The following is a 57671-nucleotide window of genomic DNA, read 5'->3' as shown; positions in this document are numbered from 1 at the left end:
CGGATGGCCTCTGACAACGACTGGGCCTGTGCCAGCGACCCGAGGCTTACTAAGAAGGTTAAGGAGGATAGTGTATGTTTCATAAACCGGGATTTAATAAAAAAGCGGGGATACGGACTTAGATACCGTACCCCCGCCGTGATTTCCATGCAGGATTACTTAACGACCTTCAGCGTTCCCTGCATCAGCGATGCGTGACCCGGGAACGTGCAGACATACTGGTAATTTCCCGGCTCCGACGGTGCGATGAAATAGATCGCCTCGTTCGACTCGGGCTGGAGGATATTCGTGTGGAACAACACATTCGCGTTGTTCGGTACGTAATTCATCTTAGGACCGTTCAGGTTCAGTTTCAGGGCGGCTTCGCCAACCGTGTTGGCCATACCCGGCTTCACGACGACGCAGTTGTGAAGCATATCGTCGTTGTTCTGGAACACCCACTTGATGCGGCTGCCGGCTTTCACCTGCACCTGCTCCTGCTCAAACTTCAGGCCCGGCAAGGTGCTGATCGTTACCACCTGATCGGGGCCGTTGGCCCAGTCAGCCGGTTGCGTCGTAACACGCTTGGCGCTGGTAGCCGCCGGTGTTTTGGCGGCGCCTTTCTTATCAGTAGCTGGTGCCGTTTCCTTTGTTGAAGCCATCGCGCCCATGTCGTGGTGCATGTGCTGGGTTTTGGCCGGAGCAGCAATGGTCAGCTTCGTACCAGGCGCAATAGCGTTCAGGGTATAGTATCCCGTGTTGTGCAGCAGCGACAGCCCGGCCGCCGACTTCACCCCTTCCAGCTTCAACTGGTGGATATAGCCTTCCCGCAGGGTTGTATCAACCACAATCCGCGCTTTCAGACCGTCGTCCGACACGACCACGCCACGGATCGGCAGCGCTTTCGCATCTTCAATCGGACTGCCGTAGGTGCTGTGGTATTTGTAGGTAAAGCTGCTCATGTCGTATGACGCGATGTTTTCGGCCGTTTTCTTGTCGACCGGCAGCGTAAACTCTATTTCAAAACCATCCGGCATCGAGCGGATCGCCTTCATTTCAAACGGCACCTTACCGGTCCAGACCAGGCGCTGCACGCCAAACGGTGCCTTTCCGGTGGCCGCCCAGCCACGGCTGGTCATGCCGACAAACATTGAGCCGTCTAAGCCCCAGCGCATCCGCAGAATCCCCGACATAAACCCTTCGCGGAACGGGAAGCAGGCGCCCTGGTATTTACCGCCGACTTTTTCGAGGAATACCCGCATTACCTTGCTATGGCCCTGATCACCGACAAACAGCTGGCCTTCAAACGGACCAAACTTGCTGCTGGTGGTATCTTCCAGAATATCGGATGTCGAAATACCCATCAGCGTATGCGGGAACCAAACGGCCGGCACCTTCAGATTCGGCACCGTTTTGGCCACTTCGTGCATCGGCTTACCGGTGCTCGGCACGTCCTCTACTTTCAGTTTCAGCGGGGAGCCCGGTTCAGATGACCACCGCAGACCGGCCGGGTTACCGGCAAAATCGCCCGACTCCAGCTGCGTCATACGGCCCGAACCAACCCAGTCGCCCTGGTTTTCGGCGTAGAAAATGCTGCCGTCGCGCAGCTGGTTGAAGCCCGCCGGCGAACGGAGACCCGTCGCAAATGGCTTAACCTGCCCGTTTTTATCGACCTGCAGCATCCAGCCCCGCCATTTTGCCAGACTCGCCCCGCGGCCAATCCAGCCGAGGTTCAGCGTCAGCAACATATCGCCGTTGGGCTGAAACACCGGTCCGTAGCTGTATTCGTGGTAGTTGCCCGACAATGGCCATTTTACCACCGACTGGTATTCGTCGGCCTCGCCGTTGTTGTCGGTATCGAGCAGGCGGGTTACTTCGCCCCGCTGCGTGGCATAGAGCGAACCGTTATGCCAGGCCATCCCCAGCGGCTCGTGCAGACCAAACGCAAAGCGGCTGTACTGCGGCTGACGGGTGCCCTGCATGTACGGGTTGGCGATCATCCAGACTTCGCCGCGCCGTGTACAAACACTCAGGCGACCATCCGGCAGAACGGCCATACCGCCCACTTCCAGGCTGACGCCTTCGGGAACGGGCAGGGTTACGATGTGATAATAATCGTCTTCGGTCAGCGGCCGCGACGACTGTGCCATCGCCGTGACGCCGCATGCTACTGCTAATCCTAATGCACTTATGAAGCGTTTCATTCCGAATTTATGTCAACCTTCCTATTACCAAACAATTGAATAACTTACACTGGCCGAACCATCCTTACCCGATACCGGCAGCAACAGTTCCTGCTTACCGCCCGACGACCGGATAACCGGTTTGGCTTTGGCATCTAACCGCACGTAATACTGGCTGTCGCCGATACGGTACAGGCCCTTGCTCACCTCTTCAACCGACGCGGCGGCGGCCATGCGGCAGTATACCGGCTGGCTGACACCCGACAGGGTCAGGGTACGGACCAGCCCCTTGCCATCAGCATCCGGGCGGATCGCATCGGCCACCTTCCCGCCGAAGAACGCATATTCCGTGGTCGGATTGCCGTCGGCGTCCAGCTTCCAGCCTTTGTAATCAAATTCTTTTTCCGGCAGGCTATCGGGCCAGGTCTGCTGCGCATTGGCCAATACAGCCAGCGAACTCTGACCGGTTACCGGTACGGTCACGCCCATCGGGAACAGCAACTGCGGCTCGCCGCGCTCGTACCACATTTCGGTAACGTCGGCAAACTTGCCCCGCCATACCTGCAACAGCGCGTCTTTGTTCAGATCAATCGTGTAATTCAGGCCCGACGGCGTGCCTACCGACAGGCAATGGGTGCGTTTACCTTTTTCACCGGCCATCTGTACAAACGACCGCACCAGCTGAGGCTTATCCTTCGCCAATACCGCAATGGTTCCGACGGGGTCAGGCTCCGGCAGCGAGGCCCGCGTATGCAAGGGCTGGAATTTTGTATCCGGCGCGGCAATGAACATACCAAGCCCCGGACGCGGCCAAGACCGGCCAAAGAACAGGGTAAAGGCGTGCTTACCGGCACTCAGGTTGATTTTCCCCGTATTCATACGGCCTAGGTCAAGGTAGGTATTCGGCACGATTTCCTTGCCGTCGATCTCCAGACCGGCATACCCGCCGTTTTGCAGCGCCAGGGTATACACACCCGCTTTTTCCACTTCCAGATTGCCCGTAAACACGATGCCGTGCCAGCGCGGCTGACCATACGACACTTCGTAGGTTACGGTCGATACCGTGTCTTCTTTCACCAGCTTCAGGTTTGCCAGCTCGCTCATCGACTTGGTTTCGGTTTTCGCTTCATACAGCTTATACCGCACATTCGACAGCTTAGCCACCTTACGGTCCGAAATCAGCTGGTAGCCCACCGGCCGGACCGCAATCGTGCCGCCCGTTACGTTGAGGGTTACCGTGCCCGCCGAAGCGCCCTGCGCGCCGGACACGACCACGTTTTCATGGATCAGAATACCGTTCAGCGTTACCTTGTCCAGCACCGCGCTGCCCGGCTTCCCGCTTTGCAGCGTTACCTCCAGCCGTTGCCAGATGCCCGGTGCTTCACAGGCATTCTGCGCCGGTAAATCGACCGGCGTGCCCATGACCGTCCCGAACGTATTGCCGTTCACACCTGGCTTCGTCCAGCTATCAGCCACTCGGATACCGGTGTTGCCCAGCATCAGCACGCCATCAGCTCCCGGCGACAACATTACGTCCAGCACCAGCCGGACATCCTTCGCATTCGACAGCAGGGTAACCGGTGCACCCGGCTTCCCGACAATTATTCCGCTTCCCGATTTGGTCTTTACGTCGGCCTGATACGGCGACATCAGAACAGACCCTGCCTGCGACCATCCCGCAGGTAATGACGAGAACGAACCCGACGGAACCGGGCTCAGCGACTCATCGACACCCTGCCCCAGGGCAGACCAGCCACTCAGGCAACAAACAAGGGCACTGCTATATGAAAACCAGCGCTTTACGTTTACCATGTATGTCAATTTATTTATTGAGCGAATTAGTGATTTACCGATAAAAGGCATTTACGTGTTAATTTGACATTTTTCCGCTTACTTTTCTCCGCCTCCTGTCCCATCTTTGCCGGATTAATCGACAAAACAAAGCAAATCTTTGCGATTGTGGGCGGTTCCGGGCGATTTTATTTTCCGGATTATGTACAATTGATACAAGGTTCAGTCCCTGATCCCTGCCCGACCGCATCGTCATGCAACAATCCGGATTTCAGCCGCCGGTTTTCTTTTTCAGCGATGATAAAACACTGCTTTCTGACGCTCTTCCTCTGCACATCCGGTTTGGTTCAGACCGGCTTTGGCCAGCAAACTAATTCAATCGGCATAGCGCTGGTTCCGCTGCCCGCCGGTACCTTTTACATGGGTTCGGAGCGGGAGGGTAAAGACGCCGACGAGTCGCCCGTACACCGTGTCCGCATCAGCCGGCCGCTGCTGATGGGGGCCACCGAGGTCACCAACCGGCAGTATGAAGCTTTTGATCCGGCCCACAAGGCGCTGCGGGGTAAATACGGCTTTTCGAAAGACGATGACGAGGCGGCGATTTTTGTTTCTTATACCGAGGCCACGGCATTCTGTGCATGGCTTTCCAAAAAAGAAGGTAAGCCCTACCGCCTGCCCACCGAAGCCGAATGGGAATATGCCTGCCGCGCCGGCACCATCAGCGATTTTTCGACCGGCAACGGCCTGCCTGCGGTGTATCAGAAAAGCCAGCAGACCGACCGCGATGCGGTAGTGGTTTCGCTGAAAACCGGTCAGACACCGGCCAACCCGTGGGGACTGCACGATATGCACGGCAACGTGGAGGAATGGTGCCAGGACTGGTACGGCCCCTATGTGCCCGGCGAGCAAACCGATCCGGCCGGACGCGCAGGGGGACTCTACCGCATCACGCGCGGCGGCAGCCACGGCACACCGGTGACGTTCCTGCGGTCGGCCAACCGGATGGCGATGTTGCCCGGAGATAAAAGCTGGCTGACCGGCTTCCGCGTGGTACAGGCTCCGCCGGTGACGACCAAACCCTTGCCGGTTCTGCCTGCCACTGCCGTTTTTCAGGGTGTTTCGCAGCAAAAGCAGCTCTGGAAGCCCGTTCCGGCCAACCAGCCGGTTTTCCGCGAGCCGCAGCGGTACGTCCGCAAACCCGACTGCCAGGATAATATACCGTTCTACAGCCACAACCATCAGCCGGCCATTACCTGGTGTCCCAACGGCGATCTGCTGACAATCTGGTTTTCGACCGATGCCGAATCAGGGCGCGAAATGACCGTTCTCGGCAGCCGGTTGCGCAAAGGAGCGACGGCATGGGATCAGCCGTCGGAGTTTTTCAAGGTTCCCGACCGCAACATGACCGGCTCGTCGCTGTTCCACGACGGCGCGGGGACGCTCTACCACATGAACGGCGTGGAAACCGACGGCGACTGGCAGAATCTGGCCATGGCGCTGCGGACCAGCCGTGATAACGGCGCCACCTGGTCGGCACCGGTACTGGTGAGTCCGGAGCACACCAAACGCCATCAGGTGATTGCCGGTATGTTTAAAACCAAAGAAGGCTGGCTGGTGCAGGCCGCCGATGCCGAGCCAGGCCCAACGGGCGGGACGGCCATTCACCTCAGCAAAGACGGCGGCAAAACATGGACCATGCCCTCGGAAGGGCAACAGGCACCGGCCTTTACGGCGGGTGGTTCGGGTGCGCTCATTGCCGGGATTCATGCCGGGGTGGTGCAGCTCAGCGATGGCCGGCTGCTGGCGCTGGGCCGCAAAGACGACATTCCCGGCCCCGACAGTGTGGGCCTGCGCATGCCGGTCAGTATCTCGGGCGACATGGGTAACACCTGGACATATGCCGCCTCCGAACTGCCCCCGGTCTGGAGCGGGCAGCGGCTGACACTCATCCGCCTCAACGAAGGGCCGCTGCTGGCGGTATCCTTCACCCACCACCCCGACGAGCGCGACGGCGCAAAAGCCGGCATGTATTTCCGAAAACGCGACGGCTCTGTGTTTAAAGGCTACGGCATGTATGCGGCCTTATCGTTCGACGAGGGAAAGACCTGGCCGGTTAAAAAACTGCTGACCGACGGCAAGGAACGCTACCTCAACGGCGGGGCCTGGACGGGTGCGTTTCAGACCGACCGGACGCACGCCGAGCCGAAGGGCTACCTGGCCATCACGCAGACACCCGACAACATCATTCACCTCCTCAGCAGCAGCCTCCACTATCAGTTTAACCTGAGCTGGATTAAAGAGTGAACGAGCGGGAGAGCGAACGAGTGATTGTCGCGCGATGAAAGAAGGTGAGGCTGCTCCGTTAAAGTATCTTAACGGAGTGTCAACAGGCGATGCATGCCCTTAACTTGGTGAGCAATAAACAACAACTACCTTGCTCATGCACCTCTTCCGTTTACTCCTTTGCCTGCTTCTGACGTATCCCGGATTTGCCCGGCAAATCCATGCCGGGCAAATCCATGCTGGGCACCATCAAGATACCTTACAGGATTACCGCTTTTACCATCAGCAGATTGCCGGGGCGCAGGAAGCTATCGTTAACCGGCAGTATGATCAGGCGCTGACCCGGTATGAAACCGTATTCAGCCGGTACAGCTTTATTTTCCTGCGGGATTATCAGGTAGCCACTCAACTGGCCCTGCAAACCGGTCAGCGCGACAAGGTGTTTTCCTACCTCAGAAAAGGCATTGCCGGTGGCTGGACGTGGAAGTCAGTTACGCGTAATGCCTTTCTGAAACCGTTAACCGCCGATCCGCAGTGGAAGCAGCTCCGCGACGATTATCCTGCACTACGGGCGGCATACACCGCAAAACTCAACCTTCCGGTCCGGGAAAAGGTCCGGAAGATGTTTGGCAAAGACCAGCGCAAAGCCCTGGGCGCGTTATTGACCGTTGGCCCGAAAGCACAGGAACGTTATGCCATAAAACGATTTGCGCCCCACAGCCAGCGTCAGCTCGCCGCGTTGAGAAACATCATACTGACCGTTGGCTATCCAGGCGAGCAACGAATCGGCACCGACCTGTGGGCGTCTGTTATCCTGAGCCACCATAACTCCATCAGCCAGGCCCACGCGCAACAGGACACGCTCTACCCTGTCCTCAAGCCTTATTTGTGGCAGGCCGTGATGTCAGGACAGATGTCGCCCTATGCCTATGCCAAAATTGACGAGTGGTACGTAGCCATCAAAAGCGGCCACACCGGTAAACACACGGCTTTTCTGGCCGACAAATTAACCAGTCAGGAGCTCAACGAGGCCAACCAACTCCGGCAAGCCCTTGGCCTGAGCACTGTCGAAACCATCAACGGACTGCTCGACCTACAGCAGCAAACCGGCATGAAGTTTTATCTGCCGCTGCATTTTTTTACCCGGACCAGGATCACAGATTAACTCAAACGGCGCTTGTAAACTACTGTATTTTGCCTACATTTAGCCCTGTCCATTAATTTATCCCACAAATCCATGAAACACCTGATCCTGACCGTCAGCCTGCTGTTTTCCCTGCCATTTGCCGTACTGGCCCAACGCAACAACCCGTGGCTGGACTCCACCCAAATCAACCGGTCGGCCACACCGCTTTGTCTGGCAAACGGCATCATTGTCAAGGTGACTGAAATCAATCCTGATTTTGTTACGTCCGTCAACGTCGTTATCGATAAGGCTACGCTTCAACAGCTCGGTCCTCTGGCCGATCATGGCTGCATCCTTATCGGAGCCGATCAGCAGTTCGATGTGATCACACCCCGCGAATACCGAGCGAAGAAAACGCTACCGGCTACGGTGCAGACCGTTGTGTACATGCTCAACGGCGTTATGGTACCAGATTCGGTACGCATCTCAAAGGCGGCTATCCGGAAAGCGGAGATGCTCCTTAGCACCGGACGGGAAGGTGTACCGGCAGATACGGCCTGCCTGAGTATCTGGACCCTGACAGACGACGAACGAAAAACACCCAAACCTGCACCCGATAAACCCGCAGGCGGTATCCGTATCCGCGGCAGCGCGGCAGGGGAATAAAACGACGAAAAGGCTGCCCGATATGCTCAGACAGCCTTTTCGCTACTTCACTTCCCTTTACTAAAGCTTTTTCAGTTCAGCCAGAACAGCCTCGCCAACGCCGTGTGCCGATTGCGGATTTTGGCCCGTCACAACGCGCTGATCAACGGTTACATGCGGTTGCCATAAACCGGATTTTTCAAATTTTGCCCCGCGTTCAATCAGTGTTGACTCTAAACTGAACGGAACCACTTTGTCCAGCTTTACCGCAATTTCCTCTTCGTTTGTGAAGGCATTTATTTTTTTGCCGTCAACCAGATACCTGCCGTTGTTCAGTTTGATGTTTACCAGCCCGGCTGGTCCGTGGCAAACGGCACTGACGATACCGTTATTTTCATAAATGGCCTGTGCAATAGCCGCAAGCGCTGTATTGTCGGCAAAATCCCACATCGTACCGTGGCCACCTGCATACAAAATAGCGGCATACTCCGCAGGATTCACTTCCGACGGCGTCAGGGTATGCTGCATCTTCGCCTGATATTTTTTATCTGCAAGGAACTTCTGGTTGACCGGATCGTCAGCATTAGCCCCGTAGTAAGGCGGATTTCCCCCTTTAGGGCTTACAAAATCAATCTCATATCCGGCCTCGCTCAGTACATGCCATGGATGCGTTACTTCTCCCAGGTAATAGCCTGTCGGCTCTCCGGTTTCACCTAATTTATCGTGGCTCGTAACCACAAACAAAACTTTCTTATTCATTTTCTTTATTGCGTTAACTTGTGCGGCCGCTTGATTCAGTCCGGAAAAAATGGTGCAACCTGCCATAACCATCATTCCGGTAAAAACGCGCTTAAATGCTTTGCGTATCGTCATCTGTGTTTGATTTTGACACGACAAAGGTCCGCACATCAGCGCTGCCGGCACAGGAAGCAGATCACAAATTTGGTGTGATGTATGTCACACTAAGCAGAAAGCCGGCTGAGCGTTTCTCTGGAAACACCCAGGTAAGCAGCAATTAACGTTTTGGGCATTCGCTGGAATAGGGTCGGGTATTGCTGCAGAAACTGGTCATAACGCTCTTTTGCGCTGCTGTTTAACAGCGACAAAATCCTGCGCTGTAAGGCTACGTAGCCGGCATTTGATTTTTTCCTGAAAAAATGCTCGATCTTATGCATATCTGCGCACAGCTTTTCCCGGTTATAAAGCGACAGACAAAGCACCTCGGTAGGCTCAATACAATCAATCGTTAAAATAGCTTTCGTTTGATTAAAATAGGCCTGATAATCAGTAATCCACCAGTCTTCCGCGGCAAACTGCAGGATGTGTTCTTTCCCGTCCTGATTTACAAAACAGGCTTTGAGGAGTCCATGTACCACAAAAAAATCATTCGGTACCAGGTCATCTTCCTGCACAAGGAACTGGTGTTTTTTTAATTTTTTACTGGTGAAATGCGACAGTATATAGTCAAATTCGGAATCCGTTACCGGGGTGATTTTTTCCAGTTGTTTTCTCAGTATTTCGCTCATTATGAAGAGGCACGAAAGCGCTTTAACAGGACATATAACCTACAGGTTCGTAAAAAGTTCATATCAGCTTTCGGACGGCGTTTTCTGGCTCTACTGCTCAAAAACAGTCTTTTTACTGCCATTGGGGGCAATTATGGGTATTGGGCTTTGATTTACTATGCTGATGAATCCGGTCAGGTCATTACGGAGCGAGTAGCGGGCCACCCGGCTACGCCCAACAGGGGCCTGTCAGTATGTGCACAAGCTACATGCTGACAGAGGCTTACCGGCAACCGGCCTGATCCAGTTTAATGCTATTTCTTGCCCGCAGCGTTGCATTGATGCTCACGCCGGGTGCTGATAAAATGACGGGCGACGACTTCTACAAGCCAAGGTTGAGGATAGCCCGGCGGATAAATACCGGCGTATCGGAAGCCGCCAGGGCAACTACATGCTGCTTTTTCAGCTGCAGCTTCGCATCAAACTGCCACACAATCGGAGCGCCGAAGCGACAGATCCCCGTAGTAGCTCGGGCCGGATTCGCCCGGCGTGGATTCGGCCGGCCCCTGTGCTGTAAAGGCTTGGGGTAGCGGTCCAGCGCTCGGGCAGGGCCACCTGCGGATAGCGGACCGGCACCTGGCTCATGTCGCCGCCGAAGGGAAGTCGCTGGGGGCCGTCTGTAGGGATGGTGCCAAAGACGGCAAAGTCTGAGTTGGGGCTGTCGGGTTTCTGCTGACAGAATACCTCACTTTGCTGCGCCGTCAGCTGACCGGCGGCATCGTAGGTCTGGGTACTGAAACAGGCTGCATTAGACGGGAACTCCGCTCCTTTCGGACGGTCCGACGCATCGGTGTGGGTCTCACTTTTGGGCAGTACGCGGCCGGCAATGGGCATGTAGCTGGTGAAGGTGACGCCTCCACCCGGCTGCGTGCTGACATGCAGCACCTCCACCGGAAAAGGTGGAAGCTTATAGGCATTCAGCGGAATATCCGTACTGACGGCCGGTTTCATGGGTTGGGCCCATAGCGGACCCACCAACAAGCCTAGGGCTGCGGTGAGGGCGACGGTGGTACGTGGGTAGTGGTGGTGCATGGGTTTATGGGTAAAAAGTTCGATGGTTTTTAGCTTTCGCGCTCGAAAATGTGCAGGGTGCCACTTGTGTCTAGTATATATAGCTTGTTTGCTCCTACTTGAGGAGGCTGATTCACCCAACTTTCTTTTAAGTTGAGATTCTCAAGCCAATCGATTTGGAGGGTACACCGATTAAAAACGCCGATATATATATAGCTCTCTTTCTCAGAATGGTGAACTATACAGGTAAAGTAGACATAAGAACCTTGAAACGTTTTCATCTCTACTACATCTCGTATATCAGTAAACGGTAGACGGTGTACTACTTTTAACTGTAAGGTGTTCAGGTCAATAACGTAGTAGTAGCGGTATTCTAAAAAAGACAATTCGCCGGCAATAACATCCAAATAAGGTTCATTTGCGAATAAATCGTTGTGCAAGTTGCTTAATAACAGATTGACGTTTACCAGTCCCGTTTTGAGCGACAAACCCAGCAAACGCCGTTGCGAACAAATTAGCCACAACATACCGTTATATTCTCCAATAACTTTAGTAATACTGCCTTCGTGAACCAAGCGTTTACCTTCCTGTTGCCATCCTTCATACCGACAATATTCGCTCAAATTAGCTTCCCATTCGTATTCGTTAACTATAAGAGAAAGGGATTTTAAATACTGTGAGGTGTATAGGTATAGATTAGAATGATTTAAATACAAAAACTCCCAATCGTAATTGTTTAACAAAAGCTTTTCGTTGCTAAGCTCAAGATTGTTTGCAAATAACTTATTATTCGTTTCCTTATCAGTTAGAAGGCATAAATTGGTATTGTCAGTAAAGGTAAAATTAAGAAATAACCTTGGAGTTACCTTAATAAAACTCTTATCTGTTTTTTGCATAATACCTTGATTATTAAGGTTATATGTAAAAAGATTCCCCAGTACAAAGAAATCATATACGTCTTTGTTGAGATATTCATCCTCCAAAGTCAATACATTGCCTCGTCCTTTCACCAATAGCTTATTATTAGCTATTTTAAAAGCGATAATGTTTCTTTTAAACGTCTTGCTTTTATACATCCTATTTGACATCTATGAACTTATAGAAAGAACTGTTGATATCTGATACCAACGTATTAGTAAAATACTGTTTTGCCGCTACCTCTAGCCTATTACCAAATAAACCTGTCCTTAGGTTTCCATTTGCCCAGATAGTTTCAAAGATTAGAGTACCCTTATTGGTAAGCACAAAATTGTCTTGAGTATCTTTGGTCAGCATCATTTTCTGGAACTGTACTTTGATATTGTCCTTGTTAGATATCTTACGGGCATCAAATATATATTCCAGATATGGAGCTTCGAGTCTACTAACCGACGGCTGGGAAAGATATGTAAGGAATTGGTCAAAATCACTCCATGTTCCATTACCTATATCACCTAGTTTTCCGGCGTCGTAGTTTTCCGTGTAGCTTTTGTACTCAATATACCCATTGGGAGGAGTAAGCTTTACATCAAATTCTTTGGAACTAAGAGGAAATGTATTGTCCAAATCATCAATGTCAGCCCTAATTAATCCCCTACTACGTAAATCGCTTAACATATGATTAGTACCTGAGCGCATTGAGAATAATGGATTTAAGTAGCTGCCCCCATTCAACAGTTTGTAAGCCGCACTCAGACCGGCATCATAAAGGCCAACCATATATTTCCCATTTTCCCATACTAGCCTTAAAGAGGGTATACCATAGGCACTTGGGTTATTACAAGTAGGGCAGGCTACATCTGAGTACCGTTTGAGTAAAGTTATCACTTGATCTGTAAATGTGCCAGGTATTCCTACTCCACTACCATTGGTGTTAATGATGGTAAACAAACGTTCTGTTTTTATACGATCCGTCGTTTGCATATCTCGGATAGTGGTCAATGTCTGCCAATCCCGGTTGAGTGTTCGAGTTAAAGTAGTAACAGCCTTATGTTCGGCCAACCATGCCTCAACCAATTCGGGTGTCAGGCTGCTTACATTACCACACAGATAGTCAGCACTACATGTTGCCCCTTGAATATCCCCCATAAACGCACTCACTTCATCAGGAGAGAAACCGTTTAACTTATCGGCAATCGCTTCCAGTCGCGTATTGTCCGGTATCGAGCTACACAGCTTTTCTACACCAGACCTGCCATTGGTGCCCCCCCGACTGCTCAGCGTACTCAACTTCGTGCAAAGGCTGGTCGGCATGGCCCGACCGGTACAGATGCTACAGTTATTTGTCGATGGGTCAGATGTTACATACGACGTTACGACTCCGCCAACAACTGAGAAGAATGCCAGTGCCGAGAAGGTTTTTTGCTGGGCCTGATTGATAATTTCAACGCCTATCGCCAGTTTATCGGCCGATTGAAAGATGATTAAATCTTCTGCCCCTGCAATTGTTTTCGTCAACCCCTCCACGGCCAGTTCACTCGCTCCCAGTACGCCCCGGTTTCCCGTAGCGGCAAGGCCATTGGCGGCCGCTGCCACTTCATCAGTTAACTTCTCGAATTTCCCGGTTATCTGCACAGCCGACTTTACGGTGGTGGTAATGGCTTTTAATGTAATCGGTATGTTCTGGAAGGCACCCGCCGAAGTAGTGATGCCAAGCACTAACGTACCGGCAAGGACGCCTTTCCGGATACCTACCCCAACCGCAGGCAGTTTACGAGCCATAGATGACAGGGTGGAAATAGCCGATTTAGCTTTACCAAGCAGGTTCAGTTCGCCGATTCCAACAAAAAGAGAGAAAACGGTTGGGATGGCATACCCTCTGTTATACGCTGTTACACACTTCTGAGCCGGATTATAGACAAGCTCAAAGACTTTGGTAACGGTTTGGTCACTGACTTCTATATCTTTCAATAGTTTCAGGTCGCTCCATAGCTGAGCACGCTGCTGATCATCGATCAGCATGTTTAAGAAAAGAGGTAGTCCACCAATGACATTTACCGTTCCATTGTACAGCCCGCAATAATAGGCCCAGTCCTCCTGAGTGATGAAATATGTTGGGGTACCTGATGCATCTGCAATCCAGGGTAATTGCACATATTTTCCGGGGCCTGTCAGGTTACAATCCCAATATTTCCTTGGCATCTGAATAGAGTCCACGATAGAGGCTATGCCGGCAATTACCTGGGCAATCGGGTTTTCAGCACTCATGCTGGGTGCCGGTTTTATTTTTTGCAGCCAGGCTTCAAAGAAACGGGCAAACCTGTCCGGATTCTTTGCCTTTATTTTGCTGCCATAGAAATATTCATACCGGATCACCCCATCAGCGCCATGGTCAATCCACAAATTGATATCGGTCGATGCCGGTTTATTGGCGGCTTTGGCAATTGCGGCCCGATTTTGAGGCGTTGTGGTTTGGTCTGTTACAAACAGCTTTAAACTGTACCCGTTCTCCGTACCAGTCCATACGGGATCTTTTCCTGAGCTGCGCTGAGTCATCAAAGCTAACGCTGATCCGGTTATCGTAAAGGTCGGATATACAGTATATATCTCCTCATACGCCGACGGGTCTGTATGATGTAAATAGCCTTCCTCACAGGCTGTTGCGCCCTTTTTATTTTCATACCCGATTTTCTTATCAGCAATGGTACAAGGAGACGGATTCCCCTGCAGGTAGTCAACCCGGTAAAAGCCTTTAAAGATGCCGGTTACTTTTTCAATAGCAATGCCATACTCAACCGATGGTTTGCCGGGAGCGGTAACAGAGACCGTCCGGACGGTAGGGTTATAGGTAAACGAGTACCCTTTTCTGAATACTATCTTAAGTTCATCAATAATCAGGGTATCATTTTTTGCCAGTATCGTTATTTTCTTCCCGACTAAAATATCATTTGAGTCTTTGGATGCCGCAGGGGCTATTCCGGATAACGTAGTATTCCAGTCGCTCAGTTGTTCGACAGGAGACGTACAAACCTGTTGATTAGCCGGTACCGATCCGGCGGCAACGCGTCCGCTTCCACCGGTAGCCGTTCCCGTTTCGGGGTGATTAGCCGCATAACAGGCTGTAAATGCTGCCGATGACGTTTGATACGACTGACAATCAGCCGCAAATGTTGCTTTCTGCTCTGCCGTTAACTGATTGTTACCCGAAAGACGGGCGCAAAGTGCTGCATTCAGGGTGCTTATTTTCTCCCGTTCCGCCGGTGTACCGGTATAATTGGCATAGATGTCAATTAACTGCGTTATGGCATCCTGCGCTAAGTTCACTACCTGTGTCACATCCTGCAAACCGCCCCAGTTCGGGTCATAAGCCGAGACGATGGTGCCGCCCACCAGTTCATAGCAGTCATTCACCACGGCCCCTTTCAGCTCTACAGCAATGCGGGTGTTCTTCAGGTACGGAATTTCGGTGTAGCCCGTACCCGTCCAGCCGCCCGAGCCGCCGGCAACGGTCATTACTACCACATCAAAGTCGCCGGTGCGGATGGTGTCGCCGGGGGCCAGGTTGGTCAACAGCGGGTCGTTCACGTTGCCCACCGGCGTAGCGGGTGTCGTGCCACAGTTATACGTATGGGCCACCTGTCGGCATGGTTTGCTGCGCAGGGTGATGAAGGCCGTACAGGTGCTGCCTTCCGGTGAAGTCATCACCACCTTATATTCCCCGATAGCGGTAGCTGAAAGCACCGGCGTACTACCCACAGACAGAGCTGCCGAAGTGCCCGACTGCCGGCTCCACTGGTAGGTATAGCCGGTGAGGGCTAAGCCGTCCAGGTGCGTGACACTCAGCGTCAGCGAGCTGCCTCCGGTGGTGGCGGTGGTGCTGCGCGGGATTAAATCCGTTTCGGTGCCGGTTGCATCTTTAGCCACAATGCGGATGTTGCAATCCGTAGCACTTACTACCGGGCTCACAATCACCGTCACATTGGTGCTGGCCGTGGTGGTGCAGCCACCCGGAAGACTGACTATCAGTTGGTAGTTACCACTGTGGGCGGTAGTCGTGTTCGGGATGGTCGGAGCGCTCGCGGTACTGGTAAAGCCCGCCGGGCCGGTCCAGGTATAGGTGGCACTGGTGCTGCCCGGATTCACCACCGCGCTCAGGCTCAGCGTCTGTCCGGCGGTGATGCTGGTTGGGGCCACAATACTGGCCGAAACCCCGCTACATGAGGTGGTACTGGCCGGCAGAACCGTTACCGTGGTCGTGGCCGTCGCCGTGCAGCTGTTCCCCGACCACGTAACCGTTACACTGTAAATACCGCTGTTGGCTGTTGTAGTGGCCGGGATGCTGGCCGACGCAGTGGTAGCCGTAAAACTATTCGCACCTCTCCAGCTGTAGACCGCACTGGTACTGGCCGGACTCACCACCGCACTCAGACTCAGGGGCTGTCCTGCCGTCAGGCTGGCCGGGGCCACTATGCTTACCGACACACCTGTGCAGGAGGTAACGCTCGACGGCGTCACCGTCACCACTACCGAGGCCGAACCCGCACAGCCCGTTGTCGAGCTGGCCGTGACGCTGTAGGTCCCGCTGTAGACGGTCGTTGCGCCGATCCGCTGTAGGGTGGCACCCGTCGCTGTAAAGCCGTTGGGGCCGCTCCAGGCATAACTTACACCGGCCGTCTGGGAAGCGGTTGCGGTCAATAGAATGGTTTCGTTTTCGGCATATACCGTGCGGCCGGTAACCGACAGCGGGTTGGAAACCGTAATCTGGATACTGTTGGAGGCCTCGCTGACCAGTTGGCCGGCTTCGCAGACGGCATAGAATGTGGTCGTCTGCGCCGGATTCACCAGCAGCGGATTACCCGTCTGCGCCGGATTCACCAGCAGCGGATTACCCGTCTGCGCCGGATTCACCAGCAGCGGATTACCCGTCTGCCCGTTGCTCCAGCGCGTATCCGCCGGTGATGCACAGCCTGTGGCCGTCAGTATGGCGTCTGGCAATCGGTCTAACAATTACCTGTCTGACATAGTAACCCCTGCCCCATAATCGCTTTGGGTTAGTGAAGACCTTGTTTGAACCGATAGCGCATCCGTTAACCCTGCGCTACCGCCAACCAACACAAACCACGTTAATGACCTTACGCGCAATACCCGTTGCTATCCTGCTCATCAGCGCCTGTACACTGGCTTTCACCACAAAGCCAGCCAGACCAACGGCTGACCAAAAACCGAACATCATCCTGATCCTGATTGACGACATGGGGATTGCCGACGTCGGTTGCTACCGCGAAACCGGTGCCTCCGCCGCCAAGGCAGGTCCGCAACTGCCGCCGACACCGAATATCGACCGGCTCGCTTCGGAAGGCATTAAATTCACCAACTACTACAGTGCGGCTCCGATCTGTTCGCCCTCGCGTGTGGGCCTGACCACCGGTACGGTGCCGGGCAAATGGCGGATCACCTCGTTTCTGGCCGACCGTAAACACAACCGTACCTGTCAGCAGGCTGATTTCCTCGATGCCTCGGCGCCCACCGTTGCCCGATCGCTGAAAGCACAGGGCTACGCCACGGCCCATTTCGGGAAATGGCACATGGGCGGCGGCCGCGATGTCGACAATGCGCCCGGCATCCGGCAATATGGCTTTGATGAATACGCCAGTACGTGGGAAAGTCCCGACCCCGATCCGCTGCTGACCTCGACCGACTGGATCTGGGCCAAATCGGACAGTATCAAACGCTGGAAACGCACTGCCTACTTTGTCGACAAAACGCTGGACTTCCTGAAGCGTAACCCCGGCAAACCGTGCTACATCAATCTCTGGCCCGACGATGTGCATACGCCGTGGGTAGCCGACGAAACGACGCTTAACGAGGCACCGAAAGGCACGGAAAAGCCCCGCGAATTTAAAGCGGTACTGGCCGACCTTGACGTGCAGATCGGCCGGTTGCTCGACGGCCTGAAAGCGCTGGGCATCGACAACAACACCATGATTGTCTTTACGAGTGATAACGGCGCCCTGCCGACGTTTCAGGGCGTGCGGTCGGGTATTTTGCGGGGCAGTAAGCTATCGCTCTATGAAGGGGGTATCCGGATGCCGTTCCTCGTGCGGTATCCGGCCAAAACGCCGAAGGGTAAAACCGATGACGAGTCGGTGATGAGTGCGCTGGACCTGTTCCCGTCGTTTGTCAGTCTGTCGGGCGCAAAGCCGGACCTGACCCGGACAGACGGCGAAAACCGGGCGAATGTGTTGCTGGGGAAAGCGGTGCCGCGCAAGAAAACGCTGTTCTGGGAATATGGCCGTAATACGGAGTCGTTCCGGTATCCGGCAGGCCGCGACAAAAGCCCGAACCTGGCGATCCGGCAGGGAAACTGGAAATTGCTGATCAATGACGACGGGTCGAATCCGGAGCTGTATGACCTGCGGAAAGACCCGTCGGAAACGACCAATCTGGCGGAGCAGCAGCCGGAGCAGGTGGCCGGTATGCGGTCGGCGGTACTGGCCTGGCGGTCGGGTTTGCCGAAGCTGTAAATGGCTAAAAACAAACTCCCCGAGGGTTTTAAACCCTCGGGGAGTTCCGGCACTACAACACCCGATACGTTTTCCCTTTCTGCGTTGCCAATTTCACCTCTTTGCCGTTGACACGCAGCGTGCAGGGCTGCCCGGCGAGCGACGTCACCGTCAGGCTGGTGACCTGCCCGTTTTTCCAGGCGTAGTCCAGTGAAAAGCCGCCGCGTGCCCGGATACCTTTCACGCTGCCTTCCGACAGAGCCGACGGCAGGGCCGGCAATAAATCAATCGTATTGTTCTGACTCTGAATCAGCATTTCGGCCATACCCGCCGCGCCGCCGAAGTTCCCGTCGATCTGGAACGGCGGATGGGCATCGAACAGATTCAGGTATGACCCACCGGCTCCCGACACCGGCCGCAACAGCATCCGTACCATCTGCTGCGCATGTTCGCCGTCGCGGAAGCGGGCCCAGAAGTTTATTTTCCAGGCCAGGCTCCAGCCGGTTCCTTCATCGCCCCGATAGATCAGCGACTGCCGGGCGGCTTTCATCAGGTCGGGCGTTGTTTCCCAGGTAATGTCGTTGCCCGGATGCACACCCCACAGGTGCGACACGTGCCGGTGCTTGTTGGCCGTATCGTCTTTATCTTCCAGCCACTCCTGCAACTGCCCGAAGCGGCCGATCTGATTCGGGGCCAGCTGTGCGATTTTTGTTCGTAAGGTATCGCGGAAAGCCGCATCGGTGTTCAGTGCTTCGCCGGCCGCCATCGTATACCGGAACAGTGTCCGGATAATCTGGTGGTCCATGGTTGGGCCGGCCACCAGCCCGCCGTTTTCCGGTGAGTTCGACGGCGTACTGATCAGCCAGCCCGTTTTCGGGTCTTTCACCAGAAAATCAACGAAAAACCGGCTCGCCTCTTTCATTACCGGATAGGCTGTCTGTTGCAGGAATGTTTTGTCCTGCGTAAACCGGTAATGCTCCCACAGGTGGGTACTCATCCAGCCCGCGCCTGTGACCCAGATACCGTGATTGGCGGCATTGATCGGCACGGTGCCCCGCCACAGGTCAGTGTTGTGGTGCAGCACCCAGCCACGGGCGCCGTAATGCGCCCGCGCCGTTTCGCGGCCCGCCACCGACAAGTCGTTAATCATGCCGAACAACGGGTCGTGCAGGGGCGACAGGTTCAGCACTTCGGCCGGCCAGTAGTTCATTTCAATGTTGATATTGGTCGTGTATTTACTGCCCCAGGGCGGCGCCAGCAGGTCGTTCCAGATGCCCTGCAGGTTGGCGGGGCGGGTGCCGGGGCGTGAACTTGAGATAAGCAGGTAACGGCCATACTGCATATATAAGGCCATAAACGACGGGTCGTTGGTTTTCCCGAACCGCGCCAGCCGCTCGTCGGTCGGCAGGTTATCCGCCGGTGCCGACGGGCTTCCCAGTTGTACCGAAAACGTGTTATAATACGGCTGGTATTCCTGCACATGCCGCTGCCGGATCTGCGCAAACGACTTACCGCTCAGGCCTGCCAATGCCCGCTGACACAACGCCACCGGATTACCCGACACATCCTGATACGACACATAATTGGTGGCCGCCGACAGATACAGCGTAACCGCATCAGCCCCCTTTATCACCAGCGAATCGCCGGAAACAGTGGCACTCCCCCGCTGCGTTTCTACCCGCAGAAAACTTTCGCCCCGCAAGGCCCCGTTCCGGACCTGCACGGCCATCGCCAGGGTCCGGTCATCAATCCGGCGCACCGACGATTTTTTGTGCGGACTGCCCAGCGTGGCACTGAACTGAAGACTCCCGGGTTTGTCGGCTGTTAACTGCACCACCAGCACCTGATCGGGCTGGCTCACAAAGTACTCACGGGTATACTGTATACCATTGGCCGTAAACCGGGTCCGGCTCACGGCTTCGCTCAGCAGCAGTTCGCGGCGGTAACCGGTCGCATTGGTAAGTCCCGGAAAACGCAGGTACAGGTCACCGAACGGCTGGTAATCGGCCTGGTATTTCCCGACTGCCGGTGGTTCGTCACTCTGAATCGCATATTTCCAGTTACCATTCAGCGCTACCCCGTCGGCGGCGGTTTTACCTTGCGGGTAGAGGGCAATGGGCCGTGAGGTATCCTTATAACCAGCCACCCCACCCTTATCAAAGTAATTCAGGACCTGAATGGCCAGCACATTTTTGCCCGCCACCAGCACACCCGCCGGAATGATGTACTTACGCGGGTCCTGCGTCTGCGAGGTGCCAACCAGCTTACCGTTGATAAACGTCCGGTCGTAGTCACGGATGCGGTTCAGGTCCAGCACTACTGGTTTGTCCTGCCAGCCGTCGGGGATCGTCACCGTAGTCCGCAGCCAGACCGCGCCGTCGAGGCCGTCAAGGCCGACCGACTCCCAGCCGTCGTAGGCGGGCACCGGCATAGTTTTCCAGCCGCTGTCGTCATAGTCCGGGCTGGCCGGATTGCCCGGAATGCCTTTACCGGCCAGCATGTCGGCGGTCCATTGTTCGCGGTTGCCGTCCTTACTTTTCAGGCCCATAAAGTGCGCTTCGGCAAGGGCATCGGCTTCTTTCTGTTTGCCGTCGGCCAGCAGCTGCCGGATTTGGGACAGATACGCTACCGCGCCCTTGTGGTTAGGGTCACGCGGTTCGCCGGTCCAGAGTGTCTCTTCGTTGAACTGAATGCGGTCGCGGGTGACGCCGCCAAAGACCATGCCGCCGATCCGGCCGTTGCCGACCGGCAAGGCATCGGTCCATTTTTCGGCCGGTTTCGTATACCATAATGTATAGGACTGGGCCTGAGAGAGTGCAGGGAGCAGCATGCCCAGTACGGCACAGGCGATCTGGTGAAAGAGTTTCATAGTCAGGTCAGGGAGGCACAGGGTGATGCTCTGTGTTAGCGATTGAGCCCCGTTGGGGCATTTTTTCTGCGTAATATACTGAACATCTATCACTTCAGAGTAGCGGTCAGGGGTTGAAGTTTTCCGGACCGGGCGATGAGTTTGCCGTCAGCGAAAATCCGGAAGCCTTTGCCCTTGCCGTAGTGCCGGCCGGTTTTGTCCCAGAGGATGGTGATCATTTTTCCGTGATACGGGACACGGTCAAGGCAGAACCAATCCCAGTGGCCGTCGGGCACCAGCGGTTTAATAGCCAGAACGTTGTTGTCAGCCGGTTTCAGTCCGATCAGGTCGTTGATAATCAGGTCAGCAAACCCAGAGTGATGGTAAAACTTGCTCCGGGGATTATCGCCCTTGAGCCATTCGCCGTTTTTTTCATCCTGATATTCACCGAGGTATATTTTCCCGTTCATGGTGTGCGACTTCGCATATTTCAGCAGTTCGTCATAAAACACCTGTTTCGTCATGCTGCCGTGATGGGTGTAATTCGTCAGCAGGTTCGACAAGCCTTTGAGTGTTTGGGTAGTGGCAAAGGGCCAGACAGGTCCATCCCATTCGCAGCCGTGGCCCGAGCCGTGGGTCCGGAACAGCGGGTGACGGCGTTCGGCAGTAGTAAGGCCCCAGGGCGCCCGGAAGCCTTTTTCATCGGTCAGCTGGTTCCACTGTGCAGCATAGGCCGGTGTGTCGTCGGGCAGGTTGACGTACCACGGAATAAAACCGATGGCCTCACGGGCGTTGGCAAAGCCCCCTTTTTCCTTCTTTACCTCAAAAAAGGAATCGGCCGCATTCCAGAGGCTGTCCATGGTCATCTTGCGCAGCTGCGCTGCTTTCTCAGTATACCGGCGTACCAGCGTATCGTTACCGGCCAGCGTTGCCATCTTCACCAGCGCCAGCGCATTGCCATACATGTAGCTGTTGATAGTCGGCCGGATGTTCTTTTCCTTACGCCCCCCGCTAATCGACTCCTCCATCGCATCTTTCACATCAAACTGATAGAACATCCCGCCCGGCACCTGCCGCTCAGCTTCCCATTTCCGGTAATCGGCGTCGAGCGTCAGCAGGTTTTCGCGGATAAACGCCTGATCCTGGTTGACCAGATACCGGTTGTAGACGGCATCATCTACCCAGCTGCTGAACGCATGAAACCGCTGCACGGTATGCTTCGGATCGACGTACAGCCAGAATTTGATGTAGTCATTCAGATAGTGCTGATTTTTCAGCCAGCGGCCTTCGTAAATGTGATGGCCCAGCGCGCTGCTGATCGCATTGTGTTTACCGGCATGGTTTACCTTGGTGATAAACTCCGTGAAAATAAAGCCGTCGGGGGTTTCTTTCAGGTGTTTGCGCATGGACCACCAGCGGTAGTCGTAGACTGTTTGCAGCACCGAATCCGGGCAATCGAACAGCGGTACATTTTTCGATAGCCAGTCAAATGCCTTTGCATTCGGCACGTAGTTTACGACGGCTTCATCGTCAATCGAGTTAAAGTAATTGACATGGGCTTTCAGCTTGTCCGTTGTCAAAATACCTTGCCCAGCCGCACCATACGGTGTCAGGATATAACCCAGCATTAAAGCCGTAAGTAAATGCAGCACTTTTTTATTCACAAGAACTATAAATTTCATTACCAGACGATTGTGTAGGTGATGGTATGTTTTCCGGAGGTTGCCGGCACCGGCATCAGCAAATCGTACCCCTTAGTGGTTTGCCGGATAACCGGCTTACCGCCCCGGATTTGTTCGAGGTAGTAGCGTTTGCCGTCGATGGCGTAACTGCCGTCGGCCAGCGGGTCAATGGCCGAACCACTACCCAGCAGGCAATAGAGTCCCGAAGCCGGTTTGTCGGCCGAAACTGTCAGTGTCCGGGTCAGATTCCTGCGGTCAGCAGCGGGCGCAATGGCATCCTCGACCGACCAGTTTTTGTAGGTATAGTAAAACACCGGCAGGCTGTTCCGCAGCCGGTATCCCGACCGCGTAAACGGGCTCTGATCGATCAGCACCGAATCGGGCCACGGACTATCGGCCCGCTCCGGCTGCCAGACCGTCGGCCGGTTGGCCAGTTCCATCGGTGCGCCCAGCGGCATGAGCAGTTGCTTTTCGCCCCGCTCAACCCACATGTTCGACACGTCGGCAAAAGGGCCCTGCCAGACCGTAATCGGGCTGAATGTATTCAGGTCGTAGGCATAGTTAAGCTTGCCGGGTATTCCCACGGCAATCGGGTAAGCATTCTTTTTACCGGCGTGCAGCATAAACCCGCGCACCAGTTCCGTCCGGTCGGCGACGGTAACCGGTAAAGGTTCGGGTTCAACCGTGTGGCGGTATGAACGGGGCGTTGTCAGGGGCGTCCACGGAATGCCGGGGCCTTCATAGTACCAGACCAGACTTTCGTCGGAGTTGCCGTAATACAGCTGAAACCGGTGCTTGCCGGCCGTCAGGGTTTGCGTTGCATAGAACGACCGTTCAAAATCGCGGTTGCCCTTAGTATCGATAACCGGCTTCCCGTCAATAAACAACCAACCCCAGCCTCCGGAGACAAACCGGAACAGGTAATCGCCGGAACGGGGTACCTCCATGTCTCCTTCGACGGCCAGCTGCGCCTTCCGGTCGCCGAGCCGCCACGACAGCGTATCGGTCGTCCCCGTCCGCACCGGCGTCTGATCTGCCATCGCTTCTACTGACTTATACAAGCCCTTATACGCCTTATACTGCATGTTTGACAGGCGGATCTGCCCCGATGTAAAGGCTTTGTACTGAATATTCCGGAATGCAACCGGCCCGTGGTCGCCCTGAAACATCAGCGGCCCCAAGGGTTGCTCATCGGGAAAGGCGGCAGACATAGTCGGGCCGGTAGCGTCTTTGTTCAGGTGGATCCGGACGCCGTTGAGTTTGACTTCTTCAAACAGCGCATTGGCGGTTTTCCGGCCCTGTGCATCGAAGCGCGGCGCACGGAACCGGACATACATGTGCTGCCACAAGCCAGGCGCTTTGGACGCGTTCAGCATTGGCGCGGTACCACCGAAAATCGTTTTGGTTGAGTCGTCATAACGCTGGTAAAGCCCGCCGCAATCGCTGTTGGTGAACGTATCTTTCCGCCAGCTGTCGAGCAGTTGTACTTCATAGCGCCCCTGTAAGTAGACACCTGAATTAGAGCCTTTTGGCATCAGAAAATCAAATTCCAGTTCAAGGTCGCCGTGGGTCATGCGGGTGAACAGGTTGCCGCGGTTCGTCACGACGGGGTGGACGACCAGCATGCCCTGCCCCGACGTGGTCTGCAGGTCCTCTTCGCGATGGCGGTCTGCCATCACCCCGCCAACAATCCGCCACGTGGTGGCCGACGGGCGCTGAAAGGCGGCAAAATTATCGAGGGGGATTTTTGTATACGGCAGAGCAGGCTGCGCAGCGGCATAGCCAGCCAGCCACAGCCAGCAGGTCCAGCATCCTACCCACTTTTTGATTCGTTCGTGCATATCCCTTCCCATCCGGCTCATTCTTCGTTCTGCATGAGCACAGTTGAACTATACAAAGAACGAGTGTTTACTTATGGAGATTTTATAGAAAATTAGCGAGTTATTCGGGTATCTTAACATTGAGTGATTGAGTGAATGGGTGATTGAGTGACCGCCTTATTCACTCAATCACTCAATCACTAATTAACCTGGCAGATACACGTCGAAGGTGGCGCCTTGTCCGGTTTCGCTGCGGGCGGTGATGGCTCCGCCGTGGTTAGCCGCCACTTTCTGACAGATCGCCAGACCAATGCCGGTGCCCTCGTAAGTTGATTTGCCGTGGAGCCGCTGGAAGACTTCAAAAATGCGGTCCAGGTATTTATTGTCGAAGCCGATCCCGTTGTCAGCCACGCTGATTTGATAATATCGGGCAGCTTTACGCGCCGGATGAACAGCCGGCGACAGCTGCGCTTGGTCTACGGTTTGACAACGTACCGTAATGCGTGGCGGCACACCCGGCTTCCGGAACTTAATGGCATTGGAGAGCAGGTTCTGAAAGAGCTGTCCCAGTTGCAGACTATCGCCCTGTATGTCAGGCAGTCTGTCAATTATCAATTCTGCACCGGCATCCTCAATTTGCCACTCCAGCGTATCCGTTACTTTTTCCAGGACCTGATTCAGGCTGACAGGCTGAAAAGTCAGCTGATGTGTCGTGATCCGCGAATACGCCAGCAGGTCTTTAATCAGCAATGACATCCGTTCGCTGGCGTGCTGCATCCGCCGCAGCATATCATGCCCTGACTCACCCAGCTCACGGGCGTATTGTTCCTGGAGCAAACTCCCGAAGGACTGAATTTTGCGCAGCGGCTCCTGTAGATCGTGGCTGGCGACATAGGCAAACTGCTGCAAACTATCATTCGAGCGTTTGAGGTCCAGATTGGTCATCCGCAGTTCGCTGGTCTGTTGTTCCACCTGCCGTTCCAGATTCTGTTGTGCCTTCCGGAGCTCTTCTTCCGCCTTTTCGAGCGCAATCCTGGCTTTTACCTGTGCCGACACATCGACCGCCATATGCAGAATGGCATACACCTCCCCTTTTTCGTTTTTCAGCGGCTTGTAGGTGAAGTTGAACCAGAACGGCTTCAGCTCACCGTTGTCCAGCAACATTGCCTCCTGCTCTGTTGTATCATAGGTAATGCCGGTACGGTATACATTTTTCAGCAAGTCGATAAACGGCTGGCCTTTAAGCTCCGGAATGGCTTCTTCCATGGGCTTACCGATCACCGATGCATCCTTGCTCCACATATTCAGCAGCACCTTGTTGCTGTTTTCGATGATGATGTCTTCTGTCACATACACCCCGATTGCAAAGGGTGCTTCCTCAATAAACGTCCGGAAGCGTTGTTCACTTTTTTCGAGCGCAATCCTGGCTTTTACCTGCTCCGTCACTTCGGCTGCCACTTCGATAATGCCTGTAATGACGCCATTCCGGCGCATGGGCGTATAAGCCACATTAAAGTAGGCATCTTCCAGGCGACCGTTCCGGTTGAGGTTTACCAGGATCTCCCATGCATAATGGGACTCTCCGCTTGCATAGACCTTTTCCATGATACCCGTAACCGGTTGACCCGTAATTTCCGGCAGTACCTCCAGCATCGGCTTTCCGACAATGTCCGGTGTTTTGTCGATCAGGGCGAGCATGCTGTCATTCACCGTATCAAACACCATATCCGGTCCTTTCAGCACGAGCATGGCTACCGGCGCCTGTTCGATAACGGTCTTAAAGCGCTCTTCGGAGGTACGCAGCAGGATGTCTTTCTGCTTTTGCTCGGTCAGGTTCTGCACCGTTCCGATGAACCGGTAAGGCTCACCGTTGTTCCGGAAGAAAGCCTTGCCGGTTGCCCGTACCCAGCGTTCCTGGTTATCATGCAGGCCAACAGTCCGGTATTGAATATCATACTGGCCTTCGTTAATGCCTGCCAGGGCTTGCTCAACGCCCTCCAGGGCAACCTGACGGTCGTCTTGATGCAAACCGCTGACAAACAAATCCCAGTTTACGGGTGTACCGGGCAGGACGCCGAACAGTTCGCGGCACCGGTCATCCCAGATCAGCTCACCGGTCATCAGGTTATAGTCCCACGTACCCAGGCCGGAAGCCTGTAGCGCCAGCCGGTATTTTTCCTGTTCGGCTTCGCGCTGACGGCTCAGTTCCCGCACCGACGTAACATCCTGCATCGACCCGAGCATCCGGACCGACTTGCCGTCACGGTGCATGATATAGCCCCGGTCATAAACGTACGCATAGGAGCCGTCGGCCCGCCGGAACCGGTATTCGCCTGACCAGTTTGCCTTACCCTGATCAATAACCTCGTGAATACTGGTCAGCACAGCATCCTTATCGTCGGGATGAATGTAATCGGACCAGGATTCAGGGCCGGGCGGCAACTTGTCAACCGAATGCCCGAATAAGGCATTAATGCCGTCATTCCACCAAACGGTGTTTTTGTCTAAATCCCAGTCCCATACAGCGTCTCTTGTTGCTTTTGCCAGTAACTCAAAACGTTCATTGGCCGTAGCCATATCCATATGATCAGGCTGATTGATGCCGGTCATGCAAAGGCGGTTTGTAAAACCGTAAATGTACTAAATCCTGCCTAACAAGATGTTAGATGGATAAGTATGTTAGCGAATGAGCCGGTAAGTAAACAGCGAATTAGTCAACTGACAATAAAGGAAAATATACTTACCTTTACACTTCACCTCTATATATTCCAACCATGGATCGTTTTCTACCCACTCACACGTTTGCGGCTTTAGCAATAAAAGGCGTTTTGCACACTCGTTCGCGCTTGCATTTCCTGATTTTGTTGCTGACGCTAAGTTGTTTATCGCTGTCTAACCGAAGTGTGGCACAGATCACCTGGACAAACCGCACGCATATCAATCTGAATGGAGTCATATACGGCACAAACGCGTTTGTCGCCGTCGGGGATCAGGGATTCATTAAACGCTCAACGGACGGTATCAACTGGGATACACAAATCAGCGGCACATCAGTCAAACTGTACGGAGTTGCATTCGGGAATCAGCGCTATGCGGCCGTCGGCGAAAATGGTACCATTCTGACCTCAACAGATGGTATCAGCTGGACGGCGCGAACAAGCGGTATCACTAAGACGCTTTACAATATTACCTATGCCCAAAATCTGTTTGTGGCCGTCGGCGAAACCGGCACCATTCTGACCTCCCCTGATGGCGTAATCTGGACTGCCAGAAATAGTGATGTGACGATAGAACTCAGAGAGATCATCTACGGGAATAATCAGTTCGTGGCAGCTTACATTGCCGGTACAATTGTGACCTCACCGGATGGCATTATCTGGACGAAACAAAGCATCCCGGCTATCCCGTCTAATGGTCTGGCATATGGAAATGGATTGTATGTAAATGTAAGTCCGTTTGGCGGTATTTTGTCGTCGCCGGACGCAGTCAATTACACCGTCCGGAGCGGTAGTGGGCTTGATGGCTCTTTTCAGGCTGTAAATTATGCAAGCGGCCAATTTACCGCAGTCGGCAATTTAGGCCAGATACGAACCTCGCCGGACGGCATCAACTGGACTTCCCGTACCAGCAATGTCTCTACTGCCCTTTTCGGTGTTGCCTTTGGCAATAATTTATATGTAGCGGTCGGTGAAACCGGGGCTATCACTACATCACCGGATGGTGTTACCTGGACAAGGCGTGCGCAGGGCACCACCAAGCCGCTGCTCGACCTTGCCTATGGCAATGGCCGGTTTGTGACTGTGGGCGGTCAGGGCGCAAACCTCGTTTCAACCGATGGTATCAACTGGGAATTAAGCCAAACCGCTCCAACCACTAACGAAATGACTGGCATCGATTATGGATTAGGGGCCTTTCTGCTGGTCTTTAATTCATCAACCAATGCCTACAGTTCAACGGATGGTTTCAACTGGCTTGCAAACCGGAATAACCCGCAGGCCAGATACAAAATACGCTTCCGGAACAACCGGTTCTTTGCCCTGGGTACTGACGCTATCCTGACTACCTCAACGGACGGTTATAACTGGCAACGGTTAACAACACCGGTCAACTTTTACCCTTTCACCGGCATTGCCTATGGCAACGGCATCTACGTAACAGTAGGGTTCAGTTCTGTCCGGTCAACTGACTTAACGAACTGGACATACACCTATCCTTTGGAAACGCCAAATGATATTGCCTTCGGAAACGGGCTGTTTGTTGCGGTAGGCAACGTACGGACCAGCCTTGATCAGAATATTGTTACGATACAGACCTCACCGGACGGCATTACCTGGACGAGGCAATCACCGAATGATACCGGTATCCTTCAGTCTGTCATCTATGCCAATAACACATTTGTTGCTGTCGGCACCAATGGTCTGATCTATACTTCCCCCAACGGTACCAGCTGGACACGGCAAATCAGCAATACCACTCAAAATCTTACCAGTGTACGCTTTGGCGGAAATGTGTATGTTGCTGTCGGCCAAAACGGCACCATTCTGACCGCCCCGGTCGAGACAGCGGCTCCGGTAGTGACAGGGTTGACCGTGTCGCCGGCTACCGTATGTGCCGGCCAGCCGCTTTCGTTCTCCGCTAACGTGGGGGTGTTAGCCAGCCCCTATGCCTTTACACTCACCAATGGTACGCTACCGGTCTCCGGCACAACGGCCAGTGCAGCGTTCAGTCAGACCCTACTGGCCCAGCAGACGGGCCCACAGGCCTATACACTCACGGTTCAATCGGGGACGCTGGTTGCTTCGCAAACGGTATCAGCCACCGTCAACAGTTGCTCGGTGACCAGTCCGCTTACCCTCATCCAGCCACTCTATGATTGTGCGACCGGTTCGTTTACCTTTCAATCTTACGGGGGTGATGGCAGCACGGTTTCATACCTGTCGGTTGGTATAACCGGCTGGTCGAACCAGGCCGGTCCGTTTTTGGTTCAGCCTTATTGTGATGTACAGCCATTTACGCTGTATGCTCGTCAGGAAAGCAACCCGACAGCGGTAGTGAGTTATACCTGGAATTACAAACTGACCTGTCCGGTTAATTGCAGTACAACAACGCCACCATCCCTCACGAATCCGGCCGGCTGCAACAGCCCTGTTTCCAGCCAGGGGCCTCTGCTTACGCTGCTTGCGCCGGAGTATAACTGCCAGACAGGCGTGATCCGGTTCCGGCCTAACGGCGGCAATGGGTCGCTGATTGAATATCTGAGTGTAGGCATCACCGGCTGGACAACGAACTGCCTGAACCAGATCGATAGTCCGGCTCTGATTCAGGATATCCAGAATCCATCGTCAACGATCGATCCTTTTGTGCTGATTGCGCGGCAGAAATATCCGGATGGCACTTACTACTTCACCCAGTACCGATGGGATGCCAAAGCCAGCTGTGCGCTTAGCGGCCGGGAGTCTGCCGCCAATACCGTTAAAGAGCTGGACGTTACAGTGCTGGGTAACCCGACTTTATCGAACAGCGTTAATGTTATCATCCGTGAGCTTGACGAGCCAGCAGCCACCATTACTGTTATAGACCTTCAGGGTAAGCGCATAAGCAAACAAACGGTTGAGCAGGTTTCTGCCGGTAAACCGGTCAGTATACAGCTTGGTAACGCTACGGGATTGTACCTGATTGAGGTGCGCACCGGTGCGCGGTTTAAGCGCCTGAAGGTTGTCCGTCAATAGGATTGATGTACAAAATATGTAAATCATTTTCCAGTTGCAGTTTTTTTTGTCTATTGGCTAACTTTTTGATCAAATTTAAACCGGCTTGTTCAAAAAAAGCTTACTTTAAGGAATATTAGAGCCTCATATACCAAAACAAGCCGGAAAAAATGGTCAAGATGTATTTCATACTTGGGTACGAAAATAACGAACCCATGATTATGGCTCACGAAGGCATTGCCGTTTCGGAGAGCGTCGCCCGCTGGTTATTTGAATTTACCGGCTGGAAATCTACCGGCTCCCCTTTCCCTCAGCTGACATTTACGGTTGAGGATGATGAGCCGGAAGAAGGCTATTTCTACATCCACAACCGGGATGAAATCTGGGTTCTGGGCGAAAGTGTTCTTCTGAACTAGCTAATGCACTCCTGATTTACAGAGCAATAAAAAGAGCCGGTAGTCCTGTTTGGACACCGGCTCTTTTTATTGAAAAAGGCTTGCAATTACGGAGTTTTACGGCTTTGCAGTTCCTTCAATTTAGCCTGCAGCTGCTTCCGGTTACGCATATATGGCCCCAGATCGAAAATGGCTACTTTCCGGAATTCAACCGGATGGCTCTCGCTTTGTAATGAGAGATAACCACTCTTAATCAGTTGCCCGTCCTTCTTCTGTGCCGGATCATAATCGCTCACATTACCGCCGCCGATCTGCGGTTTGGTATAGGTCAGCACCGTATCACCTTCCACAATGTGCTTCACCAGCGAATCGCCCAGTACGAGCGCTTCGGCATGCACCCACCGGTCGCCGTGGTAGGTTTTCGACCGGGAATCTACGCAATGAGGCGTAAACAACTTGTCGTTCAGAAAGACGTTGGTCCCCGGTGTACACAGGTTGGCAGTATGCCGCTCATGGGTACCGTCGCCGCCGAGAAACTGCATTTCCAGTGAAATCGGGAAGTCCTGCTTCAGCCCCATCGTTTTCGGGTCCTGCCCCTGCAACATGGCCCCGCTGTTGCGGATGGCCCAGCCTGGCCCGCCTTTTACCTGATCGCCCACAAACCGGTATTCGACCACCAGCAAATAAGCTGAAAAAGGTTTGTTATAGAAAATATGGCCGTACTGCTCGTTAAAGGCATCGTACTGGTCATAGCGGACAACCATTTTGCCGTCTTCGACACGGAACGTATTGCCGTAATTATCGTTCAGCGGGTGCCCGGTAATCTTTACGGACCAGTCTTTCAGGTCTTTGCCATTAAAGAGCTGTATCCAGTTATCTTTTTTCGGGGGAGCCGATACGCCTGTCAGCAACAGGATACCCAGCCCTGCGGCCACCAGGCCGGAAAAGAACGCGGTTGTTTTCATTCGTTTGGTACGTTTTTTTGCCACGAAGACACTAAGCCTTAAAGAAGCACTAAGATTTTGATTTACTGATAAAGACGCTACAACTTTGTGCTTCTTCTATCCTTAGTGCCTTTGTGGCATACGTTTACATCTTATTTACCCCTGACCTTCACCTCCGACACAGCGCCTGCGCCTTTGTGGTGAAAATCAATCCATTCGAGCGAGAACAGGTGTTGATTCGGCGTCTGCGGCTTATCGAAAACAAAATACAGATCGTGGCGGCCGGCAGTGGCCTGCACCGAAGCACCCGCCTCCACGTATTTGTCCCAGGCACCGGTAGCGGTATAGGCAAACGAGCTGATGACCGGCCCGGTTGGCGAATCAAGGTGTACGTTGAGGGTAGCGTCGCGGTTCTGCGAAGAGTACCGGTAGGTCAGTTCATCAATGCCTTTGAGGTCAATGTTTTTCAGCACAAAATACGATCCGTGGTGGATAGTGCCGAGGCGTTTACCCTGCCGGTCGAGGTTGTGAATAACATCGGCCTCACTGCCTAACACGCGGTTTGGCCGCAGGATCAGCGCATCGGTACGGGTCAGCGGATAGACAGTGCCCTTGTCGGTATAGGTAGCGGTCAGCACATACCGGCCACGCTGTTCCTTGCCGACGTGTTCTTTCAGAGCCAGTGTCCCCTTAGGCGCAATCCGGTTTTCGACCGGCTGATCGGCCAGCGACAGGACATATTTCACCATTTCGGTAGCTTCTTCGCGCGAGAGCTGCGGGTGGGCACTCATGGCATGTTCGCCCCAGACACCGCCCCCGCCGACAATAATTTTATTCGCCAGCTTCGCGGTTGCGGTTTTGTCTTCGCGGTATTTTTTAGCCACGTCCACAAATGCCGGGCCTACGGATTTGGCCGCAATCTGGTGGCAGGCCTTACAATCAGACCCCGCAATCAGCGACTTACCGAGGCTGAAACTGCCCGACAACTGCTGGTGACCCACAATCGGCTCGTTGCCGACTTTCGGAATATAGTTCATCACCACCTTCACCCGCTTCGGGTCAATCACCTTATCCTCACGGTCTTTCACAGACACCGTATACGACAAAGGCATCTGGGTCGGCGTGAAGAACGTGCTGTTATCAGCGACCTTGATAGCAACCTCCGGCATGGTGTTGCCGACGCGGATCGTCAGCGTATCCATACTGGATTTGCCGTGCGGATCACTTACTTTCAGGCGGACTTTATAAATACCGTTCTTTTTAAAGGTGTACGTCGGATTTGCTTCGGTTGACCCGACTTTTCCACCTTCGAACTGCCACGCATAGGTCAGCTGATCGCCCTTGTCGAAGTCCCGGCTCCCGCTTCCGTCGAACGCCACCTGAAACGGCGCGAGTCCGATGGTATCCTTTGCCGCAATCTTCGCAACCGGTGCCCGGTTACCGGCGTTGAACTCAATACGGACCAAGCGCGCATCTTCGTTGTCAATCCCGTAAACAGAACCGTATTCGAGCATGTAGAATGCCCCGTCCGGCCCTACTTCCAGATCAACCGGACGGCGAAAATCGCCCGAGGCCGGCATAAACGGCTCCATCGACTGGTAGTTCTGCTGCGCATCCAGCCGGACGGCAAACACCCAGTTCCGCATCCAGTCATATACAAACAGCGCTTTGTCGTAATACGCCGGCAGCTTCACCGGCGATTTCAGGGCCGGATCGAAGTGATAGACCGGTCCGCCCATCGCACAGCGGCCACCGACACCCAGCTGCGGAAACTCGTCAGACTTGTTGTATGGGTACCAGATCATTGCTTTCTGCGTCGGCGGCAGGTTATTCATGCCGGTATTAAACGGCGACCGGTTAACCGGTGCATTCGGATCGAACAGCTCGCCGATCTGTTTAGTCGCAAAGTCATAGGCGTGGTACGGTTTGCTATCCCCCACAAAGTACGGCCAGCCGTAGTTGCCGGGCTTCTTTGCCTGGTTGATTTCGTCGTATCCGCGCGGCCCCTGCTTGCCGTCGGTCCCGGCATCCGGCCCGATTTCGCCCCAATAGACGTATCCGGTTGCCGGATCGACCGAAATCCGGTAGGGATTACGACAACCCATAACGTAGATTTCCGGGCGTGTACCGGTCATCCCTTTCGGAAACAGGTTGCCTTCCGGAATGGTATAACTGCCATCAGCCTCCGGGTGAATACGCAGGATTTTCCCCCGCAAATCATTCGGGTTTCCCGCCGAGCGCTGCGCATCAAACGTCAGGCGGCCTTCGCGGGAATCAATCGGCGCATACCCGCTTGATTCAAACGGAACGGTATTGTCGCCGGTCGAAATAAACAGGTTCCCGCGGGCATCCCACGCCATGGAGCCACCCGTGTGCGCACTCACTTCGAGGTCAATCGGAAACTCGATGATGGACTTTTCCGACGCCACATCCAGGGTATTATCGGTGTTCATCCGGAACCGGGCAATCCGCTGCCGGGTTTGTCCGCCCTCCTGAATGGTATAAAAAAAGTACAAAAACCGGTTCTTGCTGAAGTTGGGATCAATGGTCATGCCCAACAGGCCGTTCAGGTACTTATCGACGGCTTTCACCGGAAAATCATACAACAGGCGGGTGTTTTTCTGTACCGGATCGTACATATAAAACTTACCGGCCCGTTCGACGAAAAACACATGTCCGTCCGGTGCTACGGCCAGCTCCATCGGTTCGTTCAGGTCATTGGACAGCAGGACTTTAGTAAACCGGTTTTCATCGGGCCGGTCCGTGGTGTCAGCCACCGCGTTTTTCACCGGCAACCCAGCAGGCGTTGTGGCCTTCCAGCCGGACGTTAAGGCCACGGCCCCTGCCAGTGCGCCTGTCGCTAACGACGTTTTTAGTAATCGAAAAGTCATAAGAGTATACGAATAGTGCAAAGCTACGGCACTTTTGATAAACAACAGGGTTGGAATCGGTCAAAAAAAGGGGGTAAATTAGTAGTCTGATATGAAGTGGACTATTGTTTTTCGTTTTTCGCTGCTCATCGTTAGTCTGACCCGAACCAGCCTGCCCGCACAGGAGGTACCCAACCGGTTCCGGTTTACGCATATTACGGTCAACGAAGGATTATCGCACAGTGATGCCATGGCAGTAGCCCAGGACCGGCAGGGCTTTACCTGGATCGGCACCAACAAGGGCATTGACCGCTACGACGGCTATAGCTTAAAAAAATACAATCTGCCGGTTAACCCAAAAACAGGCATGTCGGCCAACCGCATCCGCAGCCTGCATGTGAGTGATACGGGTGAACTGTGGGTAGGCGTTGAACGGTCGGGGCTGTTCTGGTATGACGCCGCGAAAGACCGGTTTGTCAGCATAGCCGAACGGGCGGGCGCTAATGCCTTTCCGGAACAGCTTGCCCTGCTGAGTGAATCCAATGTCAATGCCATTACCCATGACCAGCATGGCCGCCTGTGGGTGGGCACCTGGCGCTATGGCCCGCAGGTACTCACATTCGACACAACGGGCAAACTCACCGGCTGGCAGGCCGTGCATCTGACCAAACCCGCCCCCTACGAACCTGCCGTCAACCGGATGACCGCCGACCGGCAGGGCCGCATCTGGATCGGTACTTTCGGCACCGGCTTATGGGTAGCCGATGGCAAGGCGCGCCGGTTACCGCATCAGGCCAGGCAGATTCCGCAGCTGAGCCGGACAACCATCCGGGCGATGCACGCCGACCGCCACGGCGATCTCTGGATTGGTACCGACAATCAGGTACTGTGGGCCGGTGCACCTCAGCTCACCCAACTACCCAACCTGACGATGCGCCCGTTTCAGCGCACGTTCGCCGGTCTGGAAAATCTTTACCTTGACACGGCTGACCGGCTCTGGATCAGTACCAACTATGGGCTGCTGCTTATGGAAGCCGGACTGCGCAACGGACAGACCCTGCCCGTTGCCGAAACAAACGTACAGACCTTTCTGCCGCAGGACACGGATCCGTTCAGTATCAATTCCGTACGTGTTCACGATATCCTCGAAGACCGGTTTCATAACCTCTGGCTGGCCACCTCAGCCGGCGGGCTGAATCAGGTACGGTTGCAGGCTCAGTCATTCGGGTTACTGCGGCGTCAGCTGCTGGGCCAGACCTCACCGGCAAATAACTACATCAACGCTATTTGCGAAGATAAGACTCATCAACTGCTCTGGATCGGCACCCGTAACGGGCTGGCCGCCTATGACCCCGTCCGGAATACCTATCAGAATTACCTGAGCCGGGTGCTGTCCGGCAATGTCAACGGTGTCGATGTGTCAGCTTTGTTTATGGCTTCCGACGGTACGCTGTGGATCGGTACCCGGTACAACGGCGTGTATCGCTTCCGGAATGGCCAGCCGGAGCGGATTCCGGACAATGCACAGGGGCCGAAATGGTATGATCTCAGCATTGAACACATTACCGAAGACCGGTTCGGGACAATCTGGATCGCTTCGTTCAATGCCGGCCTGCATCGCTACACCCGGCAAGGGGTCTACCTCAGTTCGGCAGAAAACGTGCTGAAGACCCGCCAGGTCACGTCCCTGCTTTACGAACCGCAACAGGATCTTTTATGGATTAGCACCCGCGACGCCGGTGTGCTGAAAACAATGATAACGGCAGACACTATACGCCTGCTGAAACGGTTCAGTCATGTTGCTGACGACACAAACAGTCTGGCCACCAACTATGCATGGCCGCTGCTCAAGGACCGGCTGGGTGATGTATGGATCGGCACCATCGGCGGGGGCCTTCACCGGCTCCGTCGGCGGCCGGCCGGGCAGGAGGTTATCGAACGCTTTCAGCGATGGCTGCCGGAAACAGACGTGGAAAGCCTGCTGACCGATGCCGACGGAAATATCTGGATCGGCGGCGCGGGCCTGTTCCGCTTTACGCCGGCAACCAAAGCCCTGCGGCACTTCGACGTAACCGACGGCCTGCAAAGCAATGCGTTCAAGGTGGGTGCAGCCGTCCGGACCGCCGACGGAACCATGTATTTTGGCGGCACCAACGGGATTTCCTGGTTCCGGCCACACATGCTGCAAACCACACCTACGCCCCCGCTCGTTCAGATAACCGGCCTGCGCATGATGAATCAGGCAGTTGGTGTCGGCGATACGCTGGACGGTGATGTGGTCGTTACGCGATCCTTTGCCGATTCTCCGACAGTAACGATTCACGCCGGTGAAAACGATTTTTCCGTGGAGTTTGTGGCGCTTAACTACCTGAATCCGACTAAACATCAATATGCTTACCAGCTCGTTGGGTACAATACCGATTGGGTACAACCCGCCCCCGGGCAACGGTCGGCTAACTTTGCGAACCTACCGCCCGGCGATTATACGTTTCTGGTTAAAGCCAGCAACGGCGACGGGGTCTGGTCGGCCAAGCCGGCCATGATGCAGTTCAGGGTTATGCCGCCCTGGTGGCGCACGTGGTGGGCATACCTGCTCTACATCCTTGCCGGCACAGCGGCCTTGCTGGTCTACCGGCGGGTAACCGGTACGCAGCGGGAGTTAAAAAATAAGCTCGCTTTTGAACAGTTTAAAAACGATAAGGAGAAAGAACTGACTGACCTTAAAATGGAGTTCTTCACGAACGTTTCGCACGAATTACGGACACCGCTCACCCTGATTCTCGGTCCGATGGAAGAACTGGCTACCAGCCCACACCCCTTGACGGGCTACAAAGACCGTATTGTGCTGATGCACCAGCAAACCCGTAAACTGTTCGACCTCGTCAACCAACTGCTCGACTTCCGTAAGGTTGAAAGCGGCCATGTTTCGCTGCGGGTCAGCCGGGGAAATATCGTTGACTTTCTGACAGAGATCTTCCTTATTTTCCGGCTGAAAGCCGAAGAGCACGCGCTTGACTACACCATAGCGCTTCCGGCGGAACCGGTGCCGCTTTATTTCGACCGCAGTAAACTCGAAATTGTATTGACAAACCTGTTGTCGAACGCCCTCAAGTACACACCGGAGGGGGGAAAAATCCGGTTGTCGGCCACCGTGACAGGCCATCCGGAACAGGAGTCAGCGCGCGAAGCCGGAAAGCTGATCAATAACTTTCTGGAAATTAAGGTACAGGATTGGGGGGTCGGCATGCCTGCCGAAGAGCTGGACAGGATTTTTGACCCGTACTACCAGGCTTCCCACACCCGGACCCTGCGCATGACCGGCAGCGGAATCGGCCTGTCCCTGGTCAAACAGTTCGTAGAGCATCATGCCGGTGAAATAAGCGTCGAAAGCAACGTCGGGCAGGGTACGACCTTTACGGTCCGGCTTCCGTTCGGGCACAGTCATTTTTCACCCGCCGATGTACAGGAGGCCGGGCTCCCTGAGGATCTGTTTACCCTGCCGGACCCAACGGAAGCGGCGACCGATGCCGCCATACCGGAACCGGAAACCTTCCCGACGCAATCGCTGCGCATTCTGCTGGTCGAGGATAACGATGAGGTTCGTCAGTACCTGCAACAGCTCTTTGCCGCCGATTTTGAAGTACTGACGGCCGCCGACGGACTGGAAGGCTGGCAGAAAGCACTGAACAGCCAGCCGGATCTGGTCATCAGCGACATTATGATGCCTTACAGCGACGGGCTGGAGTTGTGCAAACGCATCAAGCAGCACCCGAAAACCATGCATATTCCGGTGGTCTTGCTAACGGCGCGGGCGGCGGCCATGCACGAGCTGGAAGGGCTGGAAACAGGTGCCGACGACTACGTCGCGAAACCGTTTAACCCCCGCCTGCTTCACGCGAAGGTAATGACAATACTGCGGAACCGGTATAAACTCCGCGAGTACTACCAGCGCCGGATTTTGCTCGAGCCTGCCGATGTGGTCATTCCTGACGCAGACAAGGCGTTTCTGGAACAGGCCATGAAAATTGTGGAGACTGAGCTACAGAATCCGGACTTTAACGTGCAGCTGCTGGTGCAGGAGATGGGTATGAGCCAGTCGGTATTCTACCGGCGGCTGAAAAGCATTACCGGTCAAACGGTCGTCGAGTTTATCAGGGATGTACGCATGAAGCGGGCGGCCCGGCTGCTGGCGACGAGTACCCTGCGCGTCTCTGAAGTAGCCTATCAGGTCGGGATCGAAGACATCAAGTACTTCCGGAAATCGTTTCAGAAAATCTTCGCCCTCTCCCCCTCCGACTACGCCCGCCAGCACCGGTCAACGGGGATTGCGGAGGAGTGAGATTAACAAAAAACTACCTTCCGGGAAGTTGGCCAGCTATATTACTATATCTACCAGGATAGCCCCCTCTATTAGGCATTGCAGCATAAAACTTGCGGAGTACGCTCACCCACCCCAGCATTGGAGATATTTAAACCTGCATATAATATTTTGTCATTAAAATCAAGTTTTTTTTCGTCAACTTGAAAAGTATATACTTTTCAAACTATCTTTGTACCAAATTTGGTACAAGTAAAAACGCCCCACCTTGGCAGGGTGAGGCGCTGTCAAAACACTAGCTTAATCAATGTCGATGCTGATCCATCCACATTGAAAAGCCAGTTCGTATCGCGCCAAAGATCGTTTGTATCAATGGCTGATACATTTTGAGCCAACTCAGTATTTGCCTTACCGGGTTGCTCGTCTTCGCTCTCTTCATATTTGGCTATGATTTGAGTGTAAAACAAAATGCCTCAACCTCCGGCGAGGCTTCGGGCTGGTCAGCTGCTGGTAACAGTTGACCGGCACTGCAATTTACTACTTATACATATAAAACCCCGACCATAAGAAGGTCGGGGTTTAGTATTTTATTTTTGTAGACTCTTCTATTTTTTTGTTAGCTGTTTCCTACCCCCCATTATCGCGCGTGTTTCGCGACTGAGCAGCCCGATCAGTCCGACTACGCCCGCCAGCACCGGTCAATGGGGATTGCGGAGGAATAACCAAAACCAAGATGTTTATCACCAACAAATACCGTATAGAATTAGCTAAAGACCCCACATTCCGACCCGGATCAGCTGATAATTTACATCATTACAACGTTGCCTACATACCTGAAGAACCACATGCACTTTCTACCTGTATTGGCATCAAGATCTACGTTGGCGATTACATATCCCGAAGTATAGTTATCGGCGATACGGGCGGTGCAACCGGTTTGTCTGCCAGCTCATTTATTATAGAGGAGCACCGACTTGTTATCTGTTGCGGTGCCTGCATTTTTTGTCTGGCCTTACCGGATTTGACACTACTATGGAAATCTGATGTTGACGATATTGCCTGCTTTGGTATTTATCCGTATAAAGACAGCTATATTATACATGGAGAATGTAGTATCTCCAGCTTAAGTCATGCTGGTCAGATTATTTGGAAACAATATGGAGCAGACATTTTCCTGAATCCGGATGGTGAATCCTGCTGTGTGTTATCCGATGAGTCTATTAGGGTCAGAGATTTCGAAGGCCGAAGCTATACTTTTGATTATGAAGGCAATCATATTTAAAATAGCACCTTCCAGGAAGTTTAAAACTTCCTGGAAGGTGCCAAGGCATGTACAAGCAAAACTCCCCGAGGCAGGGCCACCTGGCGACCGTCCGCGGCTGCGGTTTTGAACCCTCGGGGAGTTACAACTACGGGGAGTTGATTTTACCGCTTCGGAGCCGGTTTCGGGAACACACTGTGAGCGGCGGCCCACTTACGCCATTCGCCGTCGAGCTGCTTTACTTTATCGGGGTATTTGGCGGCAAGATCGGTCGTTTCGGTGCGGTCGGCAGACAGATTATAGAGCTGCCACGTGGTGTCGCGACCCGACGCCACAATCTTCCAGTCGCCGTAACGTGCGTAACGCGCACCAAAGTGCTCATTGAACAGCCACGGATGACCCACTACCGGCCGGCCGTCAAATGACGGCACCAGGCTCGCACCCGTCGATGGCGTAATGGCATGACCCCGGTATGTTTCCGGATACGTCGCGCCGGCCAGCTCCACAAACGTGCTCATAAAGTCCATAACATGGCCCACCTGCGCGCTGAAACTGCCTTTTTTTGCCTTAATACCTTTCGGCCAGTAAGCGATCATCGGCGTATGCACACCCCCTTCGGTCGATTCCGCTTTCCAGTACTGATAAGGCGTGTTGGCGACATTTGCCCAGCGCTGCCCGATTGATGCAAACGAGGTCTGCGGTCCGGGCATCACCTGCTTTTTCAGATCATACGAAATCGGGCGGCCGTCGCGGGTCTGGTTCGGGCGGTCGAAACCGGGGCCGTAGGCGGCGCAGTTCTCCGGACTCGCACCGTTGTCCGACAAAAAGACGATCAGCGTATTTTCCAGCTGACCGGTCTCGCGCAGGGTCTGAATCATGCGGCCAATGCCCTGATCCATCCGGTCGATCATGGCCGCGTGTACGGCCATCGCACGGGCATCCCACTCCTTGTCCGGATTGGCTTCCCAGCTCAGATCACTCTTGAAACGCTCCGACAATTTAGTAGTCTTAGGATCAATCAGACTCATTTTCACCATGTTGTCGTAGCGGGCTTTCCGGATCGCGTCCCAGCCACCTTTGTAGGTGTCCTTGTATTTCTCGATATCTTCCGGCAGCGCCATCAGGGGCCAGTGCGGCGCGGTGTGGGCCACATACAGGAAGAACGGCGATTTCGATTTGGCAAACGCCTTAATATAGGCAACCGTTGTGTCGCTGATGGCATCGGTATGGTAATAGTTCTTCGGCACCTTCGTTACCGGTTTCGTACCGCTCACGAGACTAAACGGATCAAAGAAATCCACTACTCCCCAGATGTTGCCGAAATAACGGTCGAACCCGCGGCTGGTCGGATACTGGTCAACAGGTGAGAAATCGCCGAAGTCCTTTTTGTGGTTCAGCCAGTCGAGCTGATCCTGCGCATTTTTCTGCACAATGGTGTTCGACACATGCCACTTGCCGGTCATGCCGGTCTGATAGCCTGCTGATTTCAACACTTCCGCCAGCGTTACCGTGTTATCGGTTAACCGGCCCCGATAGCCTGATTCGGGCTCGTTGTCGGTCATTTTGCCGATACCAGCCTGGTGGTTGTAGAGGCCCGTCAGCAGACTGGCGCGGGTCGGGCAGCAACGCGATGTATTGTAGAACTGGGTATAGCGAAGCCCGTTATTAGCCAGATAATCAAGGTTCGGGGTCTTGATTTCGCTCCCGTAACAGCCCAGATCGGAAAATCCCAGGTCATCGGCCATCACCACAATAATGTTGGGCCTTGGCGCCGCAGCCGGTGCTTCTTCCTCTTTTTTGTCAAAGCCAGTACAAACCAGAATGGCTGCGGCCGATGTCATGGCGAGCGACAAGACAATGCCCCGTTTCTTCATCTTATTTCTGTTTTCCGGTTAACGTTTTAATTACTTTTAGCTCATCCTGGCTAAACGGCGAGCCGTCTTTCCGGAGAATGTCGTGGAACCACAGGTCCGGCTCTTTCCCATCCGGGATTGGCGTTCCCCAGGCAAAGATCGTATTTGTTTTACCGGCCACAAATCCCCAGTTAATCGCCCCGATGTTTTCTTCTTTCAGCATCGGCATAATGGTCTGAAACAGACTGCCGTTGCGGCGGGCCATGTATTCCGTACAGATCAGCGGACGGCCCTGTTTGCGGAGCTGACCGATAATCTGCCGGTGTTTGTCGCTGTAGCCATAGTGGTGATACGTAACCACATCGGAATTCTCACGCTGAAAGGCATTCAGTTCGTCAAATTTCGGGCCCCAGCTCCACAATCCGGCACTGATCGGCTGCGACGGATTGACATCCTTCGCCCACGCAAAAACGGCTTTCAGCAACGGCATACTTTTGTTGATACGGCCGTTGTTACCCGGTTCGTTATAGAGGTCCCACAACAGAATCCGGTTGTCGTTTTTAAAGGTTGTCATCACATCCTTCACGTAACGCTCCAGCATCGGCAGACTGTCGGGATGGCTGTCGAGCATTGCGCCCGGGTCGCGGACCCAGCCGCTGTTGTGGATGCCGGGTTTCGGGTCCGGCTGTTTGCCGGGCAGATAGGTTTCGTTCCAGCAATCATCGAAAAACACCAGAATGGTTTTGATCCCGTGTTTGTCCGAAATCCGGAGGTAGTCGTCCAGCCGTTTTTTGAAGCCGTCACGGTCAGATGTCCAGGCCACATGGTGCAGATAAACCCGCATTGCGTTGAAGCCCAGATCCTGCGCCCAGCCTAACTCGCGGTCAATCGTCTGCGGATCGTAGGTGGCCGCCTGAAACATTTCCAGCTGGTTGATGGCGGTGCTCGGCTGAAAGTTACAGCCCCGCAGCCAGCCTTGTTTCTTATACCACGCATCGGCCTGGGCGGCCGTCCACCGTGGCTGTGCATATACGCCTGACAGGGTCAATACCGCAATCAGGGCAGCTAAAATAGTCTTTTGCATGTTTACTTAATGTATAATGACTTAATACCCCGGATTCTGCACACACAGTTTGTTAGCGTCGATTTCGACCTGCGGAATCGGGAACAGGACCCGCTCGGGCTTAGCGTTGGTGACTCCCCGCGCCAGTGCCAGGGAAATGAACGTTCCCTGACGGATCAGATCTTCACGACGTTTGCCTTCCGACACAAACTCCCAGCCGCGCTCCCGGAAAATGGCTGTCCGGAACGCTTCCTTCGTCGCCGCATCGGCAGCCGGCAGGTTTGGAATCCCCGCCCGCGTACGTACCTGGTTGATGAGCGCGGTGGCCTCAGCCGTCGGGCCGTTCAATTCGTTCAGAGCCTCGGCACGGGCCAGCAGAATGTCGGCATACCGGTATACCGGCACGTCATTGCCGCTGTTGTTGCCCACTGTGTTGTTATCCCAGTATTTAAAGCTGCGCGCGTTGTCGCCCGTCGACAGGTCAATGGTCTGGTTGCTGCTGTTTACGTAGCTCGTACAGATCAGCTGCAACCGCTTGTCGGCCGCCGCAAAGCTGCTCGTAAAGGCCGTCCGTAACCGGTATTGCGTGGCAAAGTTCGACATGGTTGATTTATAGGTGAAGTTCGGGAACTGCGGGCTGCTTTTATAGGCAGGTGGCAGGGCACCGGCCTGATACCAGTTGCCGAACGGATCTTCCGGACGGCACTGCAACACCAGAATCATTTCCTTATTGGCCGCCCCTTCGTTTTCAATCCGGAACATACCCGCAAAATCAGGGTTCAGGGCGTAATAGTTGAGATCCATAACGGCCTTAGCCGAATTGGCGGCTTTCTGCCACTGTTTTGTATTCAGGAAAAACTTGGCCAGCATGCTGTTGGCGACACCCTTATTCAGGCGACCATAGGCTTCTTCCTTCCCCGGATCGGGCAGATCCGCCAGGGATTCGGTTATTTCCTTTTCGATAAATGCCAGCATCTCGGCGTCACTGGCGCGGGCCAGTTCGGACGGCTGCGTCGTTGAGGTCCGAAGCGGCACCGGTCCGAAGAAACTGTACAGCAGCGCATAAGCATGGGCACGCAGCACACGGGCCTCGGCTTTATACAGTTTTTTCACCGCATCAGCCGCCGTTACCTTGTCGATATTCTCTACCACCCCGTTGGCGTCGCGAATAGTGCGGTAGTTGGGCGCCCACATATCGTCGTTGAACGTACCGAGTGTAGGGTCCCAGGTAAAGTTAATGATCTGGATCAGCTGACCGTTTTCAGCCCCACCCGTATTAAAACCCATATCGGTAGACACCTCAGAGTCGTTAATCACATACCGTGAATTGGTCTGGGTCTGTGCCTGCGCATAGGCCGAAAACAGCAGGGCTTTAATGCCGCTCTCGGTCGTTAGGACGTTGCCCGGCGAAAACTCAGAGCGGGGGGCTACTTCCAGCGCTTTTTCACAGGATGTCAGGGCGAAAACCAGCGCAAGAGAAGCGATATAATTGTATGCCTTTTTCATGTCGGATGATTGTTATGCGTTACGGTTTTGCCTACAGCTGCAGATTAAGTCCTGCCGTAAATGTCCGGGTCAACGGATAGGTGTTGTAATCGATCCGTAAGATGTTGTCGCCGAGAGCGTTCGCTGCCGGATCGGAGCCCGTATACTTCGTGAAGTTGTACAGATTCTGACCATTCAGGAAAACAGAGGCACCGCTGAGAAACCGGTTTTTCGGTAAGGGCAGCTTGTAGGACAGGCGCACCGCCTGCACCCGCAGATAGGATGCGTCTTCGACCGTTTTGTTGGTCACCTGCCGCTGACCCTGCACATCATTCGGCAGGAACGATGGATAGTCGTTGGTCGGGTTGGTCGGTGTCCATCGGTTCAGGTAGGGCACAGCCAGTTTGTTCCGGCGGTAATCAACCGGATAGTAGGCATCAACCAGGCTACTGTTCAGCATCTTAGCGCCATGTGATCCTTCAAAGAAAATATCCAGAATCAGCGTTTTGTAGGACACGCTGGTATTGAACCCATAGTAGAAATCCGGCAGTGACTTACCCAGAATAACGCGGTCGCTGGCGTTGATCACCTTGTTGCCGTCCAGATCGCGGTATTTCAGATCGCCCGGACGGACACCCGACTGCGCCTGACCGAAATCATCGCCGGTTTGCCACACGCCGTCTACCAGATAGCCATAGAAGGAGCCGATGGATTCGCCCGGTTTCAGGATGCTCACCTGCCCGATACTGCCCGGACCCGAACCGATAAACTGCGACACCTTACCCAGACTCAGCACACGGTTTTTCAGGGTAGTGATGTTAAACCCGACATCTACCCGGAAGTCCTTGCGGTCAACGGCCACGCCTTTCAGCGCCAGTTCGATACCGGTATTGCGCATACTGCCGACGTTTTCAATCCGGCTACCGAATCCGGTACTGACCGGCTGCGGAATGTCGTAGAGCAGTTTTGAGGTTTTCCGGTTGTAGTAATCTATGCTGCCTGTCAGGCGGTTATTGAAAAATCCGAAGTCAAACCCAATGTCGGCCTGCACCGCTGATTCCCACTGCAAATCGGGATTGGCGCTGCGCGACGGTTGCAGCGAGCTGACCCGGTTGCCGTTGAAGACCGCGTTACGGCCCGCCGAGAAGGTGGAGAAATAGAGGTAATTAATCGTCGGCTGGTTACCGGTGGCTCCGTAGCTGGCACGGAATTTCAGGTCGCTCAGGCCTTTGATGTTTTTCAGGAAATTTTCCTCAATAGCCCGCCACGCAAACGCTGCCGACGGGAAGTAGCCAAACCGCTTATTCGGGCCAAACCGCGCCGAACCATCCGCCCGAACCGAGAGCGTCAGCAGGTATTTGCTCATGAACGAATAGTTGACCCGCCCCAGAAACGATACCAGTTTGTTTTCCTGACGCCCGCTACCCACGCCGTTCAGCGTGTTATCGCCGGTACCTAAAGCATTGAATGTCAGGTCAGGCAGCGAGAACGACCGTGAGTTGGCGATCAGGCTGCTGGACGTATAACGCTCGTAGGTTGCCCCCGCCACCGCCGTAATGCGGTGATTCTTAACTTCCTTGTTGTAATTCAGCGTTCCCTCGGTCAGGTAGTAGCCGCGTTTCCCGTCCCGCACGTCGGCATAGCCGTTGTATGACAAACCGGTCAGTGTGGTCGGGTCAATCCAGAAATAACGCTGGTTGTCGTTCAGGTCGATCCCGACGCGTACCTTGGCCGACAGCGACGGCATCAGAAAATACTCGGCAAACATATTGCCGAACGTCCGGTACGTGTCGCCCATTCCATACTGCCCGTTGATGACGGCCAGCGGGCTGTCCATGGGTGCCATCAGTGAAGAGCGGTAGTACGTCCCGTCAGGGTTATAAGCCGGTACTGTCGGATCGTAGTTCTGGGCCATGTACAACGCACTGGCGTTATCGTTCAGCCCGACACCGGTTGCGTTGTAGTAATCGCGGGTGTAGGCCGTTGCCAGGCTAATGCCGACATTGTACTTCTGCGCAACCCCGTTTTCGAGATTTACCCGCGCATTGTAACGCCGCGTAGCCGAGTTGAGCATAATCCCGTCCTGATTGTAATAACCGGCTGAGATGTAGTATTTTGTATTGGCGCCCGCCCCGCTGAACGACAGGTCGTGGGTCTGAATCGGCGCGTCACGCAGCAGCAGACGCTGCCAGTCGGTATTGCTGTTGGTACCGGTTACTTTCGGCGTTGTCAGCTTACCCAGATCAATGATCGAGTTGATTACGTCAGTATATTCCGTACCGGTCATAAAGCGCTGCGTATTCGCTACTTTCTGTACCCCGTACGAACCATTGTATTCAACTTTCAGCTTGCCGTCCTTGCCTTTTTTGGTTGTAATCAAAACCACCCCGTTGGCGCCCCGCGAGCCGTAAATGGCCGTAGCCGAGGCATCTTTCAGGATTTCAATTGACTCAATATCAGCCGGATTCAGGCTATTCAGCGGCGTCCGGTTGTTCGGGTTGCTGGTTGTACCGCCTGCACTGGCCGACCCGATGGCCGCCGCATCGTTCACCGGTAACCCGTCCACTACGTACAAGGGGTCGTTATTGCCCGTGATCGACGTAATGCCACGAATCTGCACGCTCATGGCGGAGCCAGGCTCCCCGCTTTTCTGGTAAATCTGCACGCCCGGCGACCGGCCTGCCAGTGTTTGCTGGAGGTTTACGTTGGCGCCCCGTGTCAGGTCCTGGGCTTTCAGCGACGTTACCGAACCGGTCAGGTCGCTTTTCCGCACGGTACCGTACCCAACCACCACTACCTCATTCAGCGACTGATTGTCTTCTTTCAGCTGGACGTTTACCTCTGAACGGTTGCTGAGCGAAACCTCCTGCGCGACATAGCCAACATAGGAGAACACCAGCACTACCGCGCCGGCCGGTTCCGGAATCCGGAGCGAGTAACGGCCCTGCGCGTCGGTGGTCGTACCACGGCTGGTGCCTTTCACCACAACACTGACGCCGGGCAGCGCGGCATTATTGTCCGCACCGGTCACCGTCCCGTTTACTGTGATGTCGGCCGGACGTTCGGCCGCAGCGGCTATGGCGCCGGTGGTTGTATTTTCGTTGGCGGGGGCATTGGCTTCCATCGGGCCGGAAGCCGGTTCGCTTTGGGCGGGAAATCGGGCGTCGTTAGCCGAAGCCGACGATTTGCGTGCCAGAACCACCCACGTACCCGGTTTCACCTGTTTATACCGCAGATTGAACGGTTTCAGCAGGCGGCCCAACGCTACCTCCAGCGACGTTGTACCGGCCAGTGCATCGGCGGCTACCGTAAGGTTCGCAACCGTCCGGTCTTCGAACAGAATGTCTGCCCGATAGCGGCTTTTCAGTTCGTTTAACGCATCGGCCAGCCGGTGGGTTACTACTGCCGGCGTACTGCCCGACGTACGTGACTGTTGCCGGGCCATGGCCATAATCTGTCCGCTGGCAGGCTGTGGCCCACTGAGCAGTATGCCTACAAGCAGGACAGGCAGTCCAGATGAAAGTACATGTGAACGCATAAGTAAGTTATTCGGAAAGAGTAAGTAAGTCAGTTAGTTATTCAAAAAAAGTGACGGTGTTCTCTTTTTGGCGGTAGTTGATTTCGAGCAGCTCAGCCACTACCTGAAGAAACTCATCGGCGTTATCGGCCTGAAATGAACCCGATACGGTACGATTGGCCAGCTCCGGATCTTTCAGCACTACATCGAGGTTATAATTATCGCGCAGCAGCTCAGCGATTTCGCTGACAGGAGTACGTTTAAACACAAACCGGTGTTCGCGCCATGCCGTACTAACGGCCGGTTCGGGCAGATGGCTCTGTTCCAGCCGGCCTGCTGCATTGACGCTTACGGCATCACCCGGCTTCAGCCGCAGTTTCTGCTCCGTTTTTGCCGCATTCCGGTAATTCAGCTGAATGGCGCCCTTGCTGAGCACAACCTTTGTCCCGCCCGGGCGATCATAGACATTAAACTCAGTACCAAGCACTTCGATGTCCAGTCCGCGGTGGGTATGCACAATAAACCGCTGGTGGGTAGCCGTGTGCCGCACGCTGAACGCCGCCTCTCCGGTCAGCCAGACGGTGCGGGATTTGTCGCCGAAGCCGAACCGTGGCAGGCGCAGGCTCGAATGGGCGTTGAGGGTCACGTCGGAGCCGTCGGGCAGGGTAAACCGGCGGGTTTCACCGTAAGCCGTTTCCACCACGGTAAACATAATCCGGTTACGCAGCAGGTACGTGCCGAGACCCAGCAATACCGTAACGGAAGCCGCAATCAGCCAGCGCGACGGCCCGAAAAAGCCCAACCGCCGGATAATCGGCATGGGCGGCGTTTCGGTGGCAGCCCCCTGCTGTTCCATTTCGGCAATCCGCGCCGACAGTTGCGTAAAGGCCGTATCTTCGTCGGCCAGGTACTGCAGGTGCTGGCGCTCCCATTCGTCCAGCCACGTCATATACGTCAGCTGATTTTCCGGCTGTTGCAGCCATTCCGCAATCATGGTCCGTTGTAAGGGTGTGGCCCGCCCGCTGAAGTGCTCAAACAACGTTTCTTTCATCGTGACCTTGTTCATTCCGTTAACGTGGTTAGTGAGGATACAGACGAAACCGGCCATTCGTTGGGCTGACTCAGCAGCAGCAGCCCGCAGAAAAGCCCCATACGCAGGGTTTGCCGCAGTTGCGATAAAGCACGGCTCAGATGCGCTTCAATCGTTTTAGGCGAAATCTGAAGCTCATCCGCAATTTCACGGTGTTTTTTGCCTTCAAAGCGGCTCATGACAAACACACGCTGGCACTGCGGCGGCAACAGGCGCACGGTCTCTTCAATCCGCTGATACAGTTCGGTATATTGCAGCAACTGCTCCGGATTCTGGACATGGCCCGTATCCAGCCGTTCGCGGTCGGTCTGATCATCGACCGGTACGGCATCCAGATTAAACTCCTGCCGCAGGTGCGAATACGACCGCTTCCGGACCGCGCTGTACAGATACCCCTGAAACGAGGTGTTGATCTGTAAATGCACCTGATTTTTCCAGAAGCTGAGAAACACTTCACTCACCAGGTCCTCGGCAATCGTCCGCGAATGCACAAACCGGGCAGCCTGACTGCATAACGGCCGGTAGTACCGCCGGAACAGCAGTTCGTAGCCACGGCGGGCATCTTCGCTAAAGGCCTGACGAATCATAAATTCAGGATCCATCAGCACCGGATCGCCGGATGCTTTTCCGAACGGATTCGTTGATACAGCAAGATTGGGTTGTTTATCAGCCATTACGGTCAAATCATCATCACCTATCTCTAAGTCCGCATTTGCAGCCTCCCCCCTTAGTCGATTCGTAGATTTTTTTTCATTATTCGGAGGCAGCGATTCATCCTCTTCCATAAATCATTGATTTACAATAGCTATACGTACGGGCGACCCCACGTGGTCGCCCTTCACCTCCATGCCCACCCGTAACTGTACACGCAGTAAAAACTTTAAACTCTATAGAATTTATAGTAATTAATAAAAAAAACATAGCCAGTCGCGAGACCGGCTATTGTTGGCTTAAAAGTGCAAAGCAAATAACTTACGACCAAACAAACGTATCAAAAATGCCTAAAATTCCTTGTCGCCATACTCATTGGCCGGCAGCTTCGCCCGTTTGCTCAGTTGCCGGAAGGTATAGCTCAGGTTCAGCAGAAACATGTCTTTCTCCTGAATGTAGTTGGTTGTGGTGTAAAAATTCCGGCCGTAGGTGGTGATACGCTGCTCATTGGCTGGCAACCAACCCATGCTGATGTTCTGCCATTGAAGCATCATAGTCAGCCGGTTTGCCAGAAAACTCTTTTTCACCAGCAGATTCGGCGTCAGAAAGCGGGAGTCTTCGCCCTGAGCCGTTACGCGCTTCGACAGGTAGTTGACGTTGGCCTGCACCGACCAGGTCGGCGACAGTTGCAGGTTGGTATTGGCATTGAACGAATAGACCCAGGCCTTTTGCGCCACAATTACGTCATTCTGAAACAACTGGCCATTCTGGTGGTAGCGGTACAGGGTTCCACCCGCAAACAGCGACCATTTTTTCGTCAGTTTCAGGTCGGCGGCCACCTCTACCCCTACCCGCTGCGCCAGTCCGGCATTGGTAAAAATCCGGCTCAGAATGGTATCGGTATACACGCGGTTCACACGGTTCACCACGTTTTGTACACCCTGATAATAGGCCGTCAGCAGCAGCGTATTGCGGCCGATTTCTTTGCTGGCACCGATTTCGGCCAGATTTACAAACTCCGGCAACAGGTTCGGATCACCCTGTTCAAGTGTTTCAGAATGCTCGCGCTCCGGCAGCGGATTCAGGGCAAAATTGCTGTTGCGCTGCACCCGGCGGCTATAACCTGCCCGGAATGCCAGTCCTGCCTTTGGTTTAAATTGCAGGTTGAACGAAGGAAACAGGTTATTCAACTGCAGCAAATACGTCTGGTTGGCCGGTAGTGACGTTACCGTCCGGCTGGCGTATTCGTAACGCAGACCAACGGTATAGTTCAACCGCTTCTGCGTCTTGCCAAACTGCATATAGAGACTATGAATCCGGTTGTCAATCGTAGTGGTTCCGGTAAAGGCAGGCACCAGGCGATACGGCTGCCGGTTGCCATCCTGCTGCCAGTAACGGTAATCACCCGCATCCTGCTGGTAGCGTAGCTGGTACCCACTCTCCCATTTGCCGCCCCAAAGCGGTACGCTCAGGTCCAGATTGCCCCGTAGGTTCTGAATCGGCCGGCTGGTGGTTGAATACGAAAACTGTAGCGTGTCGCGGTAATTTGTCTGGTTCAGGTTGCGGTTGCTGGTAAAGCCGCCGATGCGGTCATACTCATACAACAGTCCCGCATTCAGCGTCGCTTTTCGGGTAAATGTATGGGTATGGTCGAGGCTGACGGTATAAAAATCGCCCTGCTTCCGGACGAGGTTAGCGTTAAAATACGCGCGCTGGTTCAGCAGCTGACCGGTAGTTGCGTCGAGGGTTGTGTTCCGGTAAAACAGATCGGCAATGCGGTCTTCGGTGCGGTGGCTTTGGTACAGCCCCAGATTCCACGACGACCGCGCCGAGGGCGTATAGGCAACGGCCAGCCGGTTGGTGAGCGTATGGCGGTCGAAACTCCGTTCGCCTTCCGACGGAAAACGGGTAATGCGGTTATTGAGCGTCGTGCTGACATCCCCGACCCGGCGACCGGCAATGTCATTGCGGATATAGGCCGAACTAAGACTCAGGTCCCATTTGGCCGACCGGTAGTTGAGGGTCATATCGGGGCTGTAACGCACGGGGCCACGGGCATTGCCAAAGTCGTTGACAGAAGGTAATCCGAGCATGCCGTTCACGACTGCCGACCAGCCCTTATCAACGCCTTTTTTGGTAACGATGGCAATGATGCCCGCCTTGCCGTCGGGGTCAAACTGTGCGTTCGGAGTTGTGATAACCTCAATCGACTCAATGCTGTTGGCAGGCAACTGATTCAGCAGGGTTCCCAGATTGGCCTGTACCGGCTTGCCGTTGAGCAGCACCAGAAAGCCGTTTGTGCCGCGCAGGCTTACATCGCCCTCAGCATTGATGGTCAGGCCGGGCAGGTTGCGCAGCAGGTCCGTGGCCGTACCACCGGCCGCCGCCCCGAACTGAGCGGCCCGATACGACTGCCGGTCGGTTTTAATCGTCAGTGCCTCCCGCTGACCGGTGACCTTAACCTCCGTCAGCAGGCGGGTATCGACCTCTACCATCAGCATACCAAGGTCCAGTGCCTGATCGCGGCTTATTTTCAGTGGCTTCCTGAGCGGTTGATAACCAACCAGAAACGTACGGAGACTATAATTACCAGCCTTCACGTTGGGAATCCGGAAATGCCCGACCGAATCAGTCACTTCTCCGGCAACGGCCACCGAATCGGGCAGGCGATAGAGCGCCACGCTCACAAAGGGTACGGGTTTCGCGGAGGTCTTGTCGACCACCGTTCCGGTGACGATTGTCTGGGCGAAAGCAAGTTGCGTGATGCAGCATAACAGGCCGCAAAAGCCTGATAAAGATCGTTTCATAGCAGTATAAGTACCTTTCAGGCTGGCATATACTCGTATGTCAACAATAGTGGTCTTTACCCTTAGTTTATTTTATGACTGCGGCCGTATCCATTGTTCGAGAAACACGCTGATAAAAGCAGTACTACGCAGGCGGAATGCCATTTTGATACTACGTAGCCCTACCGTCAGAAAATAACCTACACGTTTTACAAGGCTTTGTCGTCCAGCCTGGTAAGCGCCTTCGCAGTATAACCCGAACCGGAAAAGGCTGGTATCAATATCCTGATAATTGCCACTCTCCAAAAAGTGTGTAAAGCGACTATCAGTCACCGCAAACGCCGGATAAACGCGCTTATAACGGTCAAAAAAGTCGAAATCACTGAAGTAGAGGCGGATTTCTTCATTATATCCTCCTGCGGTATTGAAGGCATTGGTCTTAATAAGAACGCCACTATTCAGGATATTAAGCCCTTTAACTTCATGCTCGCCAGGCTGGATAAAGGGCAGATGGCTCCCCCGTAACAGCCTGTATTTACAAGGAGAGTTCAGCACACCGTTGACATATAGTTGCGGCACATGCAGCGAAATTTCCGGAAATCTGTCAACGGACGCCTGGTAGGCAGTCAATGCATCGGGCGGTAATACGGTATCCTGATCAAGTAGCATCATCCACTGTTTTCCGAGACCAGACGCCAGCTTCGCTGCCTGGTTATAGGCTTTGCTTACACCCGGATTAGCAGGGTTAGAGACGTAATGGATTGTAAGCCGGTCGTCCATTGATGTGGGGATAAGTGTAGCGGCAGGGCTATTATCGTACACATACAGATCAACGATTGGGGCAGGCGTCAGGCTATTGATCGCCTGAACCAGCGAGGCGTAGGTAGCGGACTTTTTTAAAGGTATTTTATAGAGTACAATTACAATCAGGCACTGGTGGATCATTTAGCAACGTATTATAAGGTGTGTATGCCGATCAGGAAATTAAATATACAATTATATGTATTTTTGTTTACAAAAATACCAGCTATGCACTTTTGCTACAATTCTTGCTAGTCATTTCCAGACCTAGTTGTGTTTATGATGGTTGTTGCATTGTGATAGAAAAACCCGAATTGACAACAACACTTACGGACCATTGAGCCCCGGCTCACGCCGGTGGCCTCGCCCCAACCCGAAGCGGATGCGATTGTATTCGGGCTGATGGACGGCGGAATCGACGATAACCAGGGGCTGGGCAGCCTGCTTTTGGCCGACGCCCGCCACCGCAGAGAAACCGGCCACGGGTATGGTACGCAGATTGCCTGTGACGTAAACAGCCCATATATGAGTCAGTATGCCCCGCCGGTACCGTCCTGACGACCCTCGGCATAGCGGGTCTGCTGCTGGATGTGGGCCTGAATGCCGGCCTGTACCGGCTCCTCAAAAACCTGAGCGACGACGGCACATGGGGCTGGGCGGATGCTCACCGACTGGCAAGCCTTTCAGCAGGATCCGATGTGGCTGGTGACGGGGTAATTGGCGGGGAGGAAACTGTCAAATCCTGCGTTGTCTTTTTGACTCGTGCCATTGCTGCCCGGCTTGAGTTACACTCTTTTCTGACTAACCGCAACGTAGCCTTACTCTTGTGGTAGGCCCTAAAACGTTCAGTCAGGTTTTCGTCTTTGAAAATGATTTGGTTTTGGGCATTTGACGTATATTCAATAGCCGCTAAATCCGGATTCATCACCTCTTTAAAACGGTCAACGATAATTGAGAACGTATTAGGTTGCCGGTGGTCAACGGCAAGTTCAGTCCACTTGGATAAAATCCCTGTTTCCTGACACTTTACCTGGCCTTTGACAGAGTGGGTATCAAAATATGCTTGCTTCACAGCACGAATATCAGCGTGAACCGAGTTTCGGCAAGCTACGTAAAACAACTTTTCGGGTTCATACCTCTTATTGTTAATCAACATCAGGTACGAAATATATTGACTTGTATCATCAGCATAGAAGACCTCGAAGCATTTGGTGTTAAACTGAACACGCGCTACTTGAATATCTTTTATATAGAATTCATCTTCGTCCTCATCTAAGTTATTTTCGCCCGCTTCTTCTGCATCCTCACTTTCCTGCTCTGTCTCTTCATCCACTGCAAGAGAGTTCAAATAGTCATATTCGAGAAGACCAGCAACCGCCTGAAAATCAGACCCACTCAATGATTCTCCGAAGTTGTAAGCATTCAAAATTGCTTTGTAGTAAGCAAGTGCATCTTTCTTAAACTTAAACTCGTTTTTGCCTATTTTGAGCGGTCGTGCCATTCTTTCTATTCCTTTTACCAGCAGTAACCCGCCTGATACGTTTATTTTTCCAACTCAGTTGTTCTCCTTGTCGTCCGGAACCCGGAAAGTGATGCATAAACGCTGCTCTCTGCGGTCTGCAACCTGTCGACCGCAATCCCGAAATGGAAGCACTGCTTGGCCGATTCACCCAAAGCCAACGGGTGTTGATGGCGGGCGAGAAACTTACCGGAAAACACGTACCTGCATCTTTACACATCCATTTCGTTGGGCAGCCAAACTCAGAGTACAGGGGTGCTACCTGTCCACCGCAAGCTTGAATTTATAACACTTAACTTTCTAACGCGCTAAAGCAACCGTAGCCAGGTGCCCATCCCACAATACGCGACTTGTGTAAAGTTAAAGTAACTCCATGCTCCTGGTCGGGAAGAAATTCAAAAGTAATGTCAATGTATGAGAAGTTTTCCTTGTGGGCTTCATACACTATCAGATCGCTGATAGCCAATGCCTGTTTAAGGTCATTTATAGACAACAGTTCTGGAAACAAAAAATCATCATATCCAATCCAGTCAATCCAGACGGGATACAAGGTGTTCTTCGTGTAATCATAAACTAATTCAAGAATTTCTTGCTGGTGCTCAGTCAAGTAGATCAAAGCGTTTATTTGTTCTTGCGTCAACTCAATTGAATAGCAGTTTTTAGAATCGCTAAGTGTGAGCGGTACAATACCATCGCTTCTATTTTTTGAGTTTAGATTGTTTGAGCCGTAATGTGCTGGTTCTGGAATTTCTTTTTGAGTTAGAACCGGTAGTTGAATAGTGGCGATGAAGTCATCGAATTTAAGATTCAGCATACTATAAATGGAGTAATATTTGTATTCAAATGAAAACTGCCAGACTCAGACCTTTACCAAAATCTCAAGTTATGCTTGCCGACCGGAATCTGACTAACGAGCAAAAAACGCTGACTGTAAAACTACTATGCTTGTCAGCGGCAATCTGCCAATGAACGCCCTACACAGACTTGGCTCAACATACCAACACACCCAAAATCAATAAATGTTAATCTACTAACTATCAGCAAATTCATACTGAGTACTCCCCCGATAGTCACAGCTAACCCGATTCTAATGCAATTATGAAAATATACCCAAAATTGTCAACGGGGGATTTCCCGTTGACAAAACAATCACTTATATGTACCGTATACCTAAAAAGCCCTGATCAATACTCTGATCCTGAAGAGTATCGTCTTTTGTTCTAAATCAAAGCTCTAGCTTTGCGACAGCGGCAAGCATCACTTTATTGCCTGTCATTCCCACCCAAAACCAACAAAAAAGGCCCTTTTCAGGGCCTCATGCGTTTTCGGAATATTGTGTAAGCCTACTTTCCGATACAAAACCTACTAAAAATCGAGTCCAGCAGATCATTCGTGGTGATCTCGCCGGTGATCTCGCCGAGGTGGCGGAGGGCCGCGCGGAGGTCCATGGCCAGCCAGTCAGCCGATACGCCGCCGTCGAGGCCGATGATAGCGCGGCTGATGGCGTCGTCGGTGGCCGTCAGGTGCTCCATGTGCCGGGCGTTGGTCACCAAAGTGGTGTCAGCAAGCGTCGCGCCGCGCTTCACAAAGTCGGTCAGGCGGGTTTTCATCGCCTCCAGCCCGGCACCGGTGTTGGCCTGTAGCTGCACCAGATCGTCGCCGAAGGTTTCCTGCCAGTCGGCGAGGGCGGCTTCGGTGAGCTTGTCGGTCTTGTTGGCCACCAGCAGATACGGGATGTTGCGCGCTTGTAGGTCGGTCTGCACCGCGCGGATGTCCGTTTCGCTGTTTTCGGCCGCGTCGAAGAGGTAAATGGCCAGTGCCGCTTTGTCGAGCTGCTGCATGGTCCGCTCCACGCCGATGGCCTCAATAGTGTCCGTCGTTTGCCGCAGCCCTGCCGTATCGATCAGCCGGAAACGGATGCCTTCGATAAACAGCTCGTCCTCAATCACGTCGCGGGTCGTTCCCGGAATGTCCGACACAATCGCTTTGTCCTCGTTCAGCAGCGCATTCAGCAGCGTCGACTTACCGGCGTTGGGCTTGCCGATAATCACCGTCGGCACCCCGTTTTTGATGGCGTTGCCCGTCGCAAACGACTCAATCAACGGCCGCACTACCTGCCGGATGCTAAGCATCAGCGTCCGTAACTGATCGCGTTTGGCAAACTCCACATCTTCTTCGCCAAAGTCCAGCTCCAGCTCCACCAGCGCCACAAAATCAATCAGTTGCTGACGGAGTTCTTTCAGCTTTTTCGAAAAGCCGCCCCGCAGCTGCGTCATGGCCGTGCGGTGGCTCGCTTCCGAGTCAGAGGCAATCAGGTCGGCAACGGCTTCGGCCTGCACCAGATCAAACTGACCGTTCAGGAACGCCCGCTGCGTAAACTCACCCGGACGGGCAAGGCGCGCCCCCTCCTGCGTCAGGCGCTGCAAAATCTGCCGGATGATGTATTCGGAGCCGTGGCACGAGATTTCGACCACGTCTTCTTTGGTAAACGACTTCGGCGCGCGGAATACCGTTACCAGCACCTCGTCGATAATCGCTCCCTCGCGCGTACGCAGCGTCCCGAAGTGGGCCGTATGGCTGGCTTGTTGTGTTAAGTCTTTTCCGCGGAAAATCCGGTTGGTCAGGTCAACGGACCCTTCCCCCGATACGCGGATCACCGCGATGGCTCCTATTCCCGGAGCCGTGGCCAAAGCCGCTATTGGTTCTAACTGAAAAATCAATGTTGTATGTATTAAGCGGGGCCACAAAGGCACTAAGCACCGAAGGAGCACTAAGTTTTTTCCCCTTCGTGCCGCTTAGGTTCTTACTGCCTTCGTGGTTACCGCAAATCAAAGTAAGTAGGACCACAAAGGCACTATGTACCAAAGAAGCACTAAGGTTTTCCCCTTCGTGCCGCTTAGGTTCTCCATGTCTTCGTGGTTACCACAAATCAAAGTAAGCGGGGCCACAAAGGCACTAAGCACCGAAGGAGCACTAAGATTTTCCCCTTCGTGCCGCTTAGGTTCTCCATGTCTTCGTGGTTACCACAAATCAAAGTAAGCGGGGCCACAAAGGCA

General features: G+C 53.8%; 35 protein-coding genes (1 of these 35 only partly in view). 9 read left to right on the top strand and 26 right to left on the bottom strand.

Annotated elements, in window-relative coordinates; all coding sequences use genetic code 11:
- From AC23NW_RS18120 to AC23NW_RS18110, 3 genes are all read right to left on the bottom strand, one after another.
- Positions 1-83, bottom strand: the start of a protein-coding gene (locus tag AC23NW_RS18120) for a glycoside hydrolase family 9 protein (protein WP_487451067.1). Its footprint begins 1705 nt before the window's first position; 83 of the gene's 1788 nt are visible here — the first part of the coding sequence; it begins with the start codon at positions 81-83; the stop codon falls past the left edge of the window.
- A 72-nt stretch (positions 84-155) separates the two neighbouring features.
- Positions 156-2183, bottom strand: coding sequence for a plastocyanin/azurin family copper-binding protein (locus AC23NW_RS18115; RefSeq protein ID WP_487451066.1), 2028 nt, complete (start codon positions 2181-2183; stop codon positions 156-158).
- Positions 2184-2207: 24 nt separating this feature from the next.
- A complete protein-coding gene (locus AC23NW_RS18110) occupies positions 2208-3974 on the bottom strand; it encodes a PA14 domain-containing protein (RefSeq protein ID WP_487451065.1) in 1767 nt (588 codons plus the stop codon).
- Positions 3975-4250: 276 nt separating this feature from the next.
- On the opposite strand from AC23NW_RS18110, the gene AC23NW_RS18105 reads away from it, so the two are divergent.
- The 3 genes from AC23NW_RS18105 to AC23NW_RS18095 all read left to right on the top strand — a co-directional run bounded on the left by AC23NW_RS18105 (position 4251) and on the right by AC23NW_RS18095 (position 8028).
- Entirely contained in the window at positions 4251-6257 is a 2007-nt protein-coding gene (locus AC23NW_RS18105; protein ID WP_487451064.1) for an SUMF1/EgtB/PvdO family nonheme iron enzyme, read from the top strand.
- A gap of 136 nt (positions 6258-6393) precedes the next feature.
- On the top strand, positions 6394-7401 hold the full coding sequence (locus AC23NW_RS18100) for a hypothetical protein (RefSeq protein ID WP_487451063.1): 1008 nt from the start codon (positions 6394-6396) through the stop codon (positions 7399-7401).
- Positions 7402-7473: 72 nt separating this feature from the next.
- Positions 7474-8028, top strand: a complete 555-nt coding sequence (locus tag AC23NW_RS18095; RefSeq protein ID WP_487451062.1) for a hypothetical protein — start codon at positions 7474-7476, stop codon at positions 8026-8028.
- A 60-nt stretch (positions 8029-8088) separates the two neighbouring features.
- Here AC23NW_RS18095 and AC23NW_RS18090 read toward each other — a convergent pair whose 3' ends face one another.
- The 5 genes from AC23NW_RS18090 to AC23NW_RS18070 form a co-directional block, all read right to left on the bottom strand.
- Complete coding sequence (locus AC23NW_RS18090) at positions 8089-8766, bottom strand: type 1 glutamine amidotransferase domain-containing protein (RefSeq protein ID WP_487451061.1); 678 nt, start codon at positions 8764-8766, stop codon at positions 8089-8091.
- A 203-nt stretch (positions 8767-8969) separates the two neighbouring features.
- Positions 8970-9533: a Crp/Fnr family transcriptional regulator gene (locus AC23NW_RS18085; RefSeq protein ID WP_487451060.1), complete on the bottom strand. Its 564-nt coding sequence runs from the start codon at positions 9531-9533 to the stop codon at positions 8970-8972.
- A gap of 441 nt (positions 9534-9974) precedes the next feature.
- Positions 9975-10604 (bottom strand): hypothetical protein, encoded by a 630-nt coding sequence (locus AC23NW_RS18080; protein WP_487451059.1) that lies wholly within the window; start codon positions 10602-10604, stop codon positions 9975-9977.
- A gap of 29 nt (positions 10605-10633) precedes the next feature.
- Positions 10634-11659, bottom strand: a complete 1026-nt coding sequence (locus AC23NW_RS18075) for a hypothetical protein (protein WP_487451058.1) — start codon at positions 11657-11659, stop codon at positions 10634-10636.
- Between the two features lies 1 nt (position 11660).
- Positions 11661-16496 (bottom strand): hypothetical protein, encoded by a 4836-nt coding sequence (locus tag AC23NW_RS18070; protein ID WP_487451056.1) that lies wholly within the window; start codon positions 16494-16496, stop codon positions 11661-11663.
- 131 nt (positions 16497-16627) lie between these two features.
- Between AC23NW_RS18070 and AC23NW_RS18065 the strand changes: the two genes are divergently transcribed.
- Entirely contained in the window at positions 16628-18025 is a 1398-nt protein-coding gene (locus AC23NW_RS18065; RefSeq protein WP_487451054.1) for a sulfatase-like hydrolase/transferase, read from the top strand.
- 52 nt (positions 18026-18077) lie between these two features.
- On the opposite strand, the gene AC23NW_RS18060 is transcribed toward AC23NW_RS18065, so the two are convergent.
- The 4 genes from AC23NW_RS18060 to AC23NW_RS18045 all read right to left on the bottom strand — a co-directional run bounded on the left by AC23NW_RS18060 (position 18078) and on the right by AC23NW_RS18045 (position 26964).
- On the bottom strand, positions 18078-20873 hold the full coding sequence (locus AC23NW_RS18060; protein WP_487451052.1) for a glycoside hydrolase family 95 protein: 2796 nt from the start codon (positions 20871-20873) through the stop codon (positions 18078-18080).
- Positions 20874-20962: 89 nt separating this feature from the next.
- The gene (locus tag AC23NW_RS18055) at positions 20963-22534 is read right to left on the bottom strand and encodes an MGH1-like glycoside hydrolase domain-containing protein (RefSeq protein ID WP_487451051.1); all 1572 of its coding nucleotides are present in this window, start codon (positions 22532-22534) and stop codon (positions 20963-20965) included.
- On the bottom strand, positions 22534-24375 hold the full coding sequence (locus AC23NW_RS18050) for a 3-keto-alpha-glucoside-1,2-lyase-like domain-containing protein (protein ID WP_487451049.1): 1842 nt from the start codon (positions 24373-24375) through the stop codon (positions 22534-22536). Before AC23NW_RS18050 ends, AC23NW_RS18055 begins: the two co-directional genes overlap by 1 nt.
- Before the next feature lie 183 nt (positions 24376-24558).
- Entirely contained in the window at positions 24559-26964 is a 2406-nt protein-coding gene (locus AC23NW_RS18045; protein WP_487451047.1) for a PAS domain-containing protein, read from the bottom strand.
- 293 nt (positions 26965-27257) lie between these two features.
- Between AC23NW_RS18045 and AC23NW_RS18040 the strand changes: the two genes are divergently transcribed.
- Both AC23NW_RS18040 and AC23NW_RS18035 read left to right on the top strand, forming a co-directional pair.
- Positions 27258-30083 (top strand): T9SS type A sorting domain-containing protein, encoded by a 2826-nt coding sequence (locus tag AC23NW_RS18040; RefSeq protein WP_487451045.1) that lies wholly within the window; start codon positions 27258-27260, stop codon positions 30081-30083.
- 158 nt (positions 30084-30241) lie between these two features.
- Positions 30242-30478: a hypothetical protein gene (locus AC23NW_RS18035; protein ID WP_487451044.1), complete on the top strand. Its 237-nt coding sequence runs from the start codon at positions 30242-30244 to the stop codon at positions 30476-30478.
- An 86-nt stretch (positions 30479-30564) separates the two neighbouring features.
- Here AC23NW_RS18035 and AC23NW_RS18030 read toward each other — a convergent pair whose 3' ends face one another.
- Both AC23NW_RS18030 and AC23NW_RS18025 read right to left on the bottom strand, forming a co-directional pair.
- A complete protein-coding gene (locus AC23NW_RS18030) occupies positions 30565-31422 on the bottom strand; it encodes a 3-keto-disaccharide hydrolase (RefSeq protein WP_487451043.1) in 858 nt (285 codons plus the stop codon).
- 131 nt (positions 31423-31553) lie between these two features.
- Positions 31554-34292 (bottom strand): PQQ-dependent sugar dehydrogenase, encoded by a 2739-nt coding sequence (locus tag AC23NW_RS18025; RefSeq protein WP_487451042.1) that lies wholly within the window; start codon positions 34290-34292, stop codon positions 31554-31556.
- Positions 34293-34383: 91 nt separating this feature from the next.
- Here AC23NW_RS18025 and AC23NW_RS18020 point away from each other — a divergent pair, with 91 nt between their 5' ends.
- Together AC23NW_RS18020 and AC23NW_RS18015 are read left to right on the top strand one after the other, a co-directional pair.
- Complete coding sequence (locus AC23NW_RS18020; protein WP_487451041.1) at positions 34384-38610, top strand: two-component regulator propeller domain-containing protein; 4227 nt, start codon at positions 34384-34386, stop codon at positions 38608-38610.
- Between the two features lie 712 nt (positions 38611-39322).
- Complete coding sequence (locus tag AC23NW_RS18015) at positions 39323-39871, top strand: hypothetical protein (protein WP_487451039.1); 549 nt, start codon at positions 39323-39325, stop codon at positions 39869-39871.
- Between the two features lie 143 nt (positions 39872-40014).
- On the opposite strand, the gene AC23NW_RS18010 is transcribed toward AC23NW_RS18015, so the two are convergent.
- The 8 genes from AC23NW_RS18010 to AC23NW_RS17975 form a co-directional block, all read right to left on the bottom strand.
- Positions 40015-41724, bottom strand: a complete 1710-nt coding sequence (locus tag AC23NW_RS18010; protein WP_487451038.1) for an arylsulfatase — start codon at positions 41722-41724, stop codon at positions 40015-40017.
- Position 41725: 1 nt separating this feature from the next.
- Positions 41726-42787, bottom strand: a complete 1062-nt coding sequence (locus AC23NW_RS18005; RefSeq protein WP_487451037.1) for a cellulase family glycosylhydrolase — start codon at positions 42785-42787, stop codon at positions 41726-41728.
- Positions 42788-42808: 21 nt separating this feature from the next.
- Positions 42809-44272 carry a RagB/SusD family nutrient uptake outer membrane protein gene (locus AC23NW_RS18000; protein WP_487451035.1) on the bottom strand — a complete coding sequence of 488 codons (1464 nt, stop codon included), beginning with the start codon at positions 44270-44272 and terminating at the stop codon, positions 42809-42811.
- A 31-nt stretch (positions 44273-44303) separates the two neighbouring features.
- Positions 44304-47789: a SusC/RagA family TonB-linked outer membrane protein gene (locus tag AC23NW_RS17995; RefSeq protein ID WP_487451034.1), complete on the bottom strand. Its 3486-nt coding sequence runs from the start codon at positions 47787-47789 to the stop codon at positions 44304-44306.
- Positions 47790-47826: 37 nt separating this feature from the next.
- Positions 47827-48834: a FecR family protein gene (locus tag AC23NW_RS17990; protein WP_487451033.1), complete on the bottom strand. Its 1008-nt coding sequence runs from the start codon at positions 48832-48834 to the stop codon at positions 47827-47829.
- Positions 48831-49532, bottom strand: coding sequence for an RNA polymerase sigma-70 factor (locus AC23NW_RS17985; RefSeq protein ID WP_293839849.1), 702 nt, complete (start codon positions 49530-49532; stop codon positions 48831-48833). Before AC23NW_RS17985 ends, AC23NW_RS17990 begins: the two co-directional genes overlap by 4 nt.
- 327 nt (positions 49533-49859) lie before the next feature.
- Complete coding sequence (locus tag AC23NW_RS17980) at positions 49860-52316, bottom strand: TonB-dependent receptor (RefSeq protein ID WP_487451031.1); 2457 nt, start codon at positions 52314-52316, stop codon at positions 49860-49862.
- A 72-nt stretch (positions 52317-52388) separates the two neighbouring features.
- Positions 52389-53240 (bottom strand): glycosyltransferase, encoded by an 852-nt coding sequence (locus AC23NW_RS17975; protein WP_487451030.1) that lies wholly within the window; start codon positions 53238-53240, stop codon positions 52389-52391.
- A 213-nt stretch (positions 53241-53453) separates the two neighbouring features.
- On the opposite strand from AC23NW_RS17975, the gene AC23NW_RS17970 reads away from it, so the two are divergent.
- Complete coding sequence (locus tag AC23NW_RS17970) at positions 53454-53654, top strand: hypothetical protein (RefSeq protein ID WP_487451028.1); 201 nt, start codon at positions 53454-53456, stop codon at positions 53652-53654.
- On the opposite strand, the gene AC23NW_RS17965 is transcribed toward AC23NW_RS17970, so the two are convergent.
- The 4 genes from AC23NW_RS17965 to mnmE form a co-directional block, all read right to left on the bottom strand.
- Positions 53627-53764 carry a hypothetical protein gene (locus AC23NW_RS17965; RefSeq protein ID WP_487451027.1) on the bottom strand — a complete coding sequence of 46 codons (138 nt, stop codon included), beginning with the start codon at positions 53762-53764 and terminating at the stop codon, positions 53627-53629. The two genes, AC23NW_RS17970 and AC23NW_RS17965, sit on opposite strands and share 28 nt — an antisense overlap.
- Positions 53761-54597: a DCL family protein gene (locus AC23NW_RS17960; protein WP_487451026.1), complete on the bottom strand. Its 837-nt coding sequence runs from the start codon at positions 54595-54597 to the stop codon at positions 53761-53763. The genes AC23NW_RS17965 and AC23NW_RS17960 overlap by 4 nt, the downstream gene beginning before the upstream one ends.
- 310 nt (positions 54598-54907) lie before the next feature.
- On the bottom strand, positions 54908-55429 hold the full coding sequence (locus AC23NW_RS17955) for a DUF6985 domain-containing protein (RefSeq protein ID WP_487451025.1): 522 nt from the start codon (positions 55427-55429) through the stop codon (positions 54908-54910).
- Between the two features lie 529 nt (positions 55430-55958).
- Positions 55959-57332, bottom strand: coding sequence for a tRNA uridine-5-carboxymethylaminomethyl(34) synthesis GTPase MnmE (mnmE, locus tag AC23NW_RS17950; protein ID WP_487451167.1), 1374 nt, complete (start codon positions 57330-57332; stop codon positions 55959-55961).
- Positions 57333-57671 lie beyond the last annotated feature (339 nt).

This window comes from Arsenicibacter sp. R0_47 (genome assembly GCF_057652235.1).
Note: the sequence above shows the minus strand (reverse complement) of the source record. Positions and strands in the feature narration are given on the sequence as shown.

Bases quoted from the DNA above. Each gene is read 5' to 3' on its own strand.
- AC23NW_RS18115 (WP_487451066.1), bottom strand. From the start codon at position 2,183: ATGAAACGCTTCATAAGTGCATTAGGATTAGCAGTAGCATGCGGCGTC.
- AC23NW_RS18110 (WP_487451065.1), bottom strand. From the start codon at position 3,974: ATGGTAAACGTAAAGCGCTGGTTTTCATATAGCAGTGCCCTTGTTTGT.
- AC23NW_RS18105 (WP_487451064.1), top strand. From the start codon at position 4,251: ATGATAAAACACTGCTTTCTGACGCTCTTCCTCTGCACATCCGGTTTG.
- AC23NW_RS18100 (WP_487451063.1), top strand. From the start codon at position 6,394: ATGCACCTCTTCCGTTTACTCCTTTGCCTGCTTCTGACGTATCCCGGA.
- AC23NW_RS18095 (WP_487451062.1), top strand. From the start codon at position 7,474: ATGAAACACCTGATCCTGACCGTCAGCCTGCTGTTTTCCCTGCCATTT.
- AC23NW_RS18090 (WP_487451061.1), bottom strand. From the start codon at position 8,766: ATGAATAAGAAAGTTTTGTTTGTGGTTACGAGCCACGATAAATTAGGT.
- AC23NW_RS18085 (WP_487451060.1), bottom strand. From the start codon at position 9,533: ATGAGCGAAATACTGAGAAAACAACTGGAAAAAATCACCCCGGTAACG.
- AC23NW_RS18080 (WP_487451059.1), bottom strand. From the start codon at position 10,604: ATGCACCACCACTACCCACGTACCACCGTCGCCCTCACCGCAGCCCTA.
- AC23NW_RS18075 (WP_487451058.1), bottom strand. From the start codon at position 11,659: ATGTATAAAAGCAAGACGTTTAAAAGAAACATTATCGCTTTTAAAATA.
- AC23NW_RS18065 (WP_487451054.1), top strand. From the start codon at position 16,628: ATGACCTTACGCGCAATACCCGTTGCTATCCTGCTCATCAGCGCCTGT.
- AC23NW_RS18060 (WP_487451052.1), bottom strand. From the start codon at position 20,873: ATGAAACTCTTTCACCAGATCGCCTGTGCCGTACTGGGCATGCTGCTC.
- AC23NW_RS18055 (WP_487451051.1), bottom strand. From the start codon at position 22,534: ATGAAATTTATAGTTCTTGTGAATAAAAAAGTGCTGCATTTACTTACG.
- AC23NW_RS18050 (WP_487451049.1), bottom strand. From the start codon at position 24,375: ATGCACGAACGAATCAAAAAGTGGGTAGGATGCTGGACCTGCTGGCTG.
- AC23NW_RS18045 (WP_487451047.1), bottom strand. From the start codon at position 26,964: ATGACCGGCATCAATCAGCCTGATCATATGGATATGGCTACGGCCAAT.
- AC23NW_RS18035 (WP_487451044.1), top strand. From the start codon at position 30,242: ATGTATTTCATACTTGGGTACGAAAATAACGAACCCATGATTATGGCT.
- AC23NW_RS18030 (WP_487451043.1), bottom strand. From the start codon at position 31,422: ATGAAAACAACCGCGTTCTTTTCCGGCCTGGTGGCCGCAGGGCTGGGT.
- AC23NW_RS18025 (WP_487451042.1), bottom strand. From the start codon at position 34,292: ATGACTTTTCGATTACTAAAAACGTCGTTAGCGACAGGCGCACTGGCA.
- AC23NW_RS18020 (WP_487451041.1), top strand. From the start codon at position 34,384: ATGAAGTGGACTATTGTTTTTCGTTTTTCGCTGCTCATCGTTAGTCTG.
- AC23NW_RS18015 (WP_487451039.1), top strand. From the start codon at position 39,323: ATGTTTATCACCAACAAATACCGTATAGAATTAGCTAAAGACCCCACA.
- AC23NW_RS18010 (WP_487451038.1), bottom strand. From the start codon at position 41,724: ATGAAGAAACGGGGCATTGTCTTGTCGCTCGCCATGACATCGGCCGCA.
- AC23NW_RS18005 (WP_487451037.1), bottom strand. From the start codon at position 42,787: ATGCAAAAGACTATTTTAGCTGCCCTGATTGCGGTATTGACCCTGTCA.
- AC23NW_RS18000 (WP_487451035.1), bottom strand. From the start codon at position 44,272: ATGAAAAAGGCATACAATTATATCGCTTCTCTTGCGCTGGTTTTCGCC.
- AC23NW_RS17995 (WP_487451034.1), bottom strand. From the start codon at position 47,789: ATGCGTTCACATGTACTTTCATCTGGACTGCCTGTCCTGCTTGTAGGC.
- AC23NW_RS17990 (WP_487451033.1), bottom strand. From the start codon at position 48,834: ATGAACAAGGTCACGATGAAAGAAACGTTGTTTGAGCACTTCAGCGGG.
- AC23NW_RS17985 (WP_293839849.1), bottom strand. From the start codon at position 49,532: ATGGCTGATAAACAACCCAATCTTGCTGTATCAACGAATCCGTTCGGA.
- AC23NW_RS17980 (WP_487451031.1), bottom strand. From the start codon at position 52,316: ATGAAACGATCTTTATCAGGCTTTTGCGGCCTGTTATGCTGCATCACG.
- AC23NW_RS17975 (WP_487451030.1), bottom strand. From the start codon at position 53,240: ATGATCCACCAGTGCCTGATTGTAATTGTACTCTATAAAATACCTTTA.
- AC23NW_RS17960 (WP_487451026.1), bottom strand. From the start codon at position 54,597: ATGGCACGACCGCTCAAAATAGGCAAAAACGAGTTTAAGTTTAAGAAA.
- AC23NW_RS17955 (WP_487451025.1), bottom strand. From the start codon at position 55,429: ATGCTGAATCTTAAATTCGATGACTTCATCGCCACTATTCAACTACCG.